The organism is Mediterraneibacter gnavus ATCC 29149 (assembly GCF_008121495.1).
Lineage (GTDB): Bacteria > Bacillota > Clostridia > Lachnospirales > Lachnospiraceae > Mediterraneibacter > Mediterraneibacter gnavus.
The window spans coordinates 2121578-2177524 of the sequence record NZ_CP043051.1 but is presented as its reverse complement, the minus strand read 5'-3'; the positions used below and the strand labels follow the sequence as shown (position 1 = coordinate 2177524).

Genomic DNA, 55947 nt, shown 5'->3' with positions numbered 1-55947 from the left:
ACACGCAGAATCCCTCCCCATTCCATACGCACCCCTTCCAGCAAATTTCCTTTTTCTCTGTGTGCGTCCAAAATCCGAATCACTTTGCGTACATTGGCACCTTTTTCTCCCTCTTCTTTTTTCATGTTATCCAACTCTTCTAACACTGTCATCGGAAGTACCACTGTATTTTCCTCAAAACATTCGACCGCATAGGGTGCCTGAATCAGCACATTTGTATCAAGTACATATGTTTTTTTCATAAAAGACCTCTTCACATCTTTGTTTTTATTCCATCGCACAAACAATCTGCGCAATGTTCTTTTATAGATTACCTCTGCCTCGTATAATCCAATATCACATTTATATAAAATTTGGGTTAAAAGTAAAAAAAGATTTCACTTTTTATGTCTTCAAAAGTGAAATCTGAATACTTCGGCTATCCTTTTTTATTTATTCTTCTGTTTTCTTTTTCTCTCTATACCCTTTTATCCCTCAAAATAAAATCACAAAACCGCTCATCATCAACATACATACTAATTGGTCTTTTGTCTTCTCCGACATAGGGGCATTGTCTATCAGTACCCACATTCAAATCATAAATGTCTCCGACTTCACTGGCCGGTCCCCTTCCAGAACAATTTCAACTGGAAGTTGAAAACTTGCTCTCATTGCAAAACTCTGCATGGATGCCATATAAGCATCCTCTTTCCTCATTCTTCTATTTCTAATTCTTTCACAAAATTTTAACTCCACTTTTTCGATTTGTACAGCAGTAATCACTTTACATCAATAAATCGGTATTGTTATCGACGTTGAATCAGCGAATATTCGAACCGGCTGGTCAAATAATAGTTTTGAAACAACTCAATCGGTACTTCCCGATCTTTCTGAATCCCATACGTAATACCATCAGAATATAGCAGCGGCGTATCTTCTTCTACATTCAAAAATCGGGAGATATTTCCGTATGCAGAGACAGCTTTTAATTTCAAAGAAGTCGTGGTAATCTGAATATGATATTGCTCCTCCAAAACCTGATACAGGGAATTTTGTTCAAAATCATATGTTTCAATCTCTCTGAATAATTGATAAGGCAACACTGTGCTCGTCAGACATAATGGCGATCCGTCCGCAAAATAAATTCGCTCCATAAAAAAAACCGGATCTGCTTTTTTTAATCCGAGTTGTTCTGCCTCTTCCTTCGTACAAACACGAAGTCCGAATGACAATAATTTACGAGATGGTGTCATCCCCTGTCGGATGATTTCTTCCGTATAGCTTGAAATCGAAGTCAATTCCTGAAGTTTTACTTTTTCTTTCACACATGCTCTTTTTCCCTGCATTTTTTCAACATACCCTTGATGATACAGCTCATCAATCGCACGTCGGACTGTTACACGACTTACACCATAACATTCGATTAAATCAGATTCACTGGGAAGCTCTGCTCCTGGAGTAAGTTGGCCTGATTCTATCTGTGCAATCAGTTCTGCTTCTATCTGTGCATATTTTGGTGTTTTTTTCATACAAATTCCTCCTGCCTTGTATCATCATTATACTCCAAAAAGTACAGCTTTTCAAACCACTTATTATAACAAGTTAACAAATTTTCTCCTGATTTTTTGTGGATTTTATGAATTGTATTTTTCATTACTTTAACTTATTATAACAAGTAGAAAGGAGATGTAGTAACATGAAGAATCATATATTAGGTACCTTATATGGAATGGCAATCGGTGATGCGATGGGAATGCCTCCAGAATTGTGGAGTCGAAAACGTTGCCTGGAATATTACGGTAAAATCACAGATTTTTTAGACGGCTGTCCGGAAAATATCATTTCTTATCAATACAAAGCAGGTCAGTTTACTGATGATACAAGCCAGGCATTGACTATTTTAGACAGCCTAATAGAAACAGATTTTATTCCGAATAGTCAAAACATTGCCACACACATTTTAGAATGGGCCGAAAAGGAACATGCTTTTAAAAATAATATTTTAGGTCCAACATCAAAAGTTGCTTTGAAACTCTTCCAGGAAGGAAAAAGCGCCAAGGAATTCTCAGATGAATCCGTATCCAATGGGGCTGCAATGCGGATTGCACCAATTGGGACATTATTTTCCACAACACAAAAAGAAGAGCTATGCCGCTATGTTGCAGCAGTATCCAGTGTAACACATACAAGTGATATTACGCTAGCTGGTGCTTCTATGATCGCGATGGCAGTTGCCTCTGCGCTGGAATACCATGACCGCGAAAAAATGATCGAAGATGCACTTTCTGTAGAAGAATACGCAATGAATCTTGGCGCTTCTACTCCAAGTCCGTCTCTGGGCGCAAGAACAAAACTTGGTATCCTTCTGGCACAAACTTACGCAAATGATGAAACTGCGTTTTTAGAAAATATCTACAATGTCATCGGAGCAGGTGTAAATACTTCGGAATCTGTTCCCGCTGCTTTAGCAATTGCTTATTACAGCTTTGATGTTCGAAAATGCGCGTTACTCTGTGCAAACTTAGGTGGCGATACTGATACGATTGGGGCAATGGCTGCTGCCATTTGCGGTGCAGCTCAGGGACTCTCCGAAATTCCTGAAAAAGATATTGCTTTGATCCAAAAGTCAAATCAGATTGATTTTACAAAATATGCAGATGCAATCATCAAAAAAAGGGGGCAAATCAAATGGGAAAAGGATGTATCGTAATCGGTGCAGCTATGCTAGATATCGTGATGGAAATTGATCGAATTCCAAAATCCGGAACGGATGTCTATGCCAAAGGACAATCCATGATGGTTGGCGGCTGCGCATATAACGTAGCAGACATTTTAAAACATTTCGGTGTAAACTACACATTGTTTGCACCAATCGGAACTGGAATGTATGCAGATTTCATTCGCAAAGAACTAAAAAAGGCCGGACACGAAAGCCCTGTCCACTGCGAAAATTCTGATAACGGATACTGTCTCTGTATGGTAGAAGCAGACGGCGAACGCACATTCTTAACTGTCCCCGGAATCGAATGTCATTTTCAAGAGGAATGGTTTTCTTCCCTTGCTGTAGATTCTTATGACTCTGTTTATGTGAGTGGATATGAATTAGAAGGAGACGGCGGTGATGCCATTTTAAATTTTCTGGAGTCCAATCAAGAATTGACCGTTTATTATGCCCCAGGCCCACGAATCACTTATATTGATCCAAAAAAATTGAAACGTCTGTATGCACTTCATCCAGTCATGCATCTGAATGAATTAGAAGCTTTAACTTCTACAAATACCGACGATATCACTCAGGCAGCAGAAATTCTTTCGAAATCAACTGGAAACACTGTGTTAATCACATTGGGGAAACAAGGGGTACACCTTTTTGAAAATGGAACTCACGCCTTAGTTTCTTCCAAACAGGCAACTGTTGTCGATACGATTGGTGCTGGTGATTCCCACATCGGTTCTGTCATTGCCATGCGAACAATGGGGCACTCTTTTCTGGAAGCAATCTCCACGGCAAATCGGATTGCCGCGAAAGTAGTCAGTGTCAAAGGTCCTATCATTACAACAGAAGAATTTGAAAATGCAAAACAAGATGAAACTTAAAAACCATTCTTAGAAAGGAAACAAATCATGAGTAAAGTAAAAGACTTTTTTAAAGGCTGGAGCAAATTTGAATTATGCTGGCTGGTTTTATCAACCGTTATTATGATTGTACTAAGCATCATCTGGGGCGATAATACACTAGCTCTGATCAGTGGAATCACCGGAATTCTAGGAGTTGTTCTCGCCGCAAAAGGAAAAGTAAGCACTTATTTCTTTGCAACGATCAATGTCGCTATTTACGCTTATCTAACATTTAATAATCACTTATATGGGGAATTCATGTTAAATGCCTTTTACTACATTCCGATGAACTTTATCGGTTTCTATCTTTGGTCGAGGCATAAAGATGAAAAGAGCGGTGAAGTAGAGGGGAAAGCTCTGACGCCAAAACAAATCGTAATTCTTTTGGCTGCCACAGCCGTGATTGTTATCATTTACTGGCAAATTCTGACTCATCTTGGCGGACAACTTGCCTTGATCGATGCCATGTCAACCGTCTTTTCTGTCATTGCCTTGATTATGCAGGTTGCACGTTACGCAGAACAATGGCTGTTATGGATTATTGTAAATATCGTATCCGTCATTATGTGGATTCTCCTGATTGGAAAAGATTCTTCTGCAGTTACCATGGTTGTAATGTGGATTGCTTACTTATTCAACTCCATATATGGATATTACAACTGGAAAAAACTTGCTGCGAAAAACAGCAAACATCATTAACCCCTCTTGTTTTCAGAATTTTTACGAATTTTCCTTCTCCAAAAATACTCCAGTTGCCCAAAAGCAGCCGGAGTATTTTTCAGTCAAACAGACTATGATTCGATATAAAAATAGTTCAAAATACTGTAACTAGCTTCTTGCAGCTCCATCCACAGATAAAATTTCACCAGTTACATAGCTTGCCATATCACTTGCAAGAAAAAGGAATGCATTTGCAATGTCTTCCGGTTCTCCAACTCTTCCAAGAGGAATCGTTGCGATCAGCGGTTTGATCACAGCTTCCGGAAGTGCCGCAACCATATCTGTTCTTGTAATACCAGGCGCTACTGCATTTACACGGATATTATCACAGCCAAGTTCTCTTGCCAGAGACTTTGTCAATCCATTTACAGCAAATTTCGATGCAGGATATCCACATCCGGATGGTTGCCCATAAATACTCACCATAGAGCTTGTATTCAAGATTACGCCTCCGCCCTGCTCTTTCATAATCTTTGCCGCTGCCTGAGAACAATTGAATACTGCTGTAACATTCAGATCCACAATTTTCTGGAATTCTTCTGGCTGATAATTATAAAACGATGTGCTCTGAGAGATTCCCGCATTATTTACAAGAATATCAACAGCTCCAAATTCTTCTTTTACCTGATTTATCATCGCTGTTACCTGTGCTGTATCTTTCAAACTTGGATATTTTCCACTTATCTTCGCATCTGGATATAACTCTTTCAACTGCTCCAATGCTTGATCAACCGTTTCCTGACGTGACCCCCATAGAGAAACAGCCGCACCGTTTTCAATAAATTTCTTTACAACTGCAAAACCAATTCCACGAGTCCCTCCCGTAACAATTGCTACTTTATTTTTTAACATCATAAACATCCTTTCTCTTTAATATAGAAATAGTAATTATTATTGTTTTATCTTACTATTCTTTTTTGGTTCTGTCAATAATATCAAGAGATTTTCTGTGTGTAATCAAAAGAAATATCAACAAATATCCTCGTTTTTTTCATAAATCGCTTTTCATATGCAGATGCTGCAGTATCAAGGATCCACTGGAGGTCCTTCATCCCTCATTCTCTTCTTCTGCAAATACCATAACGGACAATATTGATAAAATCACCTTTTATAAGACACCGTAAAAATAATTTGCACCTGAAAAAGCGGTTGTATGAATAACCCGGGGTGAAATCCATCACCTGTCCGGCGTATGGAAATCAATATTCCGCTTTTTTGCATTTGCGACCGCCGGAGAGCGCAAAATGCAACCCGATTATCTTGCATTTAACAGTATGTCATTCAGCAATGGGGCTAATCGTGATACTGAACTACAAGTTATTGTATATCAATACTGGAATGCTGATGAAGTGGTAGCGGAAATCGAAGCAGAGCATAATCAAATCAACGGAACTCCCACCACCCTTACAATCAATCTACACCGTTCTAAATGGTCTTTTCATAATGGATATGAACCATTTTATAGCACCACTATCAATTATGACTAAAAAGAAAAAGCAGACAGTTAATCAAAAAACTGTCTGCTACAAACTAGGATTTTCTAGTTTATTACTGTTCAGTAATTTTCTTTGTATAAAACAGACAAGTTAAAGGGACTTGCCTTTTATCCAAGTCAAGCACAACTTGTCGTTCTTCTGAACGTTCAAAACCTCTATGCTCATAAAATTGATAAGTGCAAGCATTATCTGTGTATAAATAAATAAGTTTTCCGCTTTCATCTTTTTCAAATGCAGACAATAATGCTGTTCCAACACCTTTAATTTTGCAATCAGGGTCCGCGGCAAGAAAAATTATCTCTCCATCAGGTTTATTCTTTTGACAAAAAGACTTATACATATCTTTATTCGCTTCATCATATTCTTCAACACCTTTTCCCGCCACAAGATGCTGAAGCCAATCAAATATCTTCACATAAATCGCTTTTGACACGCTGTAATAACGTTTTGGCTCATTCTTTATTTCTGCAAGTAAAACACCCACAAAAATATCATCTGCATAAGCACCATAAACTTTTGTTGCACGATTTAGTTCCATATACCAGAAATATTTTGCATACAAATCTAAAATAACTTTGCTATCCATATACCAATCCAAATGCATTCCCTGAATTGCAAATTTCTGAGCTTTTTTGTAATCTTGTTTGCAAACTTCTTTTATCTCAATCAATAGCTTCACTCCTACAACTTCTCATTTGTATATTTCTTTTATATTACCATATTCTTTAACATCTAACACCAGTTATTTTCAAAAAAGAGGGTATATCACTTCCGCAATACACCCTCAACATTCACAGCGTTCCCTTTCTATTTTAAACAACAAGCAAATTCCTCGTTAAGAGGTTGGGTAATTTTCTTTACCCAATACTCTACCCAATCTGTACCCAAAATAGCACGATATTTTATGAGATTTTACAGTAGTTTATAACACTTGTCAAAATAGCTAGAAACCGCTTAAATACGCTATTTAATTCGCTTTTTATCAGTCCAACGATTGATAAATTAGTTTCCCATCTGAGCTGCAACTTCTGCTGCAAAGTCTTCCTGTTTCTTTTCGATTCCTTCACCTGTCTCAAAACGAACAAATCTCTTAACAGTTACGTTTGCATTGTTTTCTTTTGCAACTTTTTCTACATATTTAGCAACTGTAAGGTCACTGTCCTGAACATATGCCTGATCTAACAGACAGATTTCTTTCAATTCTTTATTCAGACGTCCGATGATCATTTTTTCAATGATGTTTTCCGGTTTTTCCGGATTCTCTTTCTTAGCTGCTGCAAGAAGGATTTCTTTCTCGTGATCCATGTATTCCTGAGAAACTTCTGCACGAGATGTATATTTTGGAGACATAGCTGCTACCTGCATAGCTACGTTCTTTAAGCATTTTTTGATTTCATCGTTTACTACGTCTGCCTCTGCTTCGATCAGAACACCGATACGTCCGCCGCCGTGGATATAATCTACAACACATCCGTCTGTTACGATCTTTTCAAATCTTCTAATGTTCAGGTTTTCTCCGATTACTGCTACTTTTTCAACAAGAGCATCTTTTACAGTCTTTGTTGTATCAGCTGCCCAAGCTTCTGCCATGAATGCATCCATATCTGCTGCATCAGAATCTGCAACCTGATTTACAACTGCATTTACAAATCCCTGGAACTCTTCGTTCTTAGCTACGAAGTCTGTCTCAGAGTTTACTTCTACGATTGCTGCTACTTTGTCATCTTTAACAACAGCTTTTACGATACCTTCTGCCGCAATTCTTCCAGCTTTTTTCTCAGCTTTTGCCTGTCCGTTCTTTCTTAAGAACTCGATTGCTGCGTCCATATCTCCGTTTGTTTCATTCAGAGCTTTTTTGCAGTCCATCATTCCTGCACCTGTCATCTCTCTTAACTCTTTTACCATGCTTGCTGTGATTGCCATGATTTTTTCCTCCATGAATTGAAATAGTTTACCAAAAATGCTCCAACCTGATGTTCAGGCTGAAGCATTTACGTTCATAATTATTCTGCTTCTACAGTCTCTTCAGCTACTGCTTCTTCAGCTTCCTCATAATATGCATCTTCTGCTGCTCCCTGATTTGCTTCGATAACAGCATCAGCCATTTTGGAAACGATTAATTTTACTGCTCTGATCGCATCATCGTTACCTGGGATTACGTAATCCAGTTCTTCCGGATCACAGTTTGTATCACAGATTCCGATCAGCGGAATTCCCAGAGTGTGTGCTTCCTGTACACAGATTCTTTCTTTTTTAGGATCTACGATGAAGATCGCATCTGGAATCTTTTTCATTTCTTTGATTCCACCAAGGTTCTTCTCCAGTTTTTCCCACTCTTTTTTCAGCTCGATTACTTCTTTTTTAGGAAGTACATCAAATGTTCCGTCTTCTGCCATTCTCTCGATGTCTTTCAGACGTGCGATACGGCTCTGGATTGTCTTGAAGTTTGTCAGCATTCCACCTAACCATCTCTCGTTTACGTAGAACATTCCACAACGCTCTGCTTCTGTTTTGATTGCATCCTGAGCCTGTTTCTTTGTTCCTACGAAAAGGATTGTGCCGCCTTCTGCTGCAATATCAGAAACTGCTTTGTAAGCATCGTCAACCATTCCTACAGATTTCTGCAGGTCGATGATGTAAATACCATTTCTCTCTGTGTAGATATATGGAGCCATTTTAGGGTTCCATCTTCTTGTCTGATGTCCGAAATGAACACCTGCTTCTAAAAGTTGTTTCATTGAAATAACGCTCATGTTTTTTCCTCCAAATTGGTTTTTTACTTCCGTATACTTTCTTTACACTGAGACCGGCTTGTCTTATCGTCAAACTTAGGCACCTTCAGTGATACCACGCATACGTGTTTTTTCGCAACGCTAGTAGTATATCATAGAAAATACTGGATTGCAAGGACTTTCTATGGTATGCTGATGGAAAAGGAAAAGAAAGGATGTACTCTATGAAATTTACATTTGCACACAACAATTTAAATGTACTGGATCTGGATAAATCTCTTGCATTTTACAAAGAAGCTCTGGATCTGACGGAAGTTCGCAGAAAAGACGCTGAGGATGGAAGCTTTACCCTGGTCTACCTTGGAGACGGAACTACTCCACATCTTTTAGAGCTGACCTGGCTGCGTGATATGGATCGCCCTTACAACCTGGGAGACAATGAGATCCATCTTGCGTTTGAAGTGGATGATTTCGATGCGGCTCACAAAAAGCACAAAGAAATGGGATGTATCTGCTACGAAAATCCGGGAATGGGAATTTACTTCATCTCTGATCCGGATGGATACTGGCTTGAAATTGTTCCCCAAAAACTGATCTAAGAATCTTAAAGCCCTGATGACACGATGACCATCAGGGCTTTTCTTTTGTACTTTGTATATGAATTTTTCTTTAGTAACGAACGTAGATCATACCGCTCTGAACCGGTCCTACAATAACACCGATTCCATAATCTGCTGCATGGATCATCTGGCCACCGCCGATGTAGATTCCACAATGCTCTGCATTTACTGCCACATCTCCCGGCTGCGGGTTGCTTACCTGCGGCCATCCAAGGAATGTATACGTTGTACCAAGACGAGCATAATTGCCAGTCAGACAATACGCTACAAAACCGGAACAGTCAAACGCTCCCGGACTGCATGCTCCCCATACATATTCCGCTTTTCCTACCCAGCTGTATGCACGATCCACGACTGCATTTCCGGTAGACGGATTGTAATTTGGTTCCGGTGTCGGTGTCGGAGTTGGTGTCGGATCCGGAGTTGGTGTCGGTGTCGGCTCTGGTGCCGGCGTTACAGTTCCACCGCTATTATCTCCACCGCCTGACGGTGTATTGGTATTTTCATTATTTACCGTGTTGTTCTTTTCCTGTTCCTTTTTCGCAGCTTCTACTGCCGCTCTTGCAGCTTCCTGAATCATTGCATCCAAGTTAGACACTTCTGCTCTCTTGGACTCAATCGTACTTGACAGCTCTGCTGTCTGTGTCTTGTACTCCTCATCCAGATTCTGCAATTTTGTCATATCTGATTCCAGAGATGTCTTCAGATCTTCTACTTCCTGAACTGTCTCTGCATATTCCCGCAACTTATCACGGTCATATGTATGTACTTTCTCCACATATTCCGTCTGAGTAAGCATCTCTGAGATACTTCCGGAAGCTACAATACGTTCTAATGCTGAAGTATCTCCTTCCTCATACATGTATTTAATACGAAGCTTCATATCTTCATACTGCTGCTGCTTTTTCTCTTCTGCTACAGCCAGGTCTTCCTGAGCCTTGGTAATCTCCTGCCCTTTGTTGATCAGCTGTGTTTCCAGATCATTTGTCTTTGTAAACAATTCATTCAGCTGTGCCTGAAGACCGTTCACTTCATTCTGAGCTGATTCTTTCTGATTCTGAAGACTTGTTGTATCATCTGGTGCCGCCATAACAGGTGTAACTATCATGGAACACGTTAATGCTGCCGCAAGCAGTACACTTCGTACTTTTTTCATTTTCATACTTTCACCTATCCTTAATATTCTTATTTATGTCCCCACATATTCTACATAATACCTGATTTTCCGCACTTTTTCAATACAGTTTGTGGTATTTTGAAAGGATTGTGTGGTATTATCGTCAAGTTTAATCATACAATAAGAATTATATTCGATACGTGATGAAAAAGCAATAACTTTTTAATATTTTTGTAATATTTTTCCTTTTTAATCTGCCTTACTGCCGGTTTTCTCATAAACAGCTTCAAAATCCATATCGCCTTTCGCCTGCACTGTCCCGATATTTTCTTTTGTATATATGGTGTTTTCCGACTGGCCGACAGCTCTCCAGCCTTTCACTTTCTCATCTCCACTTTCATTTTCAACCGGCAGTATTTCCTTTGGCAGCAAAATCCCCTCCGGAACTACCACCTGCTTTACAATACGTTTTTCCTCGCCTTTATTATCTTTGTATGATTTCCAGAATGATATCTTAGAGAAAACCTCTTCTTTTCCTTCTACATCATCCAATATCACAGTTTTTCTGGCAACTGCCTTTCCCGTTCCCCATATCTGTCGATAATATTCCGTCACCCGCACATCCAGCAAACCTTTCTGCGCATCTGCTGTCAGTATCTCTACTTCAAATGTCGATTTGCTGGTTGTTCGCATGAGCATATTCTGAATAAAATCTGCTGCCAGCTCTTTTCCTTCCACCTCTTTCCCGATCGAATATGTCGGATTAACTGTCAGAATCTCCATCGATTCTTCCATTGCTGCTCCCAGAATACTGTCCAGCTCATTCTGATGCATCGTCTTTGTCTCCGCCGTATAAATCGATGCTCCTGCAAAAATCAGCATAATTAAAATAAAAAATCCCATCACTGCATGTCTCATCCGTTCCTGGCATACTCTCCTTTCCCCTTTTTTCTATTTTGCATATCCTGTGATCTGATGCTCCAAAAGCATATTCAAAAGTGGAATCGTGTACCGGTATGCCAATGTCACTTTTGCATATTTGCTTCCTGCCGCACTGGTCACAACCTGAATATCCAGATTTTCATATCCGTTTTCCAGCGCTTTCTTTTTACATTTCTCCAGAACCTCTGCATTATAATCACTCGCTTCAATCTCTGTTACAACTGTAGAATGATAAGCCTGTGCCTTCTGTGTATTCAACGATGCGCTGATATAGGCAGTACTCAGCACTGCCATGAAGGCAATCAGTACAACTCCCACCATTGTTTCGATCGCACCTTTCATTTTTCTTTTCCTTTCAACCGCACTTTAATCTACTGTAACCCGACATACCTTTGTTACTTTTCTAATATAAGCCCCCTGATAGTTTTCCTCTGCCTGATAAGTAATCTCATAAACACCTCTCTGCGCTGTCCAAAACGCCTCTGGATTTAGTTCCTTTTCCAGCTGACTTCCATCTGGAGCGATCAGTTTTATCACGCTGACCGGAAGCTCTCTTCCATCCGCGTCCACAGCCCTGGCACTGATTTCTTTTCCATGAAGAAGGTCATATCTTCTTTGATACTTCAGTTTACTGACAGATACCGTCAAGACCGGATCCGGTCTCGGTTTCAGCTGTACAAGAAAATCGGAATTATCGGTTGCTTTTAAAAATGATTTTGGCTCTGCCTTTGAAAGCGCGCCCAGATATCCACGATCAGTACGATTCCAAACAAATGCAAATAATACGGCCAGGATAATTGCCATTGCTGCGATTTTTCCATATTCTCCGATCCAGCTCTTCACATCTGCCCTCCTGACATTTTTATCCCTATCCCGTCAAAAAACAGCTCTGCCAGCCTATGCAGCTGACCTCCTGAAGCAAGCAGCGAATACAAAAGTCCAAGCAGCATGATTCCCAGCATACACGTCACGATCACACCGCCATACTCTTCCATAAATTCTTTCATTCCGCTATTCTCCTTCTCAAACAGAACTTACCTGTATTAAAATCTTCCATAAACCGGACATGACCGCATATCCGATGATTGAAATTACGATGATCGAACCGTATTCTTCCAAAAATTCTTTCATGATATCGCCCTCTTTTCTCTCAAACCTTCTAAATTGTATTTACAACAGACAAAATCCCCAAAATGACCAGTACCAGATCTGCGAGCATTTTTACGACTCCCGTGATCATTGGAAGCAGTACAAGAAACCCAACACCTGCCATCAGATCTTCTTCCTTCAAACGCTCTGCCCGATCCATCATAACGGTATTTCTCTGTACCAGCGCATCAATCTGCCCTCCCATATCTCCAATTCCAAATTCTGCCATGGAATACAAGATCTTCATTGCAGAAAGCACATCCGGAATCTGGAACTCTCTCATAAAGCGGATATAAGGCTGAAGTGCATTCGGCTGCTGTTCGATTTCTTCTACCAACCGCGTTAAATCCTGTTTTAAGATAAACGGTGCGTCCGGTATTGTCTTCTTTAAAGATACATGCACATTATCCGTCTGAAGCTGCAGGGACAGATTCATCAGCCATTCCGGAAATTGTTTTTCCACCTCACGTAATACACGTTTTCTGGCATGTTTATATTTTCGCTTCTCCTGCGTCAACATCCAGATTGCTGCTGCACCCGCCGCACCTGCTGCCGTCATCCCCACAGTATTCCCTAGTAAGATCGCCGTCACACCGAAGATACATCCAATGATACTATATTTAAACCTTTCCTTTTCCCGGTTTCCCTTCACAACATACTTATATTTTTCCCAGATTTCCGCTTCATCGACATCTTCATCTGATAAGATCAGACTGCCGGAAAGTTTTTTCTGCGCTGCATACCAGATCAGCATATTGAGAATCACCACTCCTGTCGTGACCGCCTGAGAAATTGGATCCTGTGTGATATCAAACTCTTTTGGCAGCATCAGAATACTCATGGCACAGATCAGAAAAGACAGTCCGATCCCGATCGTTACCTTAACCTTGATATTCTTTTTTTCTTTCTGCAGACCATAAATCCTCTCAATCCACATTTTTCTGTCATTCAGCAAAATCTCAATCGCTGCATCCGGGCTTCCTCCCGACTGCTCTACCTGCATCAAAAAATCATGGATCTTATACAATCTTTTACATCCATACTCTTTTTCAATTTCTGAAAATGCCTCCTGATAAATGTTTCCCTCACTTTGTGCGGACTGGATATGCTCTACTGCATATTCGATTCCATTGTATAAACGGCTCTCTCCCTGACGGAACAATAATTTTGTATCTTCCAGCGCCGTTAAAATCTTTGCCCTGCGTTTAAACGAATATAAAAGCTGTTCCATATAGGCAGTCAGATCTTCAAACTTCTTTTCTTCATACAGATTTTTATAATTCATTAAAAATACCGTTGGCACAAATATCGATGCCGCTGCCATTACAATCACTGAAAAGAAAACCTGCAGTTGAAAAAGATAGGCAAATCCTGCAATTCCCAGATAGACCGCCAACAGATATTTCACATAGGACGAAGCACTGAATGTGTATCCACACCGCTGAATCTCCAGATTCAGCAGTTTCGGATTCCAATAGTGAAACATGTGCCTTTTTCACCTTTTCTTTTTTTGTTTTACCTGCACACCATTTTCCCCTCACTTTCTCCCAAAAAGGGGGATCTTATTCCTGCCCATTGAAATTTTTTTCTAATATTCTCAGAAATTTCTCTGGACACTACTTTTCCATTTTCCACGATCAGATACTTTCGGTTTTCTTCTCCGATTCTGTCAAACAGGCAGATCTGATCGACAAACCGAAAGACCTTTCCATTTCCGGTTGCCTTTTTGCAGAGCAATATTCCTACATTCAAAAAACTATAGATGTCATTTTCCATTCTGGATGCCGCGTAAGAATCCTGCATCATATTCTGAATCCGGTCAGGAATCTTCCTCGTATCATCTGTGTGTAGTGTCGTCAGTCCGTGAAGACCTGTCGAAAAGCATTCTAAAAGATACTTCACTTCTGTAGAACGCGCTTCTGACAGAAGCACCCATTGCGGATTTTGCCGAAGTGCAGATTTGATTGCTTTCGTATAGGAGAAAAATTCTTCATCTACTTTCAGTTCCACACAGTTTGCCCCCGGATTAATATCCCGATAATGAATCTCAAGGTTATCTTCAATGGTCATCACCTTTTCGTGCTTCGGTATAAATTGTGTTAAAAATTTCAGCAATTCTGTTTTTCCTGCTCCCGGACACCCGCAAAAGACCATATTCAATTTTGCTTCCATACAATTTCTCAGAAACAGAAGCACCTCTCTGGAACAGTATCCATCGGCCAGCATTTTTTCTTCTGTCATACGCATAACCGCCGGTGTTTTTCGAATAGAGATGGAATACCCTGTATTTGTCACGCTTGGATGAATGATCGAAATCCTGAGAGTGTCCGTCTCCGCTTCCAGAACATTATTAAATTTATTGATTTGTTCACTCACAATATTAGAAATCAGAACGCTAAATCGGCCTGCGAACTCCGGTGTCAGATTCACCGGAGCTTTTCGAATCCCATATTTTAAATGTTCGATCCACACATCAGTCCCGTTATAATTGATGTCTGTAACCTGCTGATCTTTTACATATGGGAGCAGCGGTCCGAAGCACTCCTCTTTCAAATCCCATGCTTCCCTGGATATTTTCATTAGCTGACTCCATTTGCATCTGCAAGTGCGTTCGTCAATTTCTGTACTGCTTCCATAATTCCGCTTTTAATGCTGTCTCCGATTGGTGATGCTGCTACTACAATGATCATGATGACGATTGCTGCTACTACGATTACTCCATATTCTTCCATAAATGCTTTCATACTTTTCTACTCCTTTTGATTCTTTTTCATGATTTTGTTTACTTTTTACCGGATTTTTATAGAATTTCAGCCTTTTTCATCTTTTTCTCTTCTCATCAGACTTCCTCCTTTCTTTTTCTGCACATATATTGCCGATTTTATATTGTTGTATTATTTAAACTTTGAAAGTTTAAATCGATAATTATTTTCTGCATTCCGGAAATCTGTAAGATCGTAAGATAAAAATAGAAATGATTTTCTCAGACAGGAATATCAGAACTGAGCCTGTATCTTCTACAGACTATTGCCATATATGATTCATTATAAAACACTTAAAATAACTGAAATCTGTTAGAAATTAACACTTGATTTCTTGACTGGATCTCATTACGATCCATGGAACTTATAACCTCTGCCGGAAGAACTTCCGTCGATTAAGTTATGTATGAATTATACGTCTCTGACTCCTGAAAGTCAATGTATAAATTCTTAAATATTAATAAACAAAAAAATTACGATTCACCCCCACCGGCGTAAACCGTAATCTTTTTCCTAAAAGCTTTATTCAACAGGCGGTACTTCTTGCTTCTTCATCCCCCTCAAAAGCACATACATGGAAGAACCGACAAAGGCACTGACTATAACCGCCCCTCCAAGACGCATGATATCGCCTTGGATCCATGCTCCCAGTGCACTGTCTGTCAGAAGAATTCCCATCACATTCACTGTAATATGAAGCAGGATCGGCACCTTGATCGTCCCACAAATCTCATAGGAATAGGCAAGCACCATTCCCATCGCTCCGACATAGAGGATTTGCAGCAGATTCCCGTTCATCAATCCGAAAATCAAAGACGAAAGCAGCGCCGCACTAAAGAATGTGCTCTTTTCACGGAATCTTTTAAAAACAAGCCCCCTGAACATCAACTCTTCCGCAACCGGCACGATGATCCCCATACAAATCAACTGCACGACCACATTCGTCTGCATATCCACATCGCTGTACGCTAAGGAGGACAACGCCAGGGCAGACAACATCATCAGACAATTTAATCCGATACAAAATGCACTTCCCAGTCCGAAAACGACCAGATACTTCTTGACTCCCGGAACTTTCACTGACTGTTTATGAAGTATTCGTTCCTTCTTCCGGTCTTTCAAAAACAGCGGTACCGTCAAAAACAACGTACAAAGCGCACTGAACGCAAGAATCGGCATAATATATTTACCCACAATCTCGTACATTCCCTGCACACTGCTCATAATCGCCTCGGTCATCTCTTCTGTCGTAGTGCTCTTTTCCAGTGCGTCATAATCCATAACCTGACCGATATGCGGAATCATTACTGCAAGCTCTGCCACTAACCGGGCAACAAACTGAATCACCCAATACAATAAGAGCGGACCACATACATGCCAGAATTTCACCGGTTCTGAATTTCTATCCATTCATTTCCCTCGCTTTCTCCTGTATCCATGCCCTCATCTCACTCTCATTTCCCTGCACACTGCCCTGAACCATCTCCGGTTTTCCGCCGCCTCTGCCATGAAATGTCTCATTCAGTTCTTTTGCAAGCGGTCTCATATCCAATATCCTGCTTCCGATCACATAACGGAAACCATGCTCCTCATCTCCGCCAAATGCTGCACAGATCCGTTTGCCATGATCCAGAACAAGATTCATCAGAATCCTCAGCTCTTCTCCCTCCAGATCATCCGCAAACACAATCACATCCTCCGATTGCCCGGCCAGCCTTTCTGCACGAATGGCAAGCATGTCTCGCTTTAACTGCGCATATCTTTGCTTCCATTCTGTACAGTCATTTTTTAATTTTTCTACCCCCTGCGCCACGTCTTCTTCTTTCACACACAGAGCAGAAGAAATACACCCTGTACTCTCTGCTTTCCTGCGGTAATCCTCCAACGCACGGAATCCACAGAGCATGGTCACACGGACGCCGCCTTTATAACGCTGCACTCCCGTCAGACGGATCTGCCCGATCTCCCCTGTTTGTTTCACATGCGGCGCACAGCACGCACACACATCATATTCCGGGATCGTCACGATCCGTACCTGACCTTCAATCTCAATCTTACTGCGGTATACAAGCGTCTGGAGTGCTTTCTGATCCGGATAGGTCACTTCCACTTCCAGATTTCGCACCACTGCCCGATTGGCTTCCCATTCAATCTCGCGAATCTCCTCTTTGGTAATCTCTCCGTTGAAATCCATCGTGCAGTCTTCACTTCCCAGATGGAATCCCACATTCTGATACCCAAACCTTTTATGAACCAACCCGGAAACGATATGCTCTCCGGTATGCTGCTGCATCTTCATAAAACGAAGATCCCAGTCAATCCTTCCCTCTACACAGTCTCCAACCGAAAGAGGCGCATCTGTCCTGTGAAAAATCACACCATCCTTTTCCTGCACATCCAGCACTCGCGCACTGCCAAGTATCCCTGTATCCGCATACTGTCCTCCCCCTTCCGGAAAAAAGGCAGTCCGATCCAGCACGATCTGCCAGTTTTCTCCATCCGGGACACACTGCTCTACCTGCGCAGAAAATCTCTGCAGATGACTGTCCAGATAAAACAATTTTTCCGTCATATCCTACATCCTCTCCGGCGCTTCAAATCCAAGCAGATCGATACAACTCTCCAGAACCTCTTTTGTCAGTTTCAAAAGCGCGATATAACCTTTCTTCTTCTCTGCGTCTTCCTCTGAAAGGATCTTTGTCTCATGATAGAATTTATTAAATGCGTTGGCCAGATCATAAATATATGCACACAGCTTGTGCGGCGCTGTCTCTTCATAAACTGTCTCGATCACATCATTGAATTTTGCACATTCCAGCATCAGTGCTTTTTCAAATTCACTGGATGCCTCTCTGATCACCAGATCCTCCAGACTGTTTTCTTCCTGGTATTTATTCAGGATCGACTTGATCCGGACAATTGTGTACAGAATGTACGGTCCCGTGTTTCCTTCAAAGGAAGTAAAGCGGTCTACATCAAAGACATAATCCTTGGATGCCTGATTGGAAAGATCACCATATTTGATCGCAGCAAGTCCTACCATCTGTGCAGTCTTCTTTGCCTCTTCCTCAGAAACCGTACGGTTGTCCATGATCTTCTTGTACATCTCTTCGTTGATCTCACGAATCAGATTTTCCAGACGCATCACGCCGCCTTCTCTTGTCTTAAACGGCTTGCCGTCTTTTCCGTTCATCGTACCGAATCCTAAAAATTCCAGTTCTGTCTCCGGTTTTACGATTCCGGTCTTCTTTGCACAGCGGAATACCTGTACAAAGTGAAGCTCCTGACGCTTATCTACCACATAAATCACTTCGTCCGGCTGGTACAGTTCTTCTCTCTCTACCAGTGTCGCCAGATCTGTCGTGTCATACAGTGCAGCCCCGTCTGACTTTAAGATCATACACGGAGGCACTTCTTTTTTGTCTGTCTCTTCCTGTACATCCACTACAAGAGCACCTTCATCATAGTGCGCATATCCTTTTTCTTTGAGCATCTCCACCATATCCGGAATATATTTCTGGGCATCTGCCTCTCCCTTCCAGAGGTCGAAAGACACGTTCAGATTTGCATAGTTTTTCTTCAAATCTGCTACAGAAACTGCCATAATGTGATTCCAGATCGCACGGAATCCCGGATGTCCGTTCTGCAGAAGGAACGTCGCCTGCAGTGCTTTTTCACGATACTCTTCATGTTCTTTTGCATAAGCGCTGGCCGTCGGGTAGATTTCCTCAAGCTCTCCGATCGTAAACGGCGCCTCTTTCGGATATTCTCCGGTGAAGTTTTCATCAAAATATGGAAGCTCAGGTTTTCTCTTCTGCAATTCTGTAATGATCAGCCCCATCTGATATCCCCAGTCTCCCAGATGAATATCACCGATCACTTTGTTTCCTTTATAACGCAGGATTCTCTTTACACTCTCTCCGATGATCGCAGAACGCAAATGTCCTACATGCAGCGGTTTTGCCACATTCGGTCCGCCGTAATCCACCATGATCGTCTTTGGTGTCTCCATCTCTTCCACTCCCAGCTTTTCACTCGCTGCCATCTCATTGAGAAATGCCGCTGCAAAGGATGGTTTTACTTTCAGATTGATAAATCCCGGATTCACCGCTTCTGCTATTTCAAAACAGTCTTTTTCCTGCAGTCCTGCCACCACGTCATTTGCGATCATGATCGGCGCCTTTTTGTAAGTTTTTGCTGCTGCCATTGCTCCGTTGCACTGGTATTCACACAGATCCGGACGGTTTGACAAGGTTACTTTCGCAAATGCCGCATCATAACCGGCTGCCTCAAAGGCTTCTTTCATTTCTATTGTAATCAGTTCCAACAATGTTTTCACTTCTGTTCCACTCTCCGTTCTATTTTTCTTTCATTTTGCTATTTTATCATGTATAATGCTTTACGGCAAGCTGTTTGTACACGCATCCGAAAGGATTTATATAATAAGGAAAGAAGAGGATATATGTTATGAAATTAGGATCACATGTGGGCATGAGCGGTAAAGAGATGCTGCTTGGTTCCGCAAAAGAAGCCGTTTCCTACGGCGCAAACACATTTATGTTCTATACAGGAGCTCCGCAGAACACAAGGCGCAAAGAAATCAGCGAACTGAATATTTCATCTGCCTGGGAATATATGAAAGAACATGGCATTGACGAAATCATCGTACATGCTCCCTATATCATCAATCTGGGAAATTCTGTAAAACCTGAAACATTTGAACTTGCAGTCGAATTCCTGGCAAAGGAGATTGAGCGCACTGCCGCCTGCAAAAGCCATACTCTGGTACTTCATCCGGGTTCTCATGTAGGAGCCGGAACTGACGCCGGAATCCGCCAGATCATCAAAGGACTCAACGCTGTCCTGACAGCAGATACTCCCTGTCATATCGCACTGGAAACCATGGCCGGAAAAGGTTCCGAAATCGGCCGCACATTTGAAGAGCTTGCACAGATTTATGACGGCGTTGTATACAATGACAAGCTGAGAGTCTGCTTTGACACCTGCCATACCAGTGACAGCGGATATGATATCATCCACCATTTCGATGATGTGATCGATGAGTTCGACCGCCTGATCGGAAAAGATCAGATTGCCGTCTTTCACATTAATGACAGTAAAAATATTCCGGGAGCCGCAAAAGACCGGCATGCCAATATCGGTTTCGGACATATCGGATTTGACGCGATACACCATATCGTACACCACAAAGATTTTATGGATATCCCGAAAATTCTGGAAACACCGTACATTCCATCGGCTGTCAAAGAGAAGAAATCCTATGCCCCTTACAAATATGAGATTCGTATGTTAAAGGAAGGGATCTTTCACCCGGAACTGCCTGCCAAAATTCTTGCGGCAAATGAAAAGTAGCTTGACAAATCCGCAACTTCATTATACGATTGTATTACATATATAGTACAGTTAGTTTTTCATAGAAAACGAGGTGATCAAATGCCATGGGAATTGGACAATGACCGTCCCATCTATCTACAGTTGATGGAGCGTATTCAGCAGGATATCGTATCCGGCATCTACAAACCCGGTGACAGACTTCCCTCTGTCCGGGATCTCGCCGTAGAAGCTGCCGTGAATCCGAACACAATGCAAAAAGCACTCTCCGAACTGGAACGGAGCGGACTGGTATATTCTCAGCGGACAAGCGGACGTTTTATTACAGAAGATACCCAGCTGCTGGATGAAATGAAGACCAGTCTCGCATCCGAACATATCCTACAGTTTCTTGAAAAGATGAAACAGCTCGGCTTTCAGAAAGAAGAAATTGCTGCGTTGATACAGAAAGCACTCAAGGAGGTAAACCTATGAACCCCATTCTCGAATGCAAGGGGCTGACCCGAAAATTCAATCACTTTTTTGCACTTTCCAATGTTGATCTGACTCTGGAACGCGGAGAGATCATCGGCCTGCTTGGACCAAACGGAAGCGGAAAGACGACTCTGATCAAACTGATCAACGGGCTTCTTTTACCAACTGACGGACAGATCACAGTAAACGGATCAGTTCCCGGTGTAGAGACGAAGAAAATCGTTTCCTATCTTCCGGAGCGCGGATGTCTGGATGAACGCCGCAGGATTTCAGAGCTGATTTCCTATTACAGTGACTTTTACTCCGATTTTGATGTCTCCCGTGCTCATACGATGTTAAAGGATCTGGATATCGATCCTTCGCTTCGTCTGAAAACACTCTCAAAGGGGACAAAAGAAAAAGTCCAGCTCATCCTTGTCATGAGCCGGAATGCACAGCTTTACGTATTAGATGAACCGATCGGCGGTGTAGATCCTGCAGCCAGAGATTATATTCTCCGAACCATCCTGACAAACTACAACGAAGATGCGTCTGTTTTGATCTGTACCCATTTGATCGCAGATGTAGAAAATGTTCTGGATCGGGTTTTATTTCTGCAAAACGGGCAGATTACACTCAACGCCTCTGTCGATGAGATCCGCAGCGGACACAAAAAATCGGTAGATGCTTTATTCCGGGAGGTATTTCGATGTTAAAAAAATTGATCAAACATGATTTAAAATATGGAGTACGTATGTTTGCAGTCCTGCATATCATTCTGATCATCGGCTGTCTGATCGCACGCTTCCTTGTAATCGATCATCTTGACTTTTCAGCAGCTCCTGAAGAATTTGCTCCGGTTATCGCCCTTTTGATCGTCGTGCTCACAATGCTGTTTTCTGCGATTTCCTTTGGATGCTGTATCATGTATGCCGTCCGGTTTTATAAGAACCTGTTTACAGATGAGGGATACATCACCTGGACGCTTCCGGCGTCACCGCTGACCCAGCTCTGGGCGAAGATTCTGTCTGCCTCCATCTGGTATGTGCTGGATCTTACAATCTGCTTTGCCGCTGCGTGGTTTTTGATTTCGGGAGACAATATACAGTCTGCTCTGGAAAGGATCAAACCTGACTTTCAGGCTGCACTTGGTATGTCCTTCTCTTCCTTTTGCGGTCTTGTTGTATTTTTTTCATTTGTCGGAATTCTTTCCTGCGTGCTATTTATTTATACAAGTATTGCAATCGGACAGCTGGTTCCCGCACATCGGATCATTGTATCCATTGCTGTATATTTTATTCTGAATCTCATTACTCAGATTATCAGCATAGGAGTATCCATCATCACCAGTGTCTTTCCTGATTATGTTTTTTCTCCTGCACAGACCAGCTTTTCAGAGTATTTCTTTCAGATGCTCCTGATCGGAACCTGTACTACGACAGTACTTGCCATTGCAGGATACTTTATTACTTATCGGATTTTGCAAAGAAAAGTGAATTTGATTTAAAAGAAGGGATTGAAGCACATCCGCCCGGATGCCGCTCAATCCCTTTTACTGATCTCTTTTCGATATAAAAAATACACGTCTGGGCGGAGTCGAACCGCCGCACATGCCTCCGGAGGGCATCGCTCTATCCACTGAGCTACAGACGCATAATCTTTTGTGTCCTTTGAATTTCAACCGGACACTTTATATATCCTAGCACAATTTTACAATCTTGTAAAGAGCATTTCTTTCAAATTTCTCATTCCATCTTTTCTTTTTAAAAGGCCATTTGTATTTTCCCCAATCCTCTTTCATAAAGATATGCATGATCACTGAGCACTTCTTCTGTGTCTACCTGTGTATGATTGATATCCTGTATCATAGCATCCAGTTCCTCTTTTGCAATTTCTCTTGATTTCGGCAAAATGATCACTTCATGGATACTGCTCGGGAGAATATAAAAATCCTCTTTCAAAATTTCACCGATCATCTCAAGAACATGCGGATAAAACATACAGGCTGCCCCCTGGATCTTGCTGGAATTCGTCAGTACATACATCTGACATTCTCTCTGCATGCCGCGGATTGCCTCCACTTCAATTCCGGTTATCCTGCGGATCATATCGGGAAGTGAGCAGAATTCCGCCGGAAGCAGTCTGACAGCACTTCGCATGGCCATTTCATATAATTCCTCTGTTTCAAGATTCCATTGCCTCATATACTCATTTGTGATCTGCATTGTTGCGCTTCCCTCACATTGCCGGTCTAAAATGACATAAAAGGTCAGCGAAAGATCCAGCACATCCAAATGCGGGATTTCTTCCAGTAATTCCCTGTTTTTCTCCGTTTTTATCACTTTGATCCCCAGCTTATTCTTCCATGATTCCAGATTAAAAAAAGAATCCACATCTATGATATTTTTTGCCTTGATCTTTTGATAAAGCTGGCTGATCTCCGACACAATCTGTTCCAGAGTTTCCCCTTTTTGAAACTTCTCATAATATTCCTCCAGATAGATTGTCGGAAACAGATTGGATCCCGTTTCCTGAAGCAACAGTCCAACACGAATCTTCCCATTGTTTTTTACTGCTCTGTGTTCTCTTGCCTGTATCCCGTTTTTCCCCTCCTTTTGATTCATTGTTTCAATTGCTGCGCACACAAATTCTCTATATTCCATACTGTCTCCTTCCTGATTGTGTGCTCATCTTTTTGAGAAATGCGGCACGAATGTGCCTTTGAAATCTGATGTGAACAATATTATGTTTCTTGATTATATCCGACTCTGATGCGAAATACAACGAACTTTATATGAACTATCTATAAAGATTCTATAAATGTTACTGTTCACACCAATCCCCATCTTACCAAAAGAAAAAGACGCCCTGAGGCGTCTCCTTCGTATTAAACACGTGAGAGATATTCTCCTGAACGTGTATCAATCTTCAGTACATCTCCCTGTTCTACGAACAATGGTACCATAACAATTGCTCCTGTCTCTACAGTTGCAGGTTTTGTAGCTCCCTGTGCTGTATCTCCCTTGAATCCAGGCTCTGTCTCTGTAATCGCAAGCTCTACGAACAGAGGTGGCTCTACTGAGAATACGTTTCCATTGTGTGAACAGATCTTTACTACTTCGTTCTCTTTTACAAATTTTAGAGAATCTCCTACAACATCTTCGTTCAGAGCGATCTGATCATATGTCTCTACGTCCATAAAGTTAAACAGATCTCCGTCTCTGTAAAGATACTGCATGTCTTTTCTGTCAATATGTGCTTTCGGGAATTTTTCAGTTGGTCTGAAAGTTTTCTCAACAACACCGCCACTGATGATATTTTTTAATTTTGTTCTAACAAATGCTGCACCTTTTCCAGGTTTTACGTGCTGGAATTCTAAGATCTGATAGATATTTCCGTCAATCTCAACGGTAACACCATTTTTAAAATCTCCTGCTGAAATCATCTGTAATCCTCCTTCAAATGCGCACTTTATGCGCTGCCTTTTCTCGACTGTTTATAATTCTATAATAGATTCTGTCTTTTTTCAACCTTTTTTATCCAGTTTCCGCTTCTTTTTATAAAAATGAAGAACAATTTTCTCCAAATAACGCTTCAAAACGATCTGAATCTCCTCTTTTGGATGGATCGGCTTCACTAAAATACTGTGAATCCCGGTTCTCTTTGCCCCCCATACATCGGTAAACAGCTGATCGCCAACAAACAGGGTGCGCTCCTTTGTTGTCCCCATAATCTTCATTGCCTTCTCATAATTCTTGATTGAAGGCTTGTGAGCATTATAGATATAAGCAGTCTGTATCTCCTGATTAAACATCTCCACACGCGGTTTCTGATTATTTGACAGAAGGCAGGAGGAAAATCCGATTTTGTTTAAACGCGTAAACAGCTTTTTTGCCCTTTCATCTGCCGGTGCTCCGTGTGGTACCAGTGTATTGTCGATATCAAAGATGACTCCCCGGTATCCCTTCTCATACAGCTCTTCAAAAGGAATCACATAAGCGGATGCCAGGTATTCATCCGGAAAAAATTTATCAAACATCTCTACTATCCATCTCCATCAATTTTGTAATCATCTCTTTGCAGATTTCCTGCACATTCTTCTCGTCTGTCTGCACGATCAAATCTGCTGCCGTCTCATATTTCTCCCGGCGCTTTTCCATCAGTTCTGCGATATATTCCACATTCTTATGATTCTTCAGCAGAGGTCTGTCATCATTCTCTTTGACACGTTCCAGAATCGTCTTTGGAGTAGCTGTCAGCAGAACCACATATCCATTTTTTTTCATTTCACTTACATTCTGACTGCGCATTGCAGCACCGCCGCCGCAGGAAATAATCGTCCGACTTGTTTTTTGCAGCTCAATCAGAAGATTCGTCTCAAGATTCCGGAAATACTCTTCTCCGTGCTTTTCAAAAATCTCCGGAATACTCATCCTCTGACGATCCGAGATGAGTTCATCCATTTCCACAATCTCCATGTCAAACCATTCTCCCAGAGTTCTTGCCACCGTCGATTTTCCAGCTCCCATAAATCCGATCAGTACGATATTATAATCACATGATTCCCGAAACTTTTTTATCATCAATTCATTCATATTTTCGCCCTCTGCTCTTTCCCTTTAACTCTTCTGTCCGTTTATTATAACAAGCATTGTTTCAGACCGCAAGAGATATACTTTTTCGTTTCCTTTAATCCGTACCGCCTTTCGCCAGTGCATTCGCCACATCCTCTTTGAAATTCGCCCATGCCTCTTCATTTTCCACAAAGTATTTCGGACAATTTTTTCCGGTCACATCATAGTGGCGGATCACTGTATCCGCAGTCAGACTGTACTTTCTGCAAAGCCATGCGGTCAGCTGCACCATCGACTGATAGGTTTCTTCTGTAAACTTTCCTGTTTCGTCCGGATGACAGCATTCGATCGAAATGGTATCCTTATTCCGCTCGTTGGATGCATATGCCACCTCCCATGTGGGCACACACTGAATGATCTCTCCTTCCAGTCCCACGACAAAATTACTGCTTGCTGATGTCTCATGGGTGTCCTTAAGTCCTTCAAAATAATCTCTGTTCTCCTGTGCAGTAGAGCCCGGATTCGCCGTATAATGAATCACGATTCCTGTGATCCCGTCTGACTCGATTTCCGGTCTGGAGTACTCATTGATATCCAGAAGCTGTACATCAATCTCCGGTCTGGACGCATCCACATCCGCCCGCATCTCTCCTTGCTTTTTTGAGATGCATGACCTTAAGATCAGCACTATTGTCAATAACAGCAGCGCTGCCAGTCCGGCTCTTGCATAGAATACTTTCCTGTCACTTCTTCCCCGTCCATATCTTCTTCTTTTTCTTCTGTTGGATCTTATTTTCATCTGAACTCCTGATTTCAAAAATGCCGGAACAGTTTCCTGCTCCGGCACTCCTTCACTTTATTCATCTACACTGTAGTTAGGTGCTTCTTTTGTAATATGAATGTCATGTGGATGACTTTCTTTCAAGGATGCAGCTGAAATCTTAACAAACTGTCCGTTCTCTTTCAGTGCCTCAATATTTGCAGTTCCGCAGTATCCCATTCCTGCACGGAGGCCTCCCATGAGCTGGAATACGGTATCTTCTACTGTTCCTTTGTATGCAACACGTCCTTCCACACCTTCCGGAACTAATTTCTTTGCATCTGCCTGGAAGTAACGATCCTTGCTTCCGTTTTCCATAGCTGCGATAGATCCCATACCACGGTATACTTTGTATTTTCTTCCCTGGTATAATTCAAATGTTCCCGGGCTCTCGTCACATCCGGCAAAGATACTTCCCATCATACAAACATTCGCTCCTGCTGCAATCGCCTTTGTCATATCTCCGGAATACTTGATACCACCGTCTGCGATAACCGGAATTCCGTACTCTTTTGCCACTGCATAGCAGTCCATAACAGCTGTTACCTGTGGTACACCGATACCTGCAACCACACGAGTCGTACAGATTGATCCAGGTCCGATACCAACTTTTACGGCATCCACACCGGCTTCGATCAAGGCTCTTGTCGCCTCCCCTGTAGCAACATTTCCTGCAATGACCGGAAGATTTGGATATTTTTCTTTGACCATACGCACTGTGCGCAGAACATTCTCAGAATGTCCATGTGCAGAGTCCATCACGATCACGTCTACCTTCGCATTCACCAGCGCCTCTACACGCTCCAGACAGTTTGCTGTGATTCCGATCGCCGCTCCGCAGAGAAGTCTTCCCTGACCGTCTTTCGCTGACAGTGGATATTTGATCTGTTTCTCAATGTCTTTGATCGTGATCAGACCTTTTAAATTTCCATCTTTGTCCACGATCGGAAGTTTTTCTTTTCTTGCCTTTGCAAGGATCTTCTTTGCATCTTCCAGTGTGATTCCTTCCGGTGCTGTGATCAGCCCTTCTGAAGTCATGGATTCTTTTATTTTCTTAGAGAAATCTTCCTCAAATTTCAAATCACGGTTTGTAATAATTCCAACCAGCTTTTTCCCTTCTGTGATCGGCACTCCGGAAATTCTGAATTTTGCCATCAGATCATTGGCGTCCGCCAGTGTATGATCCGGAGAAAGAGAAAACGGATCTGTGATAACCCCATTCTCTGATCTCTTTACTTTGTCTACCTCTTCTGCCTGCTGCTCGATCGTCATGTTTTTATGAATGATACCGATTCCTCCCTGACGTGCCATGGCGATCGCCATGCGGTGCTCAGTAACTGTATCCATACCAGCACTCATCATCGGAATGTTCAGTTTAATCGTCTTTGTCAGATATGTGGATAAGTCCACCTGATTTGGAATGACCTGTGAATATGCCGGTACTAACAGGACATCGTCAAATGTAATACCTTCTCCGATTATTTTTCCCATGATTTATTTCCTCTCTTTCTCTAATATGTATGTCCATAGATTATCTGTTATGGTACAAAAATTCCCACCACTTGTCAAGCCTATTCCCACTTACAATTTATTTTTATCCTGATTTATTTTAACTCCCATTATTAAGCAATACTTATAGATAATGTCTCATTCATAATTTTTACATAATTTCTCAGTTTTTCTATAATTCTTTTGTCTATTACTGCCGAAATCCCGAAAATAAAAAAAGAGCCCCGGGTATCTGTATCAAAACAGATATCCGGGAAACCTCTTATCATTACATCATTCCCATTCCACCAGGTGCTGCCGGCATTGCCGGTGTCTCTTCTTTAATCGTAGAAACAACAGATTCTGTTGTCAGCAGAGTAGATGCAACACTGTTTGCATTCTGCAGTGCGCTTCTTGTCACTTTGGCAGGATCCAGAATTCCTTCACTTACCATATCTACATATTCTTCTTTGTAAGCATCAAATCCGACTCCAGGTTCTGATTCTCTTACTTTATTGATGATCACTGCACCTTCCAGACCTGCATTTGTTGCAATATGGAACAATGGAGCCTCCAGAGCTTTCAGGATGATATTCGCACCTGTCTTCTCATCACCTTCCAGAGTCTCTGCAAGTTTTGCAACTTCTTTAGAAGCATGGATATATGCAGATCCACCGCCTGCGATGATACCTTCCTCTACTGCTGCTCTTGTCGCATTGAGTGCATCTTCCATACGCAGTTTTGCTTCTTTCATCTCAGTTTCTGTCGCTGCTCCCACACGAATCACTGCAACACCGCCTGCCAGTTTTGCAAGTCTTTCCTGTAATTTTTCTCTGTCAAATTCAGATGTTGTCTCCTCGATCTGTTTTTTGATCTGAGCCACTCTGTCTTCGATTGCTTTCTTATCTCCGCATCCGTCAACAATGACTGTGTTCTCTTTCTGAACTTTTACAGATTTTGCACGTCCGAGCAGGTCCATTGTTGCTTCTTTCAGGTCCATTCCAAGTTCATCGGAAATTACCTGTCCGCCTGTCAGGATTGCAATATCATTGAGCATTTCTTTTCTTCTATCTCCGTATCCAGGAGCTTTTACTGCAACAACATTAAATGTTCCGCGCAGTTTGTTTACGATCAGAGTTGTAAGAGCTTCTCCTTCAATATCCTCTGCAATGATCAGAAGTCTTGCTCCTGACTGTACGATCTGCTCCAGCAATGGAAGGAGATCCTGAATATTGGAAATCTTCTTATCTGTGATCAGGATGTACGGATCATCCAGAACTGCTTCCATCTTCTCCATATCTGTCGCCATATATGCAGAAATATATCCGCGGTCAAACTGCATACCTTCTACCAGATCCAGCTCTGTCTGCATTGTCTTGGATTCTTCGATCGTGATAACACCATCTTTGGAAACTTTCTCCATTGCATCTGCAACCATATTTCCAACCGCTTCATCACCGGAAGATACTGCTGCAACTTTTGCGATCTGGTCTTTTCCTGTTACCTGACGGCTCATATTTGCAATTGCTTCCACTGCTGCATCTGTCGCTTTTTTCATACCTTTACGCAGTACGATCGGGTTTGCTCCTGCTGCAAGGTTCTTCATTCCTTCATTTACCATTGCCTGTGCCAGAACAGTCGCTGTTGTTGTTCCGTCTCCGGCCACATCGTTTGTCTTCGCTGCAACTTCACGGATGAGCTGTGCTCCCATATTTTCAAATCCATCTTCCAGTTCGATTTCTTTTGCGATCGTCACACCGTCATTTGTGATCAATGGTGTTCCGAACGATTTATCCAGAACAACGTTTCTTCCTTTTGGTCCCAAAGTTACTCTTACAGTATCTGCAAGCTGGTTTACACCTTTTTCCAGAGCGGCTCTTGCCTCTGCTCCATATTTAATTTCCTTTGCCATTTTCATTCACACTCCTGTTATACTTCGTCTGTTGACTGTTTCCAAAAAATTGTCTCTTTCTTCTATTTTACAACTGCAAGGATATCATTCTGTTTTACGATAATGTACTCTTCTCCATCCAGCTCTACATCTGTTCCTGCATATTTGGAATAGATTACTTTATCTCCTACAGCTACCTGCATTGTCACTTCTTTCCCGTCTACCATTCCACCAGGTCCGACTGCAATTACCTCTGCTTCCTGTGGTTTTTCTTTTGCCTGACCAGGCAAAACGATTCCTGACTTTGTTGTCTCTTCTGCTTCTAATTGCTTTAATACGATTTTATCGCCTAATGGTACTAATTTCATGGTAAATCCTCCTTATTTTATACGTTATTAGCACTCGTTCATATCGAGTGCTAAACCTCATGAATATAAAATAGCACTCTGTTTTCTATTTGTCAACAGAGATTCAAAAATTTTATATTTAGTTTATTTTCTTTTTACAGGTCCTTTCATATCCGAAATTGTATAGAATCCATTCTCAATATGAAAGACCAAAATTTTCCCGTGTTCACACTGATATCGCTCCTGTACCACGCCCGTGCAGAACAAAAGCTCTGTCCTTGTGGAAATATAGCACTGATACTTTGCATCCAGCGAGATTGCTGTCAGATCGTCCTCCTTTAATTGTAAGTATATGTAATCCTCTTCCATATCATAACGAAAAACCTGACAGTGATGTGTCTCATCATCCAGGATCGCATCTGCCGCGATCACTTTCTCCATCTGAAGATCTACTGCATTGCCTTCATACATGTTCTTTTCCTCCTGCTCTTCTTACCTGTAGTCAGAGAAAGGGCATCAGCTTGCTGATACCCTTTTATCTTCTGTACGATTTTTACAAACGTTCTTTTTTGATCTTTTCCAATTCGGTAAAGACATAGTCATTCAACACCTTAATGTATGTTCCCTTCATTCCGGAGGAACGGGATTCGATCACTCCGGCACTCTCAAATTTTCGAAGTGCATTGACGATCACGGATCTTGTGATTCCTACACGGTCTGCAATCTTGCTTGCCACCAGAATTCCCTCTGTTCCATCCAACTCTTCAAAAATATGAATGATCGCCTCCAGTTCAGAGAATGAAAGTGTGCTGATCGCTGACTGTACGATATGTTCCTTTCTCGTCTCCTCTGCACTCTCCTCATTCACAGACCGGAGCATCTCCAGTCCGACAACTGCTGTCCCATACTCACTTAAGATGATATCATCAATGGAATACAACTCATTCTGCTTATAAATAAAGAGTGTTCCAAGGCGTTCTCCCGCAATATCAATGGGGACGATAATTGCCTGATATCCCTGCACTTTTTCCGATGAAAAACCAAGTGTCTCCAAATTCACATTCTCTTTGGTAGAAAGTACATTGAGCAGACGCTCATTGAGCATCTCATCGATATGCGCTCCCACAGACTCTACAATCAGTTCATTGATTGCATCTACATGCGCACTTTTGCTGACTCCGAGGATCTTTCCTTTTTTACTGACTACCAGGACATTGGAGTTCAGGATCTCTGTGAGGACAGCACAAATATCATTAAACACCACTTTGCTGGAATTATTATTATGCAATAATTTATTTATTTTTCTTGTCTTATCTAATAACTGTACGCTCATCCGTCTCCTCCAGACTTAATTGTATATACAACTCGTTCCTATTCAATAGACACCCTCATGTTATCATACAATTCACGAATTTTCAATGAAATTGTTGCAATTTCCTCTTGTTTAAAAATGTCAACATTAAATTCGACATTTTTTCATGTTTTTATCGTTTTGCCGTTTTGCACAATACGCAGCCTGTTTTATTGTGTATTTTCACTTTTAGACAGCGCAGTAGTAAGGCTGCCACTGCTGCCAGCCTCTCACGCTCCCTGTATCCGTTGTTATGCAAGCTGCTTTACCTCTTCCTTGAATAATTCCCCCGCTGAATGGTAGCCATGTATTTTGCGTGGGTATCCGTTTATCCAGTTCTCTATACTCTCTACCTCTTCCTCTGTCCTGTCGTCAAAATTTGTGCCTTTCGGTATCTTCCGGCGTATCATCTTATTTGTTACCTCATTCGTGCCACGTTCCCAGCTACTATAAGGGTGGCAGTAATATACCTTTGTCCGCTTTTCTCCCTCGTTGATAATAGAACGCTGTAAGCCCTCTGCATCTGCAAACTCGCTGCCGTTGTCTACTGTGATTGTCTTAAATACCCGCTTAAACATATCAGCGCCCCATTTTCTTTCTAATCTATCCAGTGCCGCTACTACTGCCTCGTCTGTATGGTCTGGCAGTTTAAATATAATCTCGTTTCTGGTTTTCCGCTCTGTCAGTACCAGCAAGGTATTTTTTGACTTTCCCCGCTTACCTAAAACGCTGTCCATTTCCCAGTTTCCGAACTCTTCCCGTGTATCTATCTCTTTCGGGCGTTTGTCTATACTCTCTCCTGCTGCCGCCCTTTTCTGTTGCCTCTGTACTTTCTTATAATTTCTCTTCTTATTCTTCTTTACTGGCAAATTCTTATTAGACAGCTTAAGGAAAATACCCTTATCAATATAGCTGTATAAGGTCGTTACGCATACTGTTACGGAAAAGTCCCCCTCTTTCCCCTGTGCTTTCAATTCTCCCAGTACCGCAGCTGGGCTGTAATCTTCATTTACTATTTTATCCTCTATATAATTAGCGTATGCAATATCGTTTCCTATTTTAAGTTGTGTACCCCTTGCCTTTAAATTTTCCTCTGCTTTCATTTGTGCCTTGTTTGGGCTATAACTTAATGTTTCTGTATAGTCGCTATTTCTGTGCATATATTCCCCTCTCTTAAGCTCATTGTATATAGTGCTGCGGTGTACGCCCAGCTGTTCTGCTATCTCTATCACGCTATGCCCTGCTTTTTTCAATGCCTCAATACTTATACGGTCTGTCCATGTCAGCTGTCGGCTGCCTTTCTTATTCGCCATTTCTGCTACCTCTCTTTCGTTCCTGTTCTTTCCCCATATACGACGAAAAGCCGCAAACTCTTTTACAAGTCTGCGGCTTATGCCTTTACCTATTTACAACACTTTTTACAAGCGGTGTATTTCTTCTTTGCTTGGCTTAGCGGTATGCTCTTTGGGTTTTTCATTCCCGAACAGTTAGGCTTACTATGGTATTTTTTGTTGCTACGGTCTACATATACTGTAGTTTCTCCCGTATGCTGGCTTACGCTGGGCGTTGCGTCCTCGATTACGTCAAGCTCTATATTGCACCCGAACGTCTGTACCCCCCCCCCCCCAGAAATTTCCAGTATTTCTGCGGTGTAGCGGGCTTTCGGGTACTTTCTCGCTAAGTCCCCCGCCAGCTCTGCCGATAGATTGCCTATTACCTTATCGCCCCACTTTACGTATGCGGCAGGCTCTCCGTTGTATGTATACTTTTCTACTGTAATATCTTCACTGCCGGACATTCTGCTTAAAATATCCTGCCTGTTTTCTCCGTCCTCATTATTGAACGTCACGCCTACTACTTTCGTTCTGATTGTATCTAAAACTCTGCCACCAGATGCAGCGGCAGGCGCAGGCGTTCTGTTTTCGTTTTCTTTTCCTGCGCTTTTCTTTTTCAGTCCAAAATAGGCACATACTGCCGCAACCACAATGCAGCCCACCCCACCTGTTATATTTCCAGACGGCAGCGCCGTTAAGCCACTTACTGCAAATAATGCAGCCACTACCAATAAAATTACCTTTTTCTTTGTCATAGTAAGCCCTCGCTTTCGTATCTACTTCAATTCTAAAATTTCATCAGCAGAGGCGTTAAGCTCTCTGCATATTTTCGCAAACATTTCTATTGTCGGTGCGTGCGCCCCATTCTCCCACCTGCTTATATCTTTCTGGTGGACTTGCAGGCGTTCCGCAAGTTCCGACTGTGAAACGCCCGCCGCTTTCCGTGCTTTTCTTATGTTCTCGCCTAAATTCATGCCTTACCTCTCTTTTCTTTTGCTCTCAAAATGAAAGCAATAAGCAGCTTTACAAGTCCTACTGCTACTAAAAATACTCCTAATTTCAAAAGCATACTCTTTACTCGGCTGTGGGTTTGTGTTATATTTCTTATAGGCGGCGGGCTTATCGCCCGCCTGTCGGTTAGGGCTTTCGCCCTAACCTATGTACTTACCAATTATGATAAGTATTATGCCTATGATTAAGTCTATCAATGCGTTGATTGTCAGGTCTCGCCATTCGATAGGCTTTTTCTTTTGTTTCTTTTTCTTACCCATTGTGCCGTTTCTCCTTTCCAGTGGCTTTGCCTCTTATTTGTTCTTATCTCCTTTCCATGATTTTATTATATACCAACTTTGGTATATTGTCAACGCTTTTATGTAGAAAATCCTATAAAATTGTAAAAAAAATAGAGGGCAGACAGCGAACCGCCCACCCTCGAAAACTTAAGCTAATCTTGTGGCATAATCTAAGCTAATCCAGCCTGCGCCACTCTTCAAGCGTCCCCAGCCAGCACTTGCGCCCTGTCCGGCTTTCACTTCCATAATGGTAAATACTCCCTTTCCTGTGGTTTCTCCTGTCTTTGCATAGTTTGTGCCTGCTCCCGTTCTGATATTAAGGTCTAAAATATCCACCTGTACGCTAAACGGAACGCCTGCGCTTGCCTGCTGCCCCGCTGCGGTATATACTGCCTTGCCGTTATCATCATATACAGTATAGCCTGCCTTGCAAGCGCTCTTTGCATTTTCCAGCGACGTAAACGCCCCCAGCTGGCTTGCTGCGTCCGTCCAGCTCTTGCGCACTCTGTAATATTTTGTGCCGTTTCCGGCTGCATACTTTTTATAGTATCCCTCGCCGTACTCTGCACGCTTTTTCTTTACTGTTTCGCTCTGGTCTGCTGGCTTTTCATATCCAGTAAGAACGGCATCAGATGCAGCACGCACGCTGCCTGCCTTTTTCAGTGCGTCCATTACTACTGTGTAGCCCTGTAATTCTTCCCATAAAAAGCCCAGCTGCATATTAAGGTCTGCAATGGATACGCCCGCCTGTTTTGCATGATTAAGCAGCGCCTGCTTTCTGCTCCAATACGTCCACTGCGCCAGCCCATAGCCTGCACTGTCCTTTACAAAATTGCCATAACTGCCATTATCCACCGCCGCTGTATATTCTGCGTCCGTCTTACCCAGCTTATTGTTATAGGTGTTCTGTAAGTTGTTCGGCATAAGCCCGCTTTCAGCATACAGATTACCCATAATACCAGCCACGGCATAAGCATTTAAGCCCTTGCCTGTAAGAAAATTCCAGATTATTTTTTCATTGCTGCCCTGCGGTGTTTCTGCCTGTCCGCTGATTTTACGCTTAAACTCGTCCCATGTGTGGGCGCTGGTGTTATATACATACGGGTTAGGGCAAATCTTGCCCGTTACGTCGTAATGTCTGATTACATGAGATGCAGGCACGCCGTATTTATTCATAAGGTAACGGGTAAGCTCTGCCGCTGCCTCTACTGTTGCGTCCTCAAAATACCAGTCTTTATCTGTTGCGCCCATGCTCTTTGTGTTTTTCTTCCTTACGCACATTTCAATACCGATACTATTAGCGTTCCGGCACTCTGCGTGCTTATAGCTCGACGCTCCGCAATGCCACGCTATATTAGCGTCCTCTACGCACTGCCATACCTCGCCGTTAAATCCTACAAAGTAATGCGCCGACGCATTTCTATTGCCGCCGCCATAATAGCGGCAGTTATCCTCTGCGCCGCCCAGTGCGCCTACGTAATGGATAACAATATACTTAATTCTGGAAATGCTGCCCTTGTTGAAATTGTACCCGCTTATCATTCTGTTAATTTTCATGTTTCCCGCCTTTCCGCATACAAAATAAGCGCCTGCGGTGTCCCGCAAGCGCTCTTTGCTGCTATGTCCTTATTATCCTTATCTTTCCTGTGTCCTGTGTTCCTCTACGCTGCCTGTGGTGCTGTCCCCGTCCAGTTCGTCTGTGTCCGGCAGCTCGTCCGTATACTTTGCTAAAAACTCCCGTACCTTTTCCCATACCTTTTTTACGGGCAACCCACATAATGCCATATTCTTAAAAATACTCACTACCTCATAGGCAATGTAAAGCAATGCGAAAAATTCAGCCACGCCCACGGTGTCAAGCCCTAAATATGTACGTGCCTGCTCCGGTATAAATCCGATTAAGTTAATCTTAATCAGTACGTCGATTGCCAGCATGAATACCAGAGAAATAAGCATACCTACTTTTCTGATAGCCCCGTCAATTCCTGCGCAGCTGTTAAATTTCTTTTCTTTGATTGCACGCAGCACGCCAAAAACCGTGTCGCACACAATCGCCAATACTACCAGCTGGATAATTTTGTTATGTGCCGCCGCCTCAATAAATTCTGTAATAGTCATGTTCATAAATCCTGCCTTTCTCTTAATTGCAAATTTTCTGCCCGCTCTTTCAGCTCTTCGCCGTCGTAGCCCGCTGTCTGCTCCCAGCTTTCCAGAGTGGCTATTAAATCAGCAATAAGCCTGCTTTGCTTTTCTATGGTTTCCTGTTGTTCCTGTACCACCCTTAATAAATTGCTACTCATGTACTCGCTCCTGCATTTTGCCGCTTAAGCAGCCTTTTCTATGGCTGCCTCTGCCAGCGTTTCTATTTTCTTTCGTAGGTTATAGCTGTCGGCGTGTCCTGCGTGTCCCGTCCAGCTCTGTATACTCTTTTGTAACTGTTCTTTTGTGATTTTCCCGCTCTCGCACTTCTTGATAGTACGCTTTATACGCTTTATGCTGTCCTTTCGTACTTTCCTGTGCGTCGCCCTGTGTTTGTAGCCTACAAAGTCTATACCGTTCTTTGCTGCCAGTATGGTAGTTTTCGGGTTAAACTCTAACTTAAGCTCTTCCCGTAAGAATTGCTCTATCCGTGCAAGCCAGCTGCGCAGCTGTTCCTTGTCTGGGCTTAATATTACAAAGTCGTCCATATAGCGTATGTACGCCTCTACGCCCAGCTCATGCTTAATAAACTGGTCTAATGCGTCCAGATAGATATTTGCAAATAACTGACTGGTAAGGTTTCCCACTGGTATCCCTACGCCGTCCGGCATATTGCCGTTGTGGTCTATTATCCTGTCCAGCAATGCCAGTACCCCAGCGTCTTTTATAACCTTACGTATTTCAGTCTTTAATACCGCATGGTCTATGCTCTGGAAATAGTGGTGTATATCTGCCTTGATAGCATAAAGTGGCTGGTCTGGGTGGTATTTGTTCCACTCATACAGTCACTCTTTTAGCGTATCAGATGCAGCGTGCATACCTTTACCTTTCCGGCAGGCGTAAGACTGCGATATAAACCGCTTATCAAATATAGGCTCTAACACGTTGTTTATGGCGTGCTGTACCACCCTGTCATAGAACGGCAGTGCCATTATCTGCCGCTCTTTCGGTTCGTACACCTTAAAGTAATGGTATTCGCTCGGCTCATAGGCAAGGTTTAGAATATCTTCCCGCACCTTGTCTAAATTTTCCTCTTTATCTTTCGTAAAAATCAGTACGTCTTTTCTGTGGCGCTTACACTTTCTGGCTTTGTTATATGCTTTCTGTACGTTTCCGTAGTCGCCCATAGCCTCTAAAAGCGTAATGTGCCGCCCGTCCTTATCGGTAATGTATCCTACTCTCTTCAAGTATTAAGCTCCTGCCTTTCGCCGTAGCTACTAACCAGCAGCCGTATTTTTTCTCTTTGCCTCACGGCGGGACAGCCGCTCTGACTATAGGATATTAAACACTCGGTCTTATCCCTTTCTAAGTCCTTGCCAGTATTCCGTAGAACTCTGTGCCTGTAATGTTCTCACTAAGTCACACGCCCCACGAGCGCCAATGTTCGTATTGACATTCCACGGGTAATTGTTGCAATTCACGGCACGAGCGCCGCAATTCGCCCCATTGTTCCAGTTGCCGCCCGCTATCAGCGCCGCCAGAGGCTGTAAGTAAGCAGCTGCCCCATATCCTGCTATTTTCTGGTCTTTACCTCTTCTATCATTTCGCCCAGCATAACGCCTATTTCTTTCAGCTTGCGGCAGCTCTCGCCGTAGTGCCGTGCGTTCATGGCGCTATATTCCAAATCATGCGCCAGCCGCAGCAATTCTTTACTTTCCTGCAATGCCGTATCTACCGTGTATAAGTGGCTTTTCGTCGCCGTCTTATCCCACTTTATAACCTCTTGCAGCATTTCAAGAATTGCGTTTCTGGTCGCCGTCTGTAAACTGAATTTTTCAAACTTTGGATACTTTGCAAGTAAAGGATAGATATATAGCAGAAAATCGTATATTTTCTGGTGTATAATATCTGTTTTTGTCTGTATGTCCATGCCTTACCCCCGTTTATCCGGCTGGGCTTTCGCCCGCCGTCTACAGAGAGTCACACGCCCCACGAGCGCCAACGTTCGCAGAGACACTCCACGGGTAAACGTCGCAAACCACGGCACGAGCGCCGCAATTCGCCCCATCGTACCAGTAGCCGCCCGCTATCAGCGCCGCCAGAGAATATGCGTAATACTGGTAAATGTTACCAACGTCGTAAGACTTCTCGCCTGTATTCAATGGGCTTTTCTTGTCCCATCCCCACGCTACGCTTGCGTGGTAGTCTGCATTTGTTGCGTGTTCCGCTCTTGTAATAAGCTCGTCCAGCCATTCCCATACACGCCCCACGGTATCTACAACGCCCACGGAAGAAACGGCATTTACTACGCTGCCCGTTACGCCTCTGCCTGTATTGCTGGTGGCGCTCCATGCGTTTGTATTTGCGTTATCCAGTCCGGCAGGGCTGCCAAAAGCATAAGCGCAAAACTCCGCATAGTTCGGCAGGCGCTTACCGCTCTTTGCCAGACGTTCTACAAAGTTGTACCAGTTCATGCTTTCTGTACCCGTCATAGGTGCGCAGCCGTACTCTGATTTTAAGCCCTTTGCTCCGTCGTCAGAATTAAGGTAAATATCTACCCATGTGCCGCCGCCTAAATATACCATACCCTCTGGGCTGCATTTCGGGCGGTGTCCCAGTGTCCATACAGAACGTGGTACAATGCCGTTGCTTACTGCACTTTCCCAGCCAGTGCCAAAAATAACACTGCTGCCATTAAGCGGCTGTAAATTGCTGTCCACCTTGCGGCAGCGTCCATAATGAAAGCCGCCGATTTTACGGCTGTTTGTAGCGTTCCAGCCTGTCGGGTATGTAGAGTTAAGGGAAATTACGTATTTCTCGTCTGCGCTGTCAATTCTGCTGTCGCAGATATATACGTAATAGTCCTTACCTACCGCAAAAGCGCTGCCTGCGTCCAGATTAGCAGCCGTAAGAATGGTATTTGCTGTCTTGAAAATTCCAGCGCCACCCACGGCAATTACGCAGCCCTCTACTACGGTCAGCTCATTTGCTCCGCTGGCGTAAATGTACTCGTTGCTCGGTGCTACAATATCGCTGATTGTAGCCATTTTATTTACATTCAAAAGCGCCCTTGCGTCTGTCTTTGTAACGTCGTCCACTAATAATCTACTCATACTGCTTTAATACTCCTTTCAGTGCTGCAATGTCGTCTGTTGTCATTCCTGCCACGGTGTCTGTGCGTTCCAGCGCAATTACCGTGCAGCCCGCTTTTACTGCTTTGGAAAGCGTGAGGGCTGTTCTGTCGTTTCCTGCCTCTCCTGCTGCCGCTGCCTCGTCAGTCTGGATATGTGTTACTCCCTGCACCGTGCCGGATACGCTGCCCGCTACAAACTTCATGCCTACTGCTGCCTCGTCGCAGTAATATACCGTAACCGCCTTTTTCTCTTCCTCTACAGCTGCTACGCCGCACTCAATATAGCGCTGGTTCTCTGCGCTCTCGATTTTTGCCAGCAAGTCTGCTGCTGCCAGTTCTCCGCTTGCTACCATAGCAAGGCAGTTGTAATAGTCCTCTTTTGTCTTTAATACCTTTGGAAACCCTTTCATAGTCTGCCGCCTTTCTAAAATGTATTTGCAAGATAGGAATTACCCACGTAGGTAGCCCCTAATACTGCCGTTTCTTCTGTTCTTTCGTAATGCTGGCTCATATATGCTGCACCCATGTAGCACAATCCCAGTACAGCGTCATGCTTATAGTCAATGCCCCAGCCGCTTTCTACCCTCTTAAGCCGCTCGTCCAGCGCTGCTATTGCCTCTTTGGTTTCTTTCGTGCCTGCCTCTGCCTGCTCTTTCACTTCCTGCATGGCTGCTGCCAGCTCTTCAATTTGCAGTTGCAGGCTGCCTGCTATGTCCCCGCCCAGCTTGTCCTTGATGCTCTCAAACCATGTGTTAAATTCGTTTTCAGCGTCCGACTGGAATAGCTTAATTTTTGCCATAAAGTCTGTATAGGCGCTTAAAAGCTCATTGTCCCAGTTATCAAGTGTACTTTCAAAACTGCTGTATCTTTCGTTAAACTGGCTCTCATACTGCGCAAATAAACCCTCTGTCTTGCTTACGTAGCTGTCATATACGCCCGCAATCTCTGTAAGGTACTTTTCCATACTCTGCTTATATGCGCTGAACTCGTCCAGCACGGCTGCGCTGTAGGTGTTGAAAAAGTCCGTAAACTGCTTTGTAAGCACGCTTGCGTCTATCTCTTCCACCGTTCCCGTCACAATGCCACAGACTGCGCTATTAAACCGCTGGTCTGTGATATTCTGCGTCTGTATCCTTGTTACGCCCTTGCCTACGTAAATATCTGCAAGTGCAAGCTCCCATATTTCCGTAGTGCGGGTTACTGCCGTTGCTGTCGGCTTTGCAGACGGTGTGCCTTTCAGCACCGCAATATACATATCTCTTTGCGGCAAATCCCAGCGAACTACTACCCTGTCCACCCTGTTAAGCGCTCCCTCTGCCGTATCCAGTGTTACGCTAAGCGTTGCAGGATTTCTAAAGGCGTAGCCGTTTATAAAGGCATAGCCTGCATTTACTCTTATTTCCATGCCGCTGTAAGCTACCACCTGTAGCCCGTCGCTCGGCTTTGGAAAAATGCCGTTTGCAATGAAAGTAGCAAAGTACCACGCCCAATCCTCGGCTTTATATACCCTGTCGTACTCTCCGTCTACTGCCACGGCATTAAACGGTAAGCTGTTTGCCATTTCTGCTACCTCACTTTCCTAATCTGGTCTACCAGCGTCGGCAGGCTGTCGCCAAAAGTCGCCTCTATGGTTTCCTCGCCTTTCTGGTATGTTTCTGTTACTTCTGTAATACGTGCATCTATCTGTATGCCCCACTTGGTTTCTTTGCAAGTAATACGGTCGCCTAAATCAAAATCAGCCTTAAATTTCAAGTTTGAATTTGTATTTATGGTACTTACAAAATTTATGTTCTTGCCGTAGTTTTCCAGCTCTGCGCTGCCTCTCGTTTTCAGCATTGCAATATAGGTATTCAGCGGTATTGTTACCTCTGTTTCCCCTTGCTGGTACTTTCTGGCAATGTCCGTAGCGTCGCAGAATACCTCTACCAAATCCAGCCCCGTTGCGCCCTCGCCGTCCACTGTGGTTACTGGCTGGCTGCCGTCGTCGTCAGCTGCTCCCTGCACATAAATAAAGTTGCCGCAGTTCTCTATACTGGCTGTATATTCCTGCTCGTTGACATTATCAAAATCTCTTGAAAATATGCAGGGTGTGTTACCCTCGGTATTTGTGGCTGTAAGGTCATTGCCCTTATACAGATAAAAGCCAAACAGTCTCTCTCTTTCGTTAAGCAGAATGTCATAGCCCAGCTTTCCAGCCTGCGCCCTTGCCTTTACTTCCTGCCCCAGTTGTGCGTATGCCTCGTTTGCATATTCAACCGCCACGCCGTCTATGGTTTCCTGCGCCAGAAATGTAAGCAATGGAAAACGCCGCTTTGTTCCTGCTGCGCTGCCGCAGTTGTTCTTTACCATAAGGTTTATAAGATACTGGTTTGTACCTGTCGCCACAATCTGCGGATAAATGCAGCGCTTATTAAGCCACCAGCTAAGCATATAGCCTTGTGCCTCTAACTGCTCTAAGCCGTTCTCGTCTTTGGTAATGTGTACGTAGGTTATCTGCGCTGCCCTGCGCCATACGCCGCCGTCAGCGGTCTTTACTTCCTTTTTTCCGTCGTGCTTGGTTATTAAGTTACCCTCTACCAGCAAACGGCTGTTATTGTCCGTAATCGGCGCAAGCAGGCTAAAAGTTCCTACGTCAAAATACTTTGTATGCCATAGCAGGCTTGCCAGCTCGTCTATAGCTCCCAGCGGCTGTGCTGTCTTGTCGAATACTCTAAGTTCCATACCGTCACACTCCTAAAAATTCCTTGCTATAGAATATGGATACTTCCAGAGAATTTACGCCGCTGGCTGCATCATACCTAAACATATTGTCGCCTATGGCAAGCTGCATAAATGTACTGTCTACATCAATGTAGCGGAAATAGTCGGTTTCTACGCCGTCCCTTATCAGCTTAGCGCCCTTGCTGCCGTACTTCGTGTTAATCTCTATCACGTCGCCCGTTTTCATAGTGGCGTTAATCTGTATAAATTCCTCGGTATCCACATTAAGCAGTATCGGGTTTGAAACTGTCCCCAGTGCTGTAAACCTTATCCTCATTCCTGTTGATACGTCGCCCTCGTTGTAGCAGTCCACTATTACGCTTTCCGCTCGGTATCCGTATATCATGCTCTTTGTGCTGTCCTTTTCGATAACGCAAGGGAAATGCCACGCAGCCACCCAGCTTGCTATATCCTCTTTTGTTTCTTCCTCTTCCCGCCAGAACGGGTTAAGGCACTCTATTTGTAAATCAAACTCATAAAGTACCTCTTTCTTTAGTATCTTAGGCTCTCCATACGCCCTGCAATCAATCACACGCTTAAAGCCGCCGTACTCATACACCAGCGTAGCGCTAAGCTCTGGGTTAAATATCTTAAGCATACGGCGGCGCAGTTCCAATGCCTGCGCCTTGTCCCGTGTGTTGATATGTCCCACTACGTCTATGTCCCTCGCCTCGATACGCTGCCCTACGTAGGTGTCGCCGTGCTGTCCCATGCTGTTTGTGCTGTAAATGACGCTCGTAACGCCGGAAATGCCCTCTACGTCTTTACTTATATTGCAATGATATACGCTGTCTACTCCCAGCTCTAACCGCTCGCCCCTTGAATTTATGTAAGTCAGTTTTTCATTTTCCATGTGTTACACCGTCCTTGCTATCATTCTGAACTGTCGGGCTGCCTCTTTCTGCTGTTTTGCATAGTCCGTGGTATTCGCATAAATATACTGATTGACAACTACGCCGCCTGCTGCACTGCCGCCACCTCTCGGCTTTGGCTTTTTGTCGTCGTTATCATACTTAAATTCATTGCCTACATTTACCTTTGCGTCTACGTCAAACTCCTGCGGTACGCTGTCCTCAATCATTTTCTTAACGCCGCCGATTTCATTAGAAAAGCCAACGCCGATACCCTGCGCCAGATATACGCCGATTTCGTCACGCATCAGCTTAGACGGGCTGGCAATTCCAAATAAATCCTTAAGGAAGTCGGTAACATTGCCTACCCAGCCGCTTATTTTGTCCTTTATCCACTGCGTAGCTCCGTTTATGCCGTTCCAGATGCCCTCTACCATGTTTTTACCGAACCCAGCAAACGTACTGCCAATATTCTTAAATACGTCTGTTATTCCAGTAATTACATTTTTCATGCCCTCTACGGCTTTGTTCTTTACTTCTGTACCCCATGTAGCCACTTTGGTAATTGCACCAGAAATGCTGTTATAAATCTTTTGCGGTATTTCCTTAACAATCGTAACAATGCCCGTTACCATGGCATTCATTACCTCTTTGGCTTTCGTAAGCATATTGTTGCCCCACGTAGCCACTCTGGTTACTGCCCCTACTATGCTGTTCCAGATTTTCTGCGGCAGTTCCTTAACGATCGTAATAACGCCTGTTACCATGGCATTCATTACCTCTTTGGCTTTCGTAAGCATATTGTTGCCCCACGTAGCCACTCTGGTTACTGCCCCTACTATGCTGTTCCAGATTTTCTGCGGCAGTTCCTTAACGATCGTAATAACGCCTGTTACCATGGCATTCATTACCTCTTTGGCTTTCGTAAGCATATTGTTGCCCCACGTAGCCACTCTGGTTACTGCCCCTACTATGCTGTTCCAGATTTTAGTAGGCGTTTCTTTCACAATCGTTACAATGTTCGTAAGCATTGTGTTCATTACTTCTTTGGCTTTGGTCTGCATATTTGCGCCCCACGTAGCCACTCTGGTTACTGCGCTTACTATACTGTTCCAGATTTTCTGCGGCAGTTCCTTAACGATATCTATAACTTTCGTTACAAAATCTGTTATAACTGTGCCGCCTTTTTCCTGCATATTTGTGCCCCACTCTGCTATTTTCTCAACGCCCGCAGCGATTGCCTGCGGTATCAGAGTAGGTAGCTCTTTTATTTTATTTATGATTGTCGTTACCAGCTTGCCTGCCGCCGTCAAAATCTTAGGTAGCCCCGTAATCAGCCCTGTTACAATGGCTGCTATAATCTGCGGTATGGCTGCGATTAAAAGCGGTATTGCATCTATGATTCCGTCGATCAATGCAACTATAATATCGCCCGCACTTTCGATAATAAGCGGTATGCCCTCAACCAGTGCATTTATGATAGCCGTTATGATTTCCGGCAGTGCCTCAATCAGAACGGGCAGCGCTGCTACCAGCCCCTGTGCCAGCCCCGTAAGCAGCTGTAATGCTGCTGTAATCAGCAACGGTATATTTTCTATCAGCATGGTTACAATGTTCGTAACCACCGTTACGATTGTTGGCAGCAATGTAGGTAACGCTTGTGCGATACCTTGCGCCAATTCCGTAATAATCTGTACGCCTGCCTCTAAAAGCTGCGGTAATATAGTAAGCAGCGTATCTATGATTGTCGGTATAATCTGCCCGATTATGCTTATCATTTCCGGCAGCATTCCAACCAGCGTATTAAGCAAGTCCTGTACGCCGCTCATTAAAGGCGGTAATAACTCCTGTATAACCTGTGGTATATACGTTGCAAGCTGCTCTACGATTTCTCCCAGTCCGCTTACCAGCCTCGGCACTGTTTCTATTACCCTCGGTGCTATATTCCCTACCACTGTTACAATACTGTCTACCAGATTGCTTGTAAGCTGTGAGAAATTCGCCTCGCTGTCTGCCATTCCAGCTACCCAGTTGTCCCACGCTGAACTCATAGAACTAACCGAACCCTCTATTGTTGTACTTGCCTCTTTTGCCGTTGTCCCTGTTATGCCCATTTCCGTCTGTACGACGTGAATAGCGTCTACAACGTCTGAATATGATGAAATATCATACTTAATGCCGGATAGCTTGCTTGCATCATCAAGCAGTCGCTGCATTTCCTCTTTTGTACCGCCATATCCCAGTTTTAAGTTATCCAGCATGGTATAATTCTGCTTTGCAAAACCGTTATAGGCGTTCTGTATAAGCGATATATCAGTACCCATTTTATTTGCATTGTCTGACATATCCGTAATTGCCACGTTTGCCTTTTCTGCCGCCGCTGCCGTATCATTATTCATACTGGCAAGCAGTGACGCTGAAAAGCTGGTAACTGTTTCCATGTACTCATTTGCAGACATTCCGGCTGTTTTATATGCGTCGTTTGCATAACCAACAACCGTATCAGACGACGTTTTGAAAAGAGTTTCTACACCGCCTACAAGCTGTTCCTGTGCTGCGTATCCCTCTATCGCTTTTGTGGTAAGCGCTCCTATGGCTGTTGCCGCTCCCGCAACTGCTGCCGCCGTCGCCGCTGCTGCTGCTTTAAGCGCTGTACCCATTCCGCTTAGCACGCTTGTAAATCCAGAAAATTTTCCCTTTGCGTCGTCTGCCTGTTCCCCGCTGTCTTTTATTTCCTTTCCCATTTCGTCAGCGGCTTTTTCTGCTTTTTCCATTTCGTCAGTCGTTTTGCCTAATTCCTGCTCTGTCTTTACAAGCGCTGCTTTCTGGTAATTTAACTGGGTTTCAAGTTTTTTACTTTCTTCGCTATTGTCTCCTGTTGCCTTTCGACATTTTTCTAAAGCCGCCTCGGTTTCTTTTACCTTTTTTGCCTGCTCGTCGTATGTTTTCTGTAGTACCGTCTGCTTTGCTTTCAGCGCATCTACGCTGCTTGCATTGTCCTTATATTCAGCCGTTACAAGTTTCATTTCAGAATTAAGTACTTTAAGGGTGCTGTTAATTTCCTTGCAGGCTGCTTTATACTCTGCCTCTCCGTCAAAACTTAACCTTGTTTTGACGTTCTGCGTCTTATCTGCCATAATTAAAAGCCTCCTAACGCTATGTCTATATCGTCCATGTTTTCTGTAGCTGCTGGTGTTCCCGCCTGTTCCTGTCGGAAAATGTGCGGGTTATATTCCTTGTGATATTTAAACAGTGTCGTTATCTGGTATGGTGTTTTTCTCCACGCCTCACGTTCCCTGTATCTCAAAAGCACTACTGCAATATACAAAAGCCGTGCAGTATCTAATTTTCCTGCACGGCTTCCCTGTTTCCCTCTTCTGTTGTTTCTTCTCCGTCGTTTTCGTTCTCTGCGTCTCTGTTGTCTCCCGCTGTTCCTCTGTAGAACGATTTAAAAATAGCGTTCTGTACTTCCTGCAAATTTCCTGCGTGTATCAGTCTGCCTACCCTCTTCTCTTCCAGTAGCTGTGCGTTTTCGTCCTCTGCTAAAAGTGCCTCGTTAATAAGCAGCGTAAGTAACCACCTTGTATCTTTAAAAAGGTTTGGGTTATCTTTATTGAATACCTCACTTAATTTGTCGTAGCTCCCAAACTTTTCCTGTACTTCGTCTAATGCGTTCAGTGAAAAAAGTAAACCATATTCTTTGCCGTTCAGCTCTACGGGAAAAGCCCCGCTCTTTAATGCTCCCATGATATAAAATTAAGGCGCAGCCCATGCTACGCCTCTCTCCTTTCCTGTTTTATACACTTTCCATTGCTGCTGCCTTTTCCGGCACTGCTGTAAACCACGTCTTAGCCGCTGCGCTTTCCTCTGTTCCCACAAAATCAGCTTTCCACAAATTATCTTTCTTTCTCGTTGTAAAAGATGCCTCAATATCCGGCGTGTTAAACTTGATGCTCTCGCCCTTTGTTTCGTACTTTTCAGACGGCACTTTAAATTTTGCTTTAAGCAGCCATACGTAACGGTATTTACCGCCCGTTTTCTTAGCTCTGAACCCTACAGCAACGTACGGCGGCTCGTCCTCTTTTCCCGCCCATACTACGCTATTCTTATCTACTGCCTGCCCCAGCAGCTCTGCCAGCACTTCCGGCGTAAGATCTTTAATTCCCAGCTTAAGTGTTCCGCTTGCAAACTCCGTAACGCTCTCGCTTAATGTATCGTCTGCATACAAACTGCCGTCTGCTGTCTTTACGGACAAATCGGCGCTCATTGCCTCTGCCATTTTCTTAGGTGTCCCGTAGCTCTCTGCTCCGTCTGCCTCTGTGCATACGGCGTAATATAAATCTTTCAGTCCCAGTGTCATTGTTTAATCACTCCTCTTTCAAAATCTCGACTGTGATAGGTACTAACCAGTACCCCGTTTCTGTTTCGTAGCTTTCTGCGTCTATGCTGTTGATATAAACGCCTGCTGCTTTCAATACCTCTTTTGTCTTATCAAGCTGCGCCTCAAAATCGCCCTTATGGAAAAGCGTAACTCTATACATTTCCCTGCGCTCTTTCTCTTCGTCGTCTGCATTTACCGCAGGCGTACCCAGCAGCCGCAGAAACGTATAATATGCGTCTGGCTTATCCCGTCCAGTGTAAACGCCTCTCTGGGCTGGCAACCCTGCGCTTTCTAAAATCTCCTGTATACTCATTCGCCTGTTTCACTCTCCCATATACTGCGCTGTGCCTCTACTACCTTTTCGTGCGCCTTTTCGTTTGCCACTGTCATATAAGGGCGTGCAGCGTGGCTACTTGTGCCGTACTCTGCCACAAAGCCGATTGTTGCATAGCGCACCTTGCTTTTATCTCCTTTCCTGTCGTTTCCATGCCCTGCCCGTCCCTGCGGGTATATCTCTACGTATTTCTCCGTATCGTCGCCCTTTACGTCCGTGGCTTTTATGGAATTGATAAAACCGCCCGTTTCGTTCAGTCCCATTGCCTGTGCCTCTGCTTTCTGTGCCTCTATCAGCACATCTGCGCCAGCCTTAAGCATTTTCGGTACTGCCTCAACCGTGGCGGTTTCTCTCCTGCCGAAAGCGTCTATAATATCTTCCAGCCCAACTGTATTAAATTCTCCCATGCTTACACCTCGTTTCTGTGGCGTAAATCTGTAAGCGTAAGCTCTATGGTGTCTGTCCCTGTGTCGTAGGTCTTAAGCACAAAATAGCGCCGCCCGTTTACTTCTACTACGTCCTCGCCGCCATAATCTGCCTTATGTACCTCGTACTTTGCCTCTACCAGCTTTCCTGTCTGCTGGCTTTTAAAATATTCACTGTACCCTACTGATTTTTTATTACAGAATACAGTGCGGGCGCTTTCTTCCGGCTTTACTGAAAAGCCGTTTTTATTTACCCTGTTTTCTCCGCTTACCTCGCTTATTAGCGTTATCTCGTCTATCCAGTCCATTTTTTACCACTCCTTTAGGTGTCCGTTTCGGACACATAGCCCAAATAGACGCTACCGCAATAACAGTTACCCAGATATGCAGCGTCGGTTTTATGCTCTAAAGCATCTATGCGCCCGTCCAGCGTTTCCATATTGTCGTAGACTTCTGAAAACGTATCATTTACAGCCTGCATATTGCTGTTTTCTCTGGCTGTTATCTCTGATACCAGCGCCTTTAAGCTGGCAAGGCTAAACCACCTCATACCAGTACCTCACTTACGCAAACATGGCTTTTACTTCCTGCTGCGTAATCTCTGTAAAGTCTGCCTCTGTAAGTGCAGTAAGTCCTTTGGTTACTGTAAATTTTCCTGTCTTGTTGTCATACGCAAGCCCCGTTACTACATTGCCTGCCCCCGTAGACGCTACGCTTAAGTCGTCCAGCTGGATAAGCCCCGCTACTGCTGCATTGATTGCCTTAGTAACGTCTGCGGTCTTGGCGTATGCTGTCAGCGCATTTGCAATGGCTGCCGTTACTTCTGTGGTCTTGGCATAGCTGCTTAAGTCTACTTTCCAGTCGCCTACCTTTTCCAGCTTTCCGTCAATTACCATGTACTCACTGTAAAGGTTTCCTGCCTCTCCGTCGGTATTCTTTACCATGTAGATTTTCTTTTCTGCACCGTCTGCCGCTACGTTAATATCTGCCGTACTGTCTACCATTACACGGCTTAAGTGGTCTGTTCCAGCAATCGCCGTGGAAATAGCGCTTGCTATCTCCGTTGCTGTCATTCCGTCTGTGATGCCGTAACCCGCAAGCGTGGTGGCTGCATTTGCCTTGCCGTTTATAAGTTTTTTCAAATCGTCTTCCAGATTTTCTACCGCTACCTTATCAAGCCCCCCCAGCGCTCCTATGGCGCTTTTCTCTGCGTAGCGGTCTTTAATTTCCGCTACCAGATAAGACAGCGTATTATAAGTTACTCTTTTAATCGCCATTCTGTCTGTTTCTCCTATCCGAATAAGTTCTTGATATCTTCCTCGTTTACCTCGTCGTCTGTACTGTCCGGCGTTTCGCCGCCTGTGTATTCACTGGATAGGCTTAAATGAGTTTTCAAGCACTCGTAAGACTTCCAAAACTGCTCTGATTTATCAGAATAGCCAAACTCTGCCTTGCAGTATAAGGTAATTGCCCTAATAATCAGTGCGTCTGTTTCATCCAGTTTCTTTACGCCTACGTCCTGCAAATCCATTTTGCAGGCGGCTATACAGTCGTTTATTTCCTCTGTGATTTTCTCACTGGTGCTGCTTATACGCAGCGCCGCCCGCATCTTCTCGGTTAATGTTGTGGTATCTGCTGCCATAGCCTGCACCCTCTTTCTTACTCTGTCATTACTACTGCTACGCCTGCCTCTTCCAGAACTGCTGCACGCTCTCTGCTTACTGTGTAAATATCCCCCGTATCCTTAATCTGGTTTAATTCCTTGTCAAGAAAACGGCGCTTTGCTTTCACTTTTACCAGCCCTGCTGCTTTCTTTTCTTCCTCGGCTTTGGCTACTGCCTCTGCCGCTGCCTTTTCCTCTTCGGCTTTGGCTGCCGCCTCTGCCGCTGCCTTTTCCTCTTCGGCTTTGGCTGCCGCCTCTGCCGCTGCCTTTTCCTCTTCGGCTTTGGCTGCCGCCTCTGCCGCTGCCTTTTCCTCTTCGGCTTTGGCTGCCGCCTCTGCCGCTGCCTTTTCCTCTTCGGCTTTGGCTGCCGCCTCTGCCGCTGCCTTTTCCTCTTCGGCTTTGGCTGCTGCCTCTGCCGCTGCCTCGGCTGCTACTTTTTTATCCTCTTCCGTAAGCTCGCTGTCGTCTGGTATGTCTACCTCGACGGCTGCGCAGCGTGCAGCAATTTCTTTCTTTGTTCCCTCTGCATCTACGCCCAGCTGCTTTGCCAGTTCCTGCAAATCTGCTTTATTATAGCTTTCCAACTGCTTTACGTCTAAATGTCCTTTCATTGCCTGCCTCGCTTTCTTACACTGCTGTTACGCCCTTTTTAACTAAGATAATGCCCGCAGCGTCAGCTACTTTGCCGTCCACAACCATTAAGCACTTATTCTTAATCTTGTTGTTGTCGTGGTCTGTCCACTTCACTACCTGCATTTCCATGTTGGTATTGATAACGTAATCGGAGAAATTCATAAATACTGCGATTACGTCGCCCTCGTTTGCGTCGTCCCAGCTCGGTAAAACGTCGTCCTCTACTGTTTCTACGTTCTTACCCATGAAACGGTATGTTTCCTCTCCGTTTACGCCGTAGTTTGTGCGTCCGATAGGCTGCCCATTCTCATCTTCCATACCGTCAATGCCAGTATCAAAAGTGGACTGGTTCATAACAAAACTGCCGTTTCTGTACGCCTTTTTCATTTTTCCTTTTACCTTGTGCCAGCCGTTCCAGCTTGCGTACTCTTCCGGTGTCAGAGTAATTACAGCTGTTACCCTGCTGTCTTTCAGAACGCCCAGCGGCTGCCCCTCGCCTGTACCGTTGAAAATAGCAATTTCAATAGCCTTTACCATTGCCTCTGTTGCCATAGGTACAAACAAATCAGTAAACATTTTCAGCGTTACTACATTCGCTAAAATGCTCTGGGAAATTTTGCACTCCAAACCGTAATAATTGAATGTTACGGAATTTTTAGCAGATGCTTTCTGGTCGTCGCTGCTCTTTTCCTCTGTAATCCAGTGCGCAGTAGGCTTTAAGTCTGCAATCGGAATGGAAACGCCGCCCTGTACGTTAATCTTGCGCACCTTTGCATAAATGCTGCCGTAGCTTTCCAGTTTCTGAATGATTTCATTCATAATAGTTGTCGGAATTACAGCGCCACTGTCTGCTGTGGTGGTGGTTTCAGCTGCTCTGTACTCTGCCGGAATAGCAACGCCTCTGCATACATAATTCATAAACGCTTTTCTGTATGCCATAGTGTCGTATTTGTCCTCTGGTTCTCCTGCTCCTGCGCCGCCTGCTCCCTTGAAATTTCTAAGCAACGTGGTATCTGCTCCCGCTCCACCTGTCGGCTCTCCTGCTGCAATTCTTTCAAGCAGCTTTTTGCGTTTCTCTGCCGCTGCCAGTAAAGCGGTGCGCTCTTCCTGCAAGTCTGTTACCTCTGTTTCCAGTTTTGTAATTTCCTCGTCTGTAAGCTCTGCCGCTCTGGTGTTAAGCTCTTCTTTGATTTCGGCTAATCTTGCCTCAATTTCCTTTAATCTCATAATCTGTGTTCTCCTTTTTTGTTTTTGGTTTTTATAAGCTCGCCTTAATCTTTAGTATTGCTGCCCGCCTCTTAAGCAACTCCTGCCGCTCTCGCTCGTAACTCCTACTCGCAAAAGCACGGGCGCTTATTTCAGTATCGTTATTTGCCGGAATGCTCACGGCTGATACATCATAAACCTTTTTGATTTTCAAAATTGTTCTTGTATGTGTTTCTCTGTCGTAACTTTCCTCTGCCACTGTAAACGCCCATGACATTTTAGTAATCATTCCTGCGCTTATGTCCTGATACAGCCCACGGGCTAAGTCTGTCCGGCTTAAGTCTGCTGCCACAAAAAGCCCCTTTACGTCCGGCTCTAAAATCAGCGTATTATTTGACTGTCTGGCAAATACTCTGCCTTCATGGTCGTACTGCATGATAACGTCGCTCATGTCTGCGCTGTCTAATGCGTGTGCGTCTATTCTTTCGTAAATCTTTGTGCCGTCCTCAAACTCATATAAAAGGTATGGCGCATTAAATGTAGTAGCGTAGCCCTCTACGTAGCACTCCGACTGTAAACGCTTTTCGCCGGAACTCTGCGCAGCCAGAGGCGCTACCAGCGTTCTATATTCCCGCTCTTTCTTAACTGGCATTATTTACACCCTCTTTCTCTTCCTGTCCGTTCTGCGGCTCTTCTCCTGCTGCTGGTTCTGTCTGCTGCGGTACTTGCTGTATGATAACTGGCTGCTCACTTCCTTTGTGCAGCTCGCTTACCTCTGTATATTCCTTTCGGATATAATACTTTTCCCCGTCCTCAACGTGTGCCATGTTCCATATATCCATTACGCCGTTTCTGTTCAGTAGCGCACGGTCGAAAAGCTGTGTACTTACGCTTAACTTTGTGGCGTTGCTGGCGTATTGTAGGCGGTTTGCAGAAAAGAAAATAGCATTGCCGCAGGCTCTTTCTCTCTCTGTAAAGCTCATATTTGTCATAACAAGCGATAGCTGTATTGCAAACGGTTCTATTTTCCCCTCGTAGTAAGCGTTCCACGTATTTTCATCAAATTTATTTTGCAGAATATCCATATTTGTACCAAAATGCGTACATACATTTTCCTGTATGTGCTGCATCTGCAATGCGTTTGGTGTATATGGTTTGCTTTCTACCTGTTTCAGCTCACTAAACTTGTTATCATAAATAATCATGCCGCTATCGTTGTCGGCGCTTAAGTTATCCTCTGTAAAGCGTTTCCGCTCTTTCTTTATATCCTCTGGTTTCAGCATATTTGCCACCTTTGCCAGAAAACGGATATTTGCAGAATTTTTTACAGCGTTTATAATTCCCTCATTCTGCGTATGTATCAGCTGCATAGTTGGTGCAAGCGTGCTGTTGTCCTCTCCGAAAAGGTCGTCTTTATATTCAAAGTCTGTCATAATGCCTACACGCTCAAACTCAATAGCTCCATAGCTGCCATTTGCAAACAGATACCGTAAATATAACTGCCCCTCACTCTCTACCACCTCGCAGCGTTCAGCCCGCAACGGATACCAGCCACACAAGCGCCCGTATTCATCCTCGATAGGTATAATAAAAGCGGTGTGTTCCACCGCTACATACGTTGCCAGACGCTTTATAAATTTTGTTGTATCCATGAAGTAGTTGGGTTTATGCTGCAATGTCTTTTCCAGCGACTTAAGGGCGCTGCCCTCTATCTCCGGCTTTAGCTTGCTGCAATGTGTGGCAAAATTATTTATAGCCGTTCTGGTTAAATCCATTTCATACACGCCGCCGCTAAAGCTGGTAAACGTCGGGCTGTATCCGTTCAGCATTTTGAAATAATTACCTATGGCTTTTAATTCTTTGCCATGAAAAAGATAGTCTAAAAATTTCATGCCGTTTACACTCCTTTCTATGCGGCATTTTTAAGCAGCTCGCCGCACTCTTCCCAGTATTTCTGCCGCACGGTCATTGCATCTATGACAGATACAAAGCCGTCGATATGCGCCCGCTGCTCGATTTTTATAGATCTGAATTTTCTTGTTTCCATGTTGTGCTTAAGCGCAACATTTAAGAAATGTGTCTTTAGTAAATTGTTGTCGGCAATCTTAAAATCGCCGTCTTTTATGATGCCCTCAAACTCCCGTATAACTGGTGTAAGGTTTTCGCCTTGGTAAACGTCGTCCATGTGAAAACCATAATTTGCCATATCGGTAATAAGGTACTGGGCGCTGTATCTGTCGTAGCCGATTTTCAGAGGTCGTATACCGTAATTTTCCAGCAGCATAGTAAACCAGCTGTAAACGTCGTGGTAGTCTACGTAATTCTCGCCGCTTAAGGTTATCAGTCCCTTTCTTACAAATATGTCATACGGCACGCCGTCTGTAGCCTGTAGGTATTCCAGCCTGCCCCGTGGCATAAAGAACTGTGTAAACGCATATAGCGTGCCGTCTTTCTGAATAACCACGCTTGCTGCTGTTAGGTCTGTTGTCTGGCTTAAGTCGATACCGCCCACTGCGTAGCAGTCCCTAAAGTCTTCTAAGGTCTTTTCTACTCCGGCGTTCTCTACTGTCTGATATTCCAGCCATGCAATAGAGCTGTTCTGCTTGATATTGCAATACTTTGTAAGGAACTCTGCTTTTTTACTTAAGCTGCCCTCTGCTACGGCTATCTCGTCCATAAAGAAACTTTCTTTTACGGATACACCCATGTTAGGGTTAGCCTTTTTCAGTTCGTCTATGTCGTTCCACTTCTCCACATCATCAATCATGTAAAGGAATGGTAATAGCCTGCGCTCTTTGCTGTTTCCTTTCAAGAAACTTGTGCTACGTTTCATTAGTTCATCATAAATACTGTCGTTGATATATCCGGCAGTGCTTATGCTCAATATCATAGGTTGAGTACGTGCGCCTAAAGCGGATTTCATAACCTCATACTGTTTTAGTCCAGCGTCCCCGCTCCATGCTGCCATTTCATCACATACCACAAGCTGTGGGTTAAATCCGTCTGACTTCTTGGCATTAAAAGCAATCGGTTTTATTACCGTGTTGCTCTCCGCAATATAAATATCGCTGCGCCGTTTCTTTGCCAGCTCCGCTAACTCGTCCTCTGCCTGTACCATTTGATAAAATCCGTCGTACACCAGCGCCGCTTGGTCTAATTTCGGTGCTAAGCAGTATATTTCTTGTCCATACTCCGGCTCTAAGTACGCCATATATGCAATAATCGCAGATGCAAATAAACTTTTTCCGTTTTTTCTGCCAATTACAATAAAAATTTCACGGAAAATACGTATTTTTTCTGCGTCTTGTATGCCAAAAATAACAGAAACTATGGCTTTCTGCCATAGCTCCAACTTGATTAAATCATTACGTCCCTTGCTGTGGTGGCAAAAGTTCTCTATGAACCGTATAGCCTTATTCGCAGCCTTTGCATTAAAAAAATACTCCTGCTTTTGCAGCCCGTTTATAATGATTTCGTATATTTTCTTTATCCATTTTCCCGCTATGATTTCGCCGCTTGTAATCTTTGCGTGGTACTCATAGATATAATTTCGATAAGGCGGCAATATTGCTTACTCTTCCCGCAAAGCCGCCAGCCTGCTTGTCTTTCGTTTCGCAGCTGGTACTAATTCTGTAAGCTGCTTAATCACTGCTGCATAGTTCTTACTAAGCGCTATGTAGGTTTCTGCCTCTGGGCTTTTCTTTGTTCCCCACTGGTTCTGCCCGTTCTGGTACTCACTCGTCCAGCCGTCTTTTTCAAGTTTCGCCTGCAAGTCGTCCAGCTCAACGCTCATAAATGCAGCCTTTTCTATCAGCGGCGTTACTAATTTTCTTTTGTTTTCGTCTAAGTCCTTGAAAATTCCCTTAAGTCTGGTCTTTTCGGTCTTTATCCTCTGTTCTTTGGTTTTCTCTTTCTTTGTTGCCATTCCTTTACCCCGCTTTCCATTCCTGCGCCGCACCACACCCCCTACACCACCCGTGCGCACGCCCGTAGGGTAATTTTAGGGTATCCCCCTCGGTATTCGCCCCCTTTAATTATTTTTCTGATATGGGGGGAGTATGCCGCCGTTCTCGTCGAACCGATACCGCTTATGTCTCTCCTGTTTGTGGTGTTCCTTGTTGTGGCAGTCTTGGCACAACGCCTCTAAGTTATCCCAGCACAACGTAACGCTTATGTCGTTTATGTTCTCTCTGTTAAGCCAGCGCTTATGATGCACTATCTTTGCTGGTTGCCCGCAGCGTTCACAAATATAATCTTGTGACATTAAATAAGCGGCTCTGGTTTTTTCCCATGCCGCTGATAAATAAAAACTCTTAGCCCATGCTTTCATACTGTCCCCTCTCTTTCTTCATTCCCCAGCGCCCTAAGTTTCATGCGCTGGGTGG

At 43.7% G+C, this 55947-nt stretch carries 66 protein-coding genes and 1 tRNA gene (1 of these 67 running past the window's edge); 9 read left to right on the top strand and 58 right to left on the bottom strand.

Features of this window, described 5'->3' with window-relative positions:
- Both FXV78_RS10695 and FXV78_RS10690 read right to left on the bottom strand, forming a co-directional pair.
- On the bottom strand, window positions 1-242 hold the 5' end (the start) of the coding sequence (locus FXV78_RS10695) for a PhoH family protein (RefSeq protein ID WP_004843076.1). It extends 1132 nt beyond the left edge of the window; 242 of the gene's 1374 nt are visible here — the first part of the coding sequence; it begins with the start codon at window positions 240-242; its stop codon lies beyond the left edge, outside the window.
- A gap of 543 nt (window positions 243-785) precedes the next feature.
- Window positions 786-1508 carry a GntR family transcriptional regulator gene (locus FXV78_RS10690; RefSeq protein ID WP_004843073.1) on the bottom strand — a complete coding sequence of 241 codons (723 nt, stop codon included), beginning with the start codon at window positions 1506-1508 and terminating at the stop codon, window positions 786-788.
- Window positions 1509-1675: 167 nt separating this feature from the next.
- Here FXV78_RS10690 and FXV78_RS10685 point away from each other — a divergent pair, with 167 nt between their 5' ends.
- From FXV78_RS10685 to pnuC, 3 genes are read left to right on the top strand one after another with little or no spacing between them, the layout of a single operon-like run.
- Window positions 1676-2689: an ADP-ribosylglycohydrolase family protein gene (locus FXV78_RS10685; RefSeq protein WP_004843071.1), complete on the top strand. Its 1014-nt coding sequence runs from the start codon at window positions 1676-1678 to the stop codon at window positions 2687-2689.
- A complete protein-coding gene (locus tag FXV78_RS10680; RefSeq protein ID WP_004843070.1) occupies window positions 2668-3576 on the top strand; it encodes a PfkB family carbohydrate kinase in 909 nt (302 codons plus the stop codon). The genes FXV78_RS10685 and FXV78_RS10680 overlap by 22 nt, the downstream gene beginning before the upstream one ends.
- A gap of 27 nt (window positions 3577-3603) precedes the next feature.
- The gene (gene pnuC, locus FXV78_RS10675; RefSeq protein ID WP_004843069.1) at window positions 3604-4296 is read left to right on the top strand and encodes a nicotinamide riboside transporter PnuC; all 693 of its coding nucleotides are present in this window, start codon (window positions 3604-3606) and stop codon (window positions 4294-4296) included.
- Between the two features lie 129 nt (window positions 4297-4425).
- On the opposite strand, the gene FXV78_RS10670 is transcribed toward pnuC, so the two are convergent.
- Window positions 4426-5172 carry an SDR family NAD(P)-dependent oxidoreductase gene (locus FXV78_RS10670; RefSeq protein ID WP_022037911.1) on the bottom strand — a complete coding sequence of 249 codons (747 nt, stop codon included), beginning with the start codon at window positions 5170-5172 and terminating at the stop codon, window positions 4426-4428.
- Between the two features lie 389 nt (window positions 5173-5561).
- On the opposite strand from FXV78_RS10670, the gene FXV78_RS10665 reads away from it, so the two are divergent.
- Window positions 5562-5804 carry a hypothetical protein gene (locus FXV78_RS10665; protein WP_004843063.1) on the top strand — a complete coding sequence of 81 codons (243 nt, stop codon included), beginning with the start codon at window positions 5562-5564 and terminating at the stop codon, window positions 5802-5804.
- Window positions 5805-5865: 61 nt separating this feature from the next.
- Here the strand turns inward: FXV78_RS10665 and FXV78_RS10660 are convergent, their stop codons facing one another.
- From FXV78_RS10660 to rpsB, 3 genes are all read right to left on the bottom strand, one after another.
- Entirely contained in the window at window positions 5866-6483 is a 618-nt protein-coding gene (locus FXV78_RS10660) for a GNAT family N-acetyltransferase (RefSeq protein ID WP_039959721.1), read from the bottom strand.
- Between the two features lie 332 nt (window positions 6484-6815).
- Window positions 6816-7736 (bottom strand): translation elongation factor Ts, encoded by a 921-nt coding sequence (gene tsf, locus FXV78_RS10655; protein ID WP_039959712.1) that lies wholly within the window; start codon window positions 7734-7736, stop codon window positions 6816-6818.
- An 80-nt stretch (window positions 7737-7816) separates the two neighbouring features.
- A complete protein-coding gene (rpsB, locus tag FXV78_RS10650; protein ID WP_009245884.1) occupies window positions 7817-8566 on the bottom strand; it encodes a 30S ribosomal protein S2 in 750 nt (249 codons plus the stop codon).
- A gap of 203 nt (window positions 8567-8769) precedes the next feature.
- On the opposite strand from rpsB, the gene FXV78_RS10645 reads away from it, so the two are divergent.
- Entirely contained in the window at window positions 8770-9144 is a 375-nt protein-coding gene (locus tag FXV78_RS10645) for a VOC family protein (protein ID WP_004843059.1), read from the top strand.
- A gap of 70 nt (window positions 9145-9214) precedes the next feature.
- Here FXV78_RS10645 and FXV78_RS10640 read toward each other — a convergent pair whose 3' ends face one another.
- The 11 genes from FXV78_RS10640 to argS all read right to left on the bottom strand — a co-directional run bounded on the left by FXV78_RS10640 (window position 9215) and on the right by argS (window position 19474).
- Window positions 9215-10327 carry a coiled-coil domain-containing protein gene (locus FXV78_RS10640; RefSeq protein ID WP_004843058.1) on the bottom strand — a complete coding sequence of 371 codons (1113 nt, stop codon included), beginning with the start codon at window positions 10325-10327 and terminating at the stop codon, window positions 9215-9217.
- Window positions 10328-10531: 204 nt separating this feature from the next.
- Complete coding sequence (locus FXV78_RS10635; protein WP_226972189.1) at window positions 10532-11185, bottom strand: hypothetical protein; 654 nt, start codon at window positions 11183-11185, stop codon at window positions 10532-10534.
- A gap of 48 nt (window positions 11186-11233) precedes the next feature.
- Window positions 11234-11566 (bottom strand): hypothetical protein, encoded by a 333-nt coding sequence (locus FXV78_RS10630; RefSeq protein ID WP_004843054.1) that lies wholly within the window; start codon window positions 11564-11566, stop codon window positions 11234-11236.
- A 24-nt stretch (window positions 11567-11590) separates the two neighbouring features.
- Entirely contained in the window at window positions 11591-12067 is a 477-nt protein-coding gene (locus FXV78_RS10625) for a hypothetical protein (RefSeq protein WP_004843053.1), read from the bottom strand.
- Window positions 12064-12231, bottom strand: a complete 168-nt coding sequence (locus tag FXV78_RS17930) for a hypothetical protein (RefSeq protein ID WP_004843052.1) — start codon at window positions 12229-12231, stop codon at window positions 12064-12066. Before FXV78_RS17930 ends, FXV78_RS10625 begins: the two co-directional genes overlap by 4 nt.
- A gap of 152 nt (window positions 12232-12383) precedes the next feature.
- A complete protein-coding gene (locus FXV78_RS10620; protein WP_004843050.1) occupies window positions 12384-13859 on the bottom strand; it encodes a hypothetical protein in 1476 nt (491 codons plus the stop codon).
- A gap of 29 nt (window positions 13860-13888) precedes the next feature.
- On the bottom strand, window positions 13889-14953 hold the full coding sequence (locus FXV78_RS10615; protein WP_004843049.1) for an ATPase, T2SS/T4P/T4SS family: 1065 nt from the start codon (window positions 14951-14953) through the stop codon (window positions 13889-13891).
- Window positions 14953-15117, bottom strand: coding sequence for a hypothetical protein (locus FXV78_RS17925; protein ID WP_004843048.1), 165 nt, complete (start codon window positions 15115-15117; stop codon window positions 14953-14955). The genes FXV78_RS10615 and FXV78_RS17925 overlap by 1 nt, the downstream gene beginning before the upstream one ends.
- A gap of 540 nt (window positions 15118-15657) precedes the next feature.
- Window positions 15658-16545 carry a CPBP family intramembrane glutamic endopeptidase gene (locus FXV78_RS10610; RefSeq protein ID WP_004843046.1) on the bottom strand — a complete coding sequence of 296 codons (888 nt, stop codon included), beginning with the start codon at window positions 16543-16545 and terminating at the stop codon, window positions 15658-15660.
- Window positions 16538-17707, bottom strand: a complete 1170-nt coding sequence (locus FXV78_RS10605; RefSeq protein ID WP_004843045.1) for an alanyl-tRNA editing protein — start codon at window positions 17705-17707, stop codon at window positions 16538-16540. The genes FXV78_RS10610 and FXV78_RS10605 overlap by 8 nt, the downstream gene beginning before the upstream one ends.
- A gap of 3 nt (window positions 17708-17710) precedes the next feature.
- Window positions 17711-19474, bottom strand: coding sequence for an arginine--tRNA ligase (gene argS, locus FXV78_RS10600; RefSeq protein ID WP_004843044.1), 1764 nt, complete (start codon window positions 19472-19474; stop codon window positions 17711-17713).
- A gap of 128 nt (window positions 19475-19602) precedes the next feature.
- Between argS and FXV78_RS10595 the strand changes: the two genes are divergently transcribed.
- The 4 genes from FXV78_RS10595 to FXV78_RS10580 all read left to right on the top strand — a co-directional run bounded on the left by FXV78_RS10595 (window position 19603) and on the right by FXV78_RS10580 (window position 22447).
- Complete coding sequence (locus FXV78_RS10595) at window positions 19603-20508, top strand: deoxyribonuclease IV (protein ID WP_004843043.1); 906 nt, start codon at window positions 19603-19605, stop codon at window positions 20506-20508.
- An 81-nt stretch (window positions 20509-20589) separates the two neighbouring features.
- Complete coding sequence (locus FXV78_RS10590; RefSeq protein ID WP_004843042.1) at window positions 20590-20961, top strand: GntR family transcriptional regulator; 372 nt, start codon at window positions 20590-20592, stop codon at window positions 20959-20961.
- Window positions 20958-21656 (top strand): ABC transporter ATP-binding protein, encoded by a 699-nt coding sequence (locus FXV78_RS10585; RefSeq protein WP_004843041.1) that lies wholly within the window; start codon window positions 20958-20960, stop codon window positions 21654-21656. Before FXV78_RS10590 ends, FXV78_RS10585 begins: the two co-directional genes overlap by 4 nt.
- Window positions 21650-22447 carry a hypothetical protein gene (locus FXV78_RS10580; protein WP_004843040.1) on the top strand — a complete coding sequence of 266 codons (798 nt, stop codon included), beginning with the start codon at window positions 21650-21652 and terminating at the stop codon, window positions 22445-22447. The genes FXV78_RS10585 and FXV78_RS10580 overlap by 7 nt, the downstream gene beginning before the upstream one ends.
- Window positions 22448-22521: 74 nt before the next feature.
- Here FXV78_RS10580 and FXV78_RS10575 read toward each other — a convergent pair.
- The 41 genes from FXV78_RS10575 to FXV78_RS10380 form a co-directional block, all read right to left on the bottom strand.
- Window positions 22522-22593 (bottom strand) — tRNA-Arg (locus FXV78_RS10575).
- A 110-nt stretch (window positions 22594-22703) separates the two neighbouring features.
- On the bottom strand, window positions 22704-23603 hold the full coding sequence (locus FXV78_RS10570) for a DUF5688 family protein (protein WP_004843039.1): 900 nt from the start codon (window positions 23601-23603) through the stop codon (window positions 22704-22706).
- Window positions 23604-23827: 224 nt separating this feature from the next.
- Window positions 23828-24385, bottom strand: a complete 558-nt coding sequence (gene efp / locus FXV78_RS10565; RefSeq protein ID WP_004843038.1) for an elongation factor P — start codon at window positions 24383-24385, stop codon at window positions 23828-23830.
- A gap of 81 nt (window positions 24386-24466) precedes the next feature.
- Entirely contained in the window at window positions 24467-24979 is a 513-nt protein-coding gene (locus tag FXV78_RS10560) for a YqeG family HAD IIIA-type phosphatase (protein ID WP_004843037.1), read from the bottom strand.
- Complete coding sequence (locus FXV78_RS10555) at window positions 24972-25535, bottom strand: shikimate kinase (protein ID WP_004843036.1); 564 nt, start codon at window positions 25533-25535, stop codon at window positions 24972-24974. The genes FXV78_RS10560 and FXV78_RS10555 overlap by 8 nt, the downstream gene beginning before the upstream one ends.
- A 94-nt stretch (window positions 25536-25629) precedes the next feature.
- Window positions 25630-26313, bottom strand: coding sequence for a peptidoglycan recognition protein family protein (locus tag FXV78_RS10550; RefSeq protein ID WP_039959741.1), 684 nt, complete (start codon window positions 26311-26313; stop codon window positions 25630-25632).
- Window positions 26314-26370: 57 nt separating this feature from the next.
- Window positions 26371-27825 (bottom strand): IMP dehydrogenase, encoded by a 1455-nt coding sequence (gene guaB, locus FXV78_RS10545; protein ID WP_004843034.1) that lies wholly within the window; start codon window positions 27823-27825, stop codon window positions 26371-26373.
- A gap of 286 nt (window positions 27826-28111) precedes the next feature.
- The gene (groL, locus tag FXV78_RS10540) at window positions 28112-29734 is read right to left on the bottom strand and encodes a chaperonin GroEL (protein ID WP_024853031.1); all 1623 of its coding nucleotides are present in this window, start codon (window positions 29732-29734) and stop codon (window positions 28112-28114) included.
- Window positions 29735-29796: 62 nt separating this feature from the next.
- Window positions 29797-30081 (bottom strand): co-chaperone GroES, encoded by a 285-nt coding sequence (locus FXV78_RS10535; RefSeq protein WP_004843031.1) that lies wholly within the window; start codon window positions 30079-30081, stop codon window positions 29797-29799.
- A gap of 123 nt (window positions 30082-30204) precedes the next feature.
- Window positions 30205-30531, bottom strand: coding sequence for a hypothetical protein (locus tag FXV78_RS10530; protein WP_004843030.1), 327 nt, complete (start codon window positions 30529-30531; stop codon window positions 30205-30207).
- 82 nt (window positions 30532-30613) lie between these two features.
- Complete coding sequence (codY, locus tag FXV78_RS10525; RefSeq protein ID WP_004843029.1) at window positions 30614-31393, bottom strand: GTP-sensing pleiotropic transcriptional regulator CodY; 780 nt, start codon at window positions 31391-31393, stop codon at window positions 30614-30616.
- A gap of 269 nt (window positions 31394-31662) precedes the next feature.
- Window positions 31663-32724, bottom strand: a complete 1062-nt coding sequence (locus FXV78_RS10520; RefSeq protein WP_003023284.1) for an IS30 family transposase — start codon at window positions 32722-32724, stop codon at window positions 31663-31665.
- Window positions 32725-32813: 89 nt separating this feature from the next.
- Entirely contained in the window at window positions 32814-33500 is a 687-nt protein-coding gene (locus tag FXV78_RS10515; protein WP_243133486.1) for a hypothetical protein, read from the bottom strand.
- A gap of 21 nt (window positions 33501-33521) precedes the next feature.
- A complete protein-coding gene (locus FXV78_RS10510) occupies window positions 33522-33719 on the bottom strand; it encodes a helix-turn-helix domain-containing protein (RefSeq protein ID WP_003023288.1) in 198 nt (65 codons plus the stop codon).
- Between the two features lie 465 nt (window positions 33720-34184).
- Window positions 34185-35594 carry a phage tail tip lysozyme gene (locus FXV78_RS10505; RefSeq protein ID WP_003023292.1) on the bottom strand — a complete coding sequence of 470 codons (1410 nt, stop codon included), beginning with the start codon at window positions 35592-35594 and terminating at the stop codon, window positions 34185-34187.
- Between the two features lie 78 nt (window positions 35595-35672).
- The gene (locus FXV78_RS10500; RefSeq protein WP_003023294.1) at window positions 35673-36161 is read right to left on the bottom strand and encodes a phage holin family protein; all 489 of its coding nucleotides are present in this window, start codon (window positions 36159-36161) and stop codon (window positions 35673-35675) included.
- Entirely contained in the window at window positions 36158-36337 is a 180-nt protein-coding gene (locus FXV78_RS10495; protein ID WP_003023298.1) for a hypothetical protein, read from the bottom strand. The genes FXV78_RS10500 and FXV78_RS10495 overlap by 4 nt, the downstream gene beginning before the upstream one ends.
- 24 nt (window positions 36338-36361) lie before the next feature.
- Window positions 36362-36976 carry an RNA-directed DNA polymerase gene (locus FXV78_RS18265; protein WP_465220340.1) on the bottom strand — a complete coding sequence of 205 codons (615 nt, stop codon included), beginning with the start codon at window positions 36974-36976 and terminating at the stop codon, window positions 36362-36364.
- 45 nt (window positions 36977-37021) lie between these two features.
- The gene (locus FXV78_RS18260) at window positions 37022-37423 is read right to left on the bottom strand and encodes a reverse transcriptase family protein (RefSeq protein WP_003023306.1); all 402 of its coding nucleotides are present in this window, start codon (window positions 37421-37423) and stop codon (window positions 37022-37024) included.
- A gap of 326 nt (window positions 37424-37749) precedes the next feature.
- Window positions 37750-38106 (bottom strand): diversity-generating retroelement protein Avd, encoded by a 357-nt coding sequence (avd, locus tag FXV78_RS10485; protein WP_003023311.1) that lies wholly within the window; start codon window positions 38104-38106, stop codon window positions 37750-37752.
- 40 nt (window positions 38107-38146) lie between these two features.
- The gene (locus FXV78_RS10480) at window positions 38147-39289 is read right to left on the bottom strand and encodes a phage major tropism determinant (protein ID WP_004843025.1); all 1143 of its coding nucleotides are present in this window, start codon (window positions 39287-39289) and stop codon (window positions 38147-38149) included.
- Window positions 39282-39719 (bottom strand): hypothetical protein, encoded by a 438-nt coding sequence (locus FXV78_RS10475; protein WP_003023317.1) that lies wholly within the window; start codon window positions 39717-39719, stop codon window positions 39282-39284. The genes FXV78_RS10480 and FXV78_RS10475 overlap by 8 nt, the downstream gene beginning before the upstream one ends.
- A 14-nt stretch (window positions 39720-39733) precedes the next feature.
- Window positions 39734-40870 (bottom strand): hypothetical protein, encoded by a 1137-nt coding sequence (locus tag FXV78_RS10470; RefSeq protein ID WP_003023320.1) that lies wholly within the window; start codon window positions 40868-40870, stop codon window positions 39734-39736.
- 5 nt (window positions 40871-40875) lie between these two features.
- Window positions 40876-42030 (bottom strand): siphovirus ReqiPepy6 Gp37-like family protein, encoded by a 1155-nt coding sequence (locus FXV78_RS10465; RefSeq protein ID WP_003023321.1) that lies wholly within the window; start codon window positions 42028-42030, stop codon window positions 40876-40878.
- A 4-nt stretch (window positions 42031-42034) separates the two neighbouring features.
- Window positions 42035-42922 carry a phage tail family protein gene (locus FXV78_RS10460; protein WP_003023324.1) on the bottom strand — a complete coding sequence of 296 codons (888 nt, stop codon included), beginning with the start codon at window positions 42920-42922 and terminating at the stop codon, window positions 42035-42037.
- A 3-nt stretch (window positions 42923-42925) separates the two neighbouring features.
- Entirely contained in the window at window positions 42926-46057 is a 3132-nt protein-coding gene (locus FXV78_RS10455; protein ID WP_004843024.1) for a phage tail protein, read from the bottom strand.
- A gap of 205 nt (window positions 46058-46262) precedes the next feature.
- Window positions 46263-46667: a hypothetical protein gene (locus FXV78_RS10450; protein ID WP_003023331.1), complete on the bottom strand. Its 405-nt coding sequence runs from the start codon at window positions 46665-46667 to the stop codon at window positions 46263-46265.
- A gap of 49 nt (window positions 46668-46716) precedes the next feature.
- A complete protein-coding gene (locus FXV78_RS10445; protein WP_002591275.1) occupies window positions 46717-47280 on the bottom strand; it encodes a major tail protein in 564 nt (187 codons plus the stop codon).
- A gap of 7 nt (window positions 47281-47287) precedes the next feature.
- The gene (locus tag FXV78_RS10440) at window positions 47288-47614 is read right to left on the bottom strand and encodes a hypothetical protein (protein WP_002591274.1); all 327 of its coding nucleotides are present in this window, start codon (window positions 47612-47614) and stop codon (window positions 47288-47290) included.
- Entirely contained in the window at window positions 47611-48042 is a 432-nt protein-coding gene (locus tag FXV78_RS10435; RefSeq protein ID WP_003023335.1) for a hypothetical protein, read from the bottom strand. The genes FXV78_RS10440 and FXV78_RS10435 overlap by 4 nt, the downstream gene beginning before the upstream one ends.
- Before the next feature lie 2 nt (window positions 48043-48044).
- Window positions 48045-48368 carry a hypothetical protein gene (locus FXV78_RS10430; RefSeq protein ID WP_003023338.1) on the bottom strand — a complete coding sequence of 108 codons (324 nt, stop codon included), beginning with the start codon at window positions 48366-48368 and terminating at the stop codon, window positions 48045-48047.
- Window positions 48369-48382: 14 nt separating this feature from the next.
- Window positions 48383-48610, bottom strand: a complete 228-nt coding sequence (locus FXV78_RS10425) for a hypothetical protein (RefSeq protein WP_003023341.1) — start codon at window positions 48608-48610, stop codon at window positions 48383-48385.
- Window positions 48611-48623: 13 nt separating this feature from the next.
- Complete coding sequence (locus FXV78_RS10420) at window positions 48624-49337, bottom strand: hypothetical protein (RefSeq protein WP_003023344.1); 714 nt, start codon at window positions 49335-49337, stop codon at window positions 48624-48626.
- Window positions 49338-49351: 14 nt separating this feature from the next.
- Window positions 49352-49702 (bottom strand): phage head-tail connector protein, encoded by a 351-nt coding sequence (locus FXV78_RS10415; RefSeq protein ID WP_003023345.1) that lies wholly within the window; start codon window positions 49700-49702, stop codon window positions 49352-49354.
- A 17-nt stretch (window positions 49703-49719) separates the two neighbouring features.
- Window positions 49720-50334 carry a hypothetical protein gene (locus tag FXV78_RS10410; protein WP_004843022.1) on the bottom strand — a complete coding sequence of 205 codons (615 nt, stop codon included), beginning with the start codon at window positions 50332-50334 and terminating at the stop codon, window positions 49720-49722.
- A 16-nt stretch (window positions 50335-50350) separates the two neighbouring features.
- Window positions 50351-51583 carry a phage major capsid protein gene (locus FXV78_RS10405; protein WP_003023352.1) on the bottom strand — a complete coding sequence of 411 codons (1233 nt, stop codon included), beginning with the start codon at window positions 51581-51583 and terminating at the stop codon, window positions 50351-50353.
- Between the two features lie 31 nt (window positions 51584-51614).
- Window positions 51615-52214, bottom strand: a complete 600-nt coding sequence (locus FXV78_RS10400) for an HK97 family phage prohead protease (protein ID WP_003023355.1) — start codon at window positions 52212-52214, stop codon at window positions 51615-51617.
- On the bottom strand, window positions 52204-53454 hold the full coding sequence (locus FXV78_RS10395) for a phage portal protein (RefSeq protein ID WP_003023358.1): 1251 nt from the start codon (window positions 53452-53454) through the stop codon (window positions 52204-52206). The genes FXV78_RS10400 and FXV78_RS10395 overlap by 11 nt, the downstream gene beginning before the upstream one ends.
- 17 nt (window positions 53455-53471) lie before the next feature.
- Window positions 53472-55127: a terminase large subunit gene (locus FXV78_RS10390; RefSeq protein ID WP_003023360.1), complete on the bottom strand. Its 1656-nt coding sequence runs from the start codon at window positions 55125-55127 to the stop codon at window positions 53472-53474.
- A gap of 6 nt (window positions 55128-55133) precedes the next feature.
- The gene (locus FXV78_RS10385) at window positions 55134-55487 is read right to left on the bottom strand and encodes a hypothetical protein (RefSeq protein ID WP_154253358.1); all 354 of its coding nucleotides are present in this window, start codon (window positions 55485-55487) and stop codon (window positions 55134-55136) included.
- Window positions 55488-55592: 105 nt separating this feature from the next.
- Window positions 55593-55892, bottom strand: a complete 300-nt coding sequence (locus tag FXV78_RS10380) for an HNH endonuclease (protein ID WP_002591264.1) — start codon at window positions 55890-55892, stop codon at window positions 55593-55595.
- Window positions 55893-55947 lie beyond the last annotated feature (55 nt).

Excerpts from the sequence above, each read along its gene's own strand:
- FXV78_RS10475 (WP_003023317.1), bottom strand. The coding sequence starts at position 39,719 with ATGAAAGGGTTTCCAAAGGTATTAAAGACAAAAGAGGACTATTACAAC.
- FXV78_RS10520 (WP_003023284.1), bottom strand. The coding sequence starts at position 32,724 with ATGGCGAATAAGAAAGGCAGCCGACAGCTGACATGGACAGACCGTATA.
- FXV78_RS10585 (WP_004843041.1), top strand. The coding sequence starts at position 20,958 with ATGAACCCCATTCTCGAATGCAAGGGGCTGACCCGAAAATTCAATCAC.
- FXV78_RS10450 (WP_003023331.1), bottom strand. The coding sequence starts at position 46,667 with ATGGGAGCATTAAAGAGCGGGGCTTTTCCCGTAGAGCTGAACGGCAAA.
- FXV78_RS10400 (WP_003023355.1), bottom strand. The coding sequence starts at position 52,214 with ATGCCAGTTAAGAAAGAGCGGGAATATAGAACGCTGGTAGCGCCTCTG.
- FXV78_RS10480 (WP_004843025.1), bottom strand. The coding sequence starts at position 39,289 with ATGAGTAGATTATTAGTGGACGACGTTACAAAGACAGACGCAAGGGCG.
- FXV78_RS10430 (WP_003023338.1), bottom strand. The coding sequence starts at position 48,368 with ATGGACTGGATAGACGAGATAACGCTAATAAGCGAGGTAAGCGGAGAA.
- FXV78_RS10665 (WP_004843063.1), top strand. The coding sequence starts at position 5,562 with ATGCAACCCGATTATCTTGCATTTAACAGTATGTCATTCAGCAATGGG.
- FXV78_RS10630 (WP_004843054.1), bottom strand. The coding sequence starts at position 11,566 with ATGAAAGGTGCGATCGAAACAATGGTGGGAGTTGTACTGATTGCCTTC.
- FXV78_RS10615 (WP_004843049.1), bottom strand. The coding sequence starts at position 14,953 with ATGAAAATATCCAGGGAAGCATGGGATTTGAAAGAGGAGTGCTTCGGA.
- FXV78_RS10440 (WP_002591274.1), bottom strand. The coding sequence starts at position 47,614 with ATGAGTATACAGGAGATTTTAGAAAGCGCAGGGTTGCCAGCCCAGAGA.
- FXV78_RS17930 (WP_004843052.1), bottom strand. The coding sequence starts at position 12,231 with ATGAAAGAATTTATGGAAGAGTATGGCGGTGTGATCGTGACGTGTATG.
- FXV78_RS10455 (WP_004843024.1), bottom strand. The coding sequence starts at position 46,057 with ATGGCAGATAAGACGCAGAACGTCAAAACAAGGTTAAGTTTTGACGGA.
- pnuC (WP_004843069.1), top strand. The coding sequence starts at position 3,604 with ATGAGTAAAGTAAAAGACTTTTTTAAAGGCTGGAGCAAATTTGAATTA.
- avd (WP_003023311.1), bottom strand. The coding sequence starts at position 38,106 with ATGGACATACAGACAAAAACAGATATTATACACCAGAAAATATACGAT.
- FXV78_RS10515 (WP_243133486.1), bottom strand. The coding sequence starts at position 33,500 with ATGACAAAGAAAAAGGTAATTTTATTGGTAGTGGCTGCATTATTTGCA.
- guaB (WP_004843034.1), bottom strand. The coding sequence starts at position 27,825 with ATGGGAAAAATAATCGGAGAAGGTATTACATTTGACGATGTCCTGTTA.
- FXV78_RS10385 (WP_154253358.1), bottom strand. The coding sequence starts at position 55,487 with ATGGCAACAAAGAAAGAGAAAACCAAAGAACAGAGGATAAAGACCGAA.
- rpsB (WP_009245884.1), bottom strand. The coding sequence starts at position 8,566 with ATGAGCGTTATTTCAATGAAACAACTTTTAGAAGCAGGTGTTCATTTC.
- FXV78_RS10535 (WP_004843031.1), bottom strand. The coding sequence starts at position 30,081 with ATGAAATTAGTACCATTAGGCGATAAAATCGTATTAAAGCAATTAGAA.
- FXV78_RS10445 (WP_002591275.1), bottom strand. The coding sequence starts at position 47,280 with ATGACACTGGGACTGAAAGATTTATATTACGCCGTATGCACAGAGGCA.
- FXV78_RS10595 (WP_004843043.1), top strand. The coding sequence starts at position 19,603 with ATGAAATTAGGATCACATGTGGGCATGAGCGGTAAAGAGATGCTGCTT.
- FXV78_RS10620 (WP_004843050.1), bottom strand. The coding sequence starts at position 13,859 with ATGTTTCACTATTGGAATCCGAAACTGCTGAATCTGGAGATTCAGCGG.
- FXV78_RS10670 (WP_022037911.1), bottom strand. The coding sequence starts at position 5,172 with ATGATGTTAAAAAATAAAGTAGCAATTGTTACGGGAGGGACTCGTGGA.
- FXV78_RS10690 (WP_004843073.1), bottom strand. The coding sequence starts at position 1,508 with ATGAAAAAAACACCAAAATATGCACAGATAGAAGCAGAACTGATTGCA.
- groL (WP_024853031.1), bottom strand. The coding sequence starts at position 29,734 with ATGGCAAAGGAAATTAAATATGGAGCAGAGGCAAGAGCCGCTCTGGAA.
- efp (WP_004843038.1), bottom strand. The coding sequence starts at position 24,385 with ATGATTTCAGCAGGAGATTTTAAAAATGGTGTTACCGTTGAGATTGAC.
- FXV78_RS10470 (WP_003023320.1), bottom strand. The coding sequence starts at position 40,870 with ATGGCAAACAGCTTACCGTTTAATGCCGTGGCAGTAGACGGAGAGTAC.
- FXV78_RS10555 (WP_004843036.1), bottom strand. The coding sequence starts at position 25,535 with ATGAATGAATTGATGATAAAAAAGTTTCGGGAATCATGTGATTATAAT.
- FXV78_RS10550 (WP_039959741.1), bottom strand. The coding sequence starts at position 26,313 with ATGAAAATAAGATCCAACAGAAGAAAAAGAAGAAGATATGGACGGGGA.
- codY (WP_004843029.1), bottom strand. The coding sequence starts at position 31,393 with ATGAGCGTACAGTTATTAGATAAGACAAGAAAAATAAATAAATTATTG.
- FXV78_RS10405 (WP_003023352.1), bottom strand. The coding sequence starts at position 51,583 with ATGAGATTAAAGGAAATTGAGGCAAGATTAGCCGAAATCAAAGAAGAG.
- FXV78_RS10420 (WP_003023344.1), bottom strand. The coding sequence starts at position 49,337 with ATGGCGATTAAAAGAGTAACTTATAATACGCTGTCTTATCTGGTAGCG.
- FXV78_RS10570 (WP_004843039.1), bottom strand. The coding sequence starts at position 23,603 with ATGGAATATAGAGAATTTGTGTGCGCAGCAATTGAAACAATGAATCAA.
- FXV78_RS10465 (WP_003023321.1), bottom strand. The coding sequence starts at position 42,030 with ATGGAACTTAGAGTATTCGACAAGACAGCACAGCCGCTGGGAGCTATA.
- FXV78_RS10380 (WP_002591264.1), bottom strand. The coding sequence starts at position 55,892 with ATGAAAGCATGGGCTAAGAGTTTTTATTTATCAGCGGCATGGGAAAAA.
- FXV78_RS10635 (WP_226972189.1), bottom strand. The coding sequence starts at position 11,185 with ATGGGATTTTTTATTTTAATTATGCTGATTTTTGCAGGAGCATCGATT.
- tsf (WP_039959712.1), bottom strand. The coding sequence starts at position 7,736 with ATGGCAATCACAGCAAGCATGGTAAAAGAGTTAAGAGAGATGACAGGT.
- FXV78_RS10580 (WP_004843040.1), top strand. The coding sequence starts at position 21,650 with ATGTTAAAAAAATTGATCAAACATGATTTAAAATATGGAGTACGTATG.
- FXV78_RS10505 (WP_003023292.1), bottom strand. The coding sequence starts at position 35,594 with ATGAAAATTAACAGAATGATAAGCGGGTACAATTTCAACAAGGGCAGC.
- FXV78_RS10645 (WP_004843059.1), top strand. The coding sequence starts at position 8,770 with ATGAAATTTACATTTGCACACAACAATTTAAATGTACTGGATCTGGAT.
- FXV78_RS10495 (WP_003023298.1), bottom strand. The coding sequence starts at position 36,337 with ATGAGTAGCAATTTATTAAGGGTGGTACAGGAACAACAGGAAACCATA.
- FXV78_RS17925 (WP_004843048.1), bottom strand. The coding sequence starts at position 15,117 with ATGAAAGCATTTATGGAAGAATATGGAGTAATCGTAGTAGCAGCAATC.
- FXV78_RS10425 (WP_003023341.1), bottom strand. The coding sequence starts at position 48,610 with ATGAGGTGGTTTAGCCTTGCCAGCTTAAAGGCGCTGGTATCAGAGATA.
- FXV78_RS10460 (WP_003023324.1), bottom strand. The coding sequence starts at position 42,922 with ATGGAAAATGAAAAACTGACTTACATAAATTCAAGGGGCGAGCGGTTA.
- FXV78_RS10415 (WP_003023345.1), bottom strand. The coding sequence starts at position 49,702 with ATGGCAGCAGATACCACAACATTAACCGAGAAGATGCGGGCGGCGCTG.
- FXV78_RS10410 (WP_004843022.1), bottom strand. The coding sequence starts at position 50,334 with ATGAAAGGACATTTAGACGTAAAGCAGTTGGAAAGCTATAATAAAGCA.
- FXV78_RS10500 (WP_003023294.1), bottom strand. The coding sequence starts at position 36,161 with ATGAACATGACTATTACAGAATTTATTGAGGCGGCGGCACATAACAAA.
- FXV78_RS10640 (WP_004843058.1), bottom strand. The coding sequence starts at position 10,327 with ATGAAAATGAAAAAAGTACGAAGTGTACTGCTTGCGGCAGCATTAACG.
- FXV78_RS10530 (WP_004843030.1), bottom strand. The coding sequence starts at position 30,531 with ATGTATGAAGGCAATGCAGTAGATCTTCAGATGGAGAAAGTGATCGCG.
- FXV78_RS10610 (WP_004843046.1), bottom strand. The coding sequence starts at position 16,545 with ATGGATAGAAATTCAGAACCGGTGAAATTCTGGCATGTATGTGGTCCG.
- FXV78_RS10605 (WP_004843045.1), bottom strand. The coding sequence starts at position 17,707 with ATGACGGAAAAATTGTTTTATCTGGACAGTCATCTGCAGAGATTTTCT.
- FXV78_RS10685 (WP_004843071.1), top strand. The coding sequence starts at position 1,676 with ATGAAGAATCATATATTAGGTACCTTATATGGAATGGCAATCGGTGAT.
- FXV78_RS10510 (WP_003023288.1), bottom strand. The coding sequence starts at position 33,719 with ATGAATTTAGGCGAGAACATAAGAAAAGCACGGAAAGCGGCGGGCGTT.
- FXV78_RS10680 (WP_004843070.1), top strand. The coding sequence starts at position 2,668 with ATGGGAAAAGGATGTATCGTAATCGGTGCAGCTATGCTAGATATCGTG.
- FXV78_RS10560 (WP_004843037.1), bottom strand. The coding sequence starts at position 24,979 with ATGTTTGATAAATTTTTTCCGGATGAATACCTGGCATCCGCTTATGTG.
- FXV78_RS10590 (WP_004843042.1), top strand. The coding sequence starts at position 20,590 with ATGCCATGGGAATTGGACAATGACCGTCCCATCTATCTACAGTTGATG.
- FXV78_RS10435 (WP_003023335.1), bottom strand. The coding sequence starts at position 48,042 with ATGGGAGAATTTAATACAGTTGGGCTGGAAGATATTATAGACGCTTTC.
- FXV78_RS10395 (WP_003023358.1), bottom strand. The coding sequence starts at position 53,454 with ATGAAATTTTTAGACTATCTTTTTCATGGCAAAGAATTAAAAGCCATA.